The sequence below is a fragment of the Ottowia flava genome, assembly GCF_008017535.1.
Taxonomy (GTDB): domain Bacteria; phylum Pseudomonadota; class Gammaproteobacteria; order Burkholderiales; family Burkholderiaceae_C; genus Ottowia; species Ottowia flava.
On sequence record NZ_VRUA01000006.1, the window covers coordinates 1 to 56,121 of the forward strand.

The following is a 56,121-nucleotide window of genomic DNA, read 5'->3' on the forward strand; positions in this document are numbered from 1 at the left end:
TGCTTCGGCACGTCGTCGATGCTTGAACGCCAAGGCCGACAGGTGTCAATAACGGCCTTCGACGGACTATTACTCTGGTTCGGGCCATCGGCCCGGAACTGGCGGTCCAGCACGTTATCGGCCACCGCGCCGCGCGTGCCCCGGTCCTTGGGCAGTCCACGTCGTCGGGGCCTGGCTCGTAGTGCCTGCTCTCGCATGAGTCGCTCGATGCGGTGCAGACCACAGGCTTGACCTTGCTCCAACACGTCGTGCCACACACGGCGCGCGCCGTAGGTGCGGTCGCTGCGCACGAAGCTCTGGTGGACCTGCGCGCCCAGCACTTCATCGCTGAGGCTGCGCTGGCTCCTGGGCCGTGTGAGCCACGCGTAGAAGCCACCCCGCGAGACACCGAGCGCCTCGCACATCAGATTGACCGGCCAGGCCCCTCGGTGTTTCGCCACGAAGCCGAACTTCACATCGACTCCTTCGCGAAGTAGGCCGCGGCTTTTTTCAGGATGTCGCGCTCCATCTTGAGCTTGGCAACCTCCTTGCGCAGTCGCGCTATCTCCGCGTCCTGGGCCTTCTGCTTGCCGTTGCCAGGGAACGCCTCCTGGGGCTCCTCTCGCAACTCACGAACCCACTTGCGCAGCACGTTCTCGTGAACGTCCAGGTCCTTGGCTGCCTGGGCCACAGCCACGCCACGCTCGGTGACCAACCTGACCGCCTCGAGCTTGAACTCGCGGCTGAATGTCCTTCTTCTCTCCATGAACCACCTCCGGTTTCATCTTCCACCTTAACAAGGTGTCATCGAAACCGGCAGCAGCCCAGTGCTCGTTCCAGAGGCTTGGCTTGTCACGGTTACCACCCGCATGGCAATTGACCGCTTGCGTGCTGCCAAGCTTCGACGAGAAGCCTATCCTGGCCTCTGGCTTCCCGAGCCACTGATCAGCGAAGGTCCGGCCTCCCCGGAGCAAATCCACGAAGTTGCTGATGACGTTTCCATCGCATTCCTGGTGCTGCTCGATTGCCTGACGCCAGAGGCACGCGCGGCATTCTTGCTTCGGGAGGTCTTCGACGTCGACTACGAGCATATTGCCGCAGCCATAGACAAGAGTGAGGCGGCATCCCGTCAAATCGTGCACCGTGCGAAGCAACGGCTAACGGCAGCGCGCGGCTCAGAGCGACAGAGGTCGCGAACCCCGCCGAAGGAGCAGTACGCGCTTCTGCATCGTTTGATACAGGCCATCATGGACGGTGATTTCAGCGGGATTCGCGCCTTGCTGGCCGAAGAGGCAGCTCTGGTAGGCGACTTTGGCAATAAGGGGCCAAGCTTGCGCCATCCCTTGAGCGGCGCCCAGCGTATTGCCCAACTGTATTACGCGCACTACCTGCGGCATGGCAGAAACATGCGACTGGAACTGGCCTTCTTGAACGGTGAATGGGCTCTCTTGCGCTATCTACAAGACGAACTGGAGTCCATCCAGGCCTTTGAGTTCGAAGGTGGTCGCATCGCGCATGTGCGGATACAGCGCAATCCGGAGAAGTTAGCCAGCCTCAAACGCTACAGCGACTTGCTGACAGCGCCAAATCCTCACTGATCGAACCCGTCCGAGGAGCAAAACAACGCTCGCAGCGCGCGGTTGTTCGCCGCGATTTTCTTCAACAGGTGTCACAGAGCCCTCATGTCAAACGTCTTGTGAGCAGGAGGTCGCGGTCGGCCTCCGCCCCTCATTGACATTGAAGGAATCTGATCTATGAATCGCGCTGTATGGTTTCAAGCCTCCCCTGAAGGTGCCAAGGCTGTTGGAACGCTGCACCACTTCGTTACCAAGAGCACTGGCCTACCGAGTTTGCTGACTCACCTAGTCTTCCTGCGTGTGTCGCAGATCAATGGTTGCGCGCACTGCATCGACATTCATACGCGTGACCTACTTGCTGAAGGCATGTCGGTTGAAAAGATGGTACTCATCCCTGTCTGGCACGAGGCCCAATACCTATTCTCTGAACAGGAGCGCGCGGCGTTGGCGTGGAGCGAGGAAGTAACGCTGGTGAGCGAGACTCACGCTTCAGATGAGGCCTATTCGGCCGCATTGGCCGTGTTCGGAGAAAAGGATCTGGTGGATCTGACTCTCACGATTGCAGCCATGAATGCTATCAATCGCATGGGCATAAGCTTCCGTATGAAGCCTCGTGCCAAGTTGTAAGGCGGCGGACAGGCCGCGATTACGGGGCTGAGCGGCCCGCTCCAGGCGCGCGTTTTGGGTGCCAGCAAGCGACCGCTCCTGGCCCCAAAGCAACCGTCGCCGTCTCGTCCGGGATCGTCAGCAACCGCTGCTAAACCGACTTTCAGCGTGGCAGCTCCAGGTCGGCAGAGACCATTCTGATCTTGCGTCGGCAATGGGGGCTTTCGCATTTAACGCGACATCAACTGCAAGAAAAGTAACGAGTTTGCCCCTCCGAAATTACCTGATTGCTTGCCATCCACCTACTCGGCCTGCTCGCCGTCAGGCGCACGGAGGCCTGGCCCCGTGATCGGCGCGACCGCTTCGATCTTGTATGTTCTTTGGGGACTGAGCGACTTTGCTATCAGGAGCCCTCCCGCCAGCCCCAAGGTTTCAGGTTCGAAGAGTATCCAACTCAGCAGTGGAGATCCAAGCTGTCAAAAGCGTAATCCGGCAGTCACTGCCTTGATAGGGCGAGATTTTTAGACTTCTCTTCGTGATGCAAAGCGTGTCACCCCGGTAGCCAAAAAAAGAGGCGTCCGGTGCAACTGGAGAACATCATGAAAGTTCGCAACGCACTCATCATCGTTGGCCTGGCCACCGTCGCTACGACTTCGTTCGCCGCGTCGGCCTATCACGCCAGCCCAGTGCAGGAGCAGGGAGCTGTGTTTACTCCCGACCACCTGGGTAACACCGTGAGCCGGGACTCCGTTCGCAATACCGTGCTTGTAGCCCAGCAAGACGGCTCGCTCCAATGGATCAGCCGTGGCTATCCCGCCACCTACCCGCTCGTCAAAGCGCCGACCCTCACCAAGAGCCGGGACCAGGTGCTGCAGGAGCTCGAATATGCCAAGCGCAACCCGATCACAGCAGATGGCATGCGCGACATGGGCGGCGAAGCTGGGTGGGTCAACGCCCAACAGCTGCCGTAATCCGCCCTTCATTTATTCAATCACATTAACTCAAAGGACCACACCATGAAATTCAAGACCGCACTCCTTCTCGCCGCTCTGGGCGCCGCACCTCTGCTCGCCTCTGCGCAATCGGCTCCACTCACCCGTGAACAGGTTCGCGCTGAACTGTTCCAAGCCATTCGCAGCGGCGACATCATGGGCAGCGGTGAGTCGAGCATGACGCTACGCCAAATGAACCCCCGCGCCTATCCTGCGCAAGCAGCAACCGCGCCCAAGAAGACGCGTGAGCAAGTGCAGCAGGAACTGGGCCAAGCGATCAAGTCAGGAGAGATGATGGCCGCTGGCGAATCTGGTGCTAAGTTGAATGAGATCGCTCCAGGGAGCTATCCTTCGCAGGCAGTGGCGGCTGTTTCGCCGAAGTCGCGCGACGAAGTCAAACATGAACTGGCCGAGGCAATTCTTCACGGAGAGATCGTCGCCAATGGTGAAGACGGGCGCATGCTCAAGGACGTATTTCCAGGCATGTACCGTGGCAGTCACACTGCGGACGTGGCAGCGGAACGCGGCTACACGGGGAGCGTCCGAGGCATGTGAAGCTGCGGCGCTGTTCTTCGATACCTAGTGCTCAGAATTCAACTTGCCATGCTAGACTGAAAAAATGAGTCGCTGGGTCGTCGCTTTGATGCTCGTACTGCTACCGCTCCAGTTCAGCTGGGCTGCGGTAGCTTCGTACTGCCAGCATGAGCGCGCTACGTCCGCCTCTACTGTGCAGCACGTGGGTCATCACGAACACCAGCATGAATCGGATACGACCGTTGGCAACGCCAAAGTGGGCGAGAAGAATCTCGACAAGTTCGACCCCGATTGCCGCTCATGCCATGGCCTTGGACTCGGTGCAGTCTACGTGCCAGATTCCAAAATGCCTGCAGATCGCGGTAACGGAATGAACGCCCCGGTCTTGTCACCGCTAGCAGGCGTCAGCCCCATCCCCCCAGACCGCCCTCAGTGGCCCTCCCTCGCCTAATCGGCGGGGCTTCTTCCTCGATCCATTCTTTATCCGCCTTCGATAGGGCGGAGTCGCCGCGCGCGCCGCAGCCGAAATGGACTTGAGCAGCTAGGTGACGTTGTTGTTGCCATCCCGCCGATTTCCCCGTGTTTCAAGGTCACTGGAGAATCGGATGTTCAAGGGAATTCATGTTTCAAATCGCCTGGTCGCTGTACCCGGCCGAAAGAGTTTTGCGGTCACAGCAGTTGTTGCCGCCACGATTTTTGCGAGCGGATCGGTCGCGCTCGCCCAGGGCGTGCCCGCAGGCACCCAAGGAAGCCAATCGATAATTGCTCACAGCGCGTTGGCGTCGTCCGCAGCCCCGTTGTCGTTGGCCAGGGCCATCGACTTGGCACTGGAAGGGAATGCAGACGTTGCCGCGGCCATGCGCCAGGTCGAGGCATCAGAAGGGCAAGTCATTCAGGGACGCGCGCGCCCAAATCCGGAGTTTGCGTACTCGCTCGAAGACACCCGGTCCAGAACGCGCACGCAAAGCTGGCAGCTCAACCTTCCGATTGAACTCGGCGGTAAGCGCACGGCACGGACCAAGGCCGCGGAAAGGGCCCGGGAGCAGGCACAGGCTCAGCTCGCTGAGGTGAAATCCACGGTGCGTGCCAATGTGGTTGCCGCCTACTTCGAAGCACTGACGGCCCAAGAGCGGTTGGCCTTGGCAAAGGACAGTGCAGCGCTTGCCAAGTCATCCACTGACACCGTTGCGAAGCGTGTGGCTGCGGGCAAGGTCTCCCCCGTCGAGGAGACGAAGGCACGCGTTGCGGAAGCCGGCATACGCGTGGAGTTGGCGCAGGCGGCGGGCGAAGAGCGCAATGCACTGACCCGCCTCTATGCACTGTTGGGCCGAACCACCGGGATGACCCTCCTGCTGGAAGGCGAGGCCGAGAGCCTTCCTGCCGTTCCTGATATCGCGGCGCTGCAATCCCTGGTTGCGTCATCCCCTGCCGTTGTTGTCGCCAAGGTCGAAGTGGATCGGCGCATCGCCTTGACCGAGGTGGAGCAGAGCAAGCGGGTGCCGGACGTCACTGTGAGCGCAGGTATGCAGCGCAGCAATGAGACACAGCGCAACATGCTCCTGCTCGGAGTGTCTGTGCCTCTACAACTGTTCGACCGCAACCAGGGCAACCTGCTGGAGGCCCTGAAGCTTGAGGACAAAGCAAGGGACGAATTGCAAGCCACCACCGTGCGGCTGCACAGCGAGGTGACCCAAGCCCACGATCGACTGGCAACGATCACTACCGAAGTGCAGGCGTTGCGAGGTGACGTGCTCCCTGGTTCCAAGTCGGCCTACGACGCAGCAACCGTGGGGTTCGAGAACGGCAAATTTAACTTCCTCGAAGTTCTCGACGCACAGCGCACGTACTTCACAGCCAAGTCGCAGTACCTCAAGGCGTTGGCCGAAGCCCATCGAGCAGCCGCGGAGATCGACCGACTCCTGGGCAGCCAGACGCCCAATGCACCGACCAACAAGCAAAACTGAGATCGACCATGAACTCCATCAAATCAAGCATCAGCAAGAAGCACCTGATCGCCATCGCCGTCGTCATCGCGATGGGCGTTGGTGCTGGCGCCCTCATTCTGCAGGGAGGCAAGACGAAGGCTGCGGCCGGTGAGGGAGATGGCCACGGCCACGGCACCCACACTGAAGCCAAGGGGCACGGAGACGGCGAGCACCATGGCAAAGCGGATGGCAAGGGCCATGATGACGACAAAGGCCATGCCGACGGGGAGCATCACGAGAAGAGTGAGTCCAAGGGGACGAACGGTGGCAGCCTCTTCAAGGAAGGCGACTTCGGCCTGGAAGCTCTGCTTGCGGAAGACGGCGGCGAGCCGCGCCTTCGCGTCTGGATGTTCGACAAGGACACGCCACTGCCGCAGAGCGCCGCCACGGTCGCCGCAACAATTACCCGGCCGACGGGTGAAAAACAGACGCTCTCGTTCATCCAGGAAAAGGACGGGTGGGTGAGCCGCGAGAGCGTGGCAGAACCACACGCGTTTGACATCGAGATCATTGCGCAAAAGGGCAATGAGCCTTTCATGTTCGTGATGAGCAAGGAAGAAGGCAAGGTCGAGCTGACCGATGCCCAGATCAAGGCGGCAGCCATCGGCGTTGACTCGGCATCTGCTGCGAGCATCAAGTCTGCGCTGCTGCTGCCCGGCGAGATCCGCCTCAACGAAGATCGCACCTCGCACGTGGTTCCACGCCTTGCTGGCGTGGTGGAAAGCGTTAACGCCAGCTTGGGCCAGGTCGTCAAGAAGGGGCAGGTGCTGGCCGCTATCGCGAGTCCCACAGCATCGGAGCAGCGCAGCGAGCTGCAGACGGCCCAAAAGCGCATGGCCTTGGCAAAGACGACCTACGAGCGGGAGAAGAAGCTTTGGGAGCAGAAGGTCTCGGCGGAGCAGGACTACCTGCAGGCCAAGCAGGCACTCAACGAAGCCGAAGTTGCTGTCGCCAACGCCAACCAGAAGTTGGGGGCATTGGGTCTGTCGTCCTCTTCCGCCTCGGGCCTGAACCGGCTTGAGCTGCGTGCGCCCTTTGATGGGATCGTCATCGAGAAGCATCTGAGCCTCGGCGAAGCCGTCAAGGAAGACGCCGCCGTGTTCACGATTTCTGATCTGAGCCAGGTGTGGGCGGAAATCAACGTTCCAGCCAAGGATCTCCCTCTCGTGCGGGTCGGTGAGAAAGTCACCATCAAGGCCACCGCGTTCGACGCTTCAGCGACGGGCACTGTGGCCTTCGTGGGCGCGCTCATCGGTGAGCAAACCCGAACCGCCAAGGCGCGGGTGGTGTTGGATAACCCCAAGGGAGCATGGCGGCCAGGCCTGTTCGTGAACGTCGAGGTCGTGGCTGATGAGGCAACTGTGCCCGTGACGATCGCTGCAGACGCAGTCCAGACGGTTGGGGACAAGCCTGTTGTCTTCCTCAAGGTCAATGGAGGCTTCATTGCCCAGCCCGTGCAGTTGGGACGCAGCGATGGCAAGCGTATCGAGGTTCTTCAGGGCATCAAGCCCGGAACGCCCTACGCAGCGTCCGGCAGCTTCGTCGTGAAGTCCGAACTGGGCAAGGCGTCCGCCGAGCACACGCACTGATCACGGAGCCTCACACATGTTTGAAAAACTGATTCGATTTTCGATCGAGCAGCGATGGCTGGTGCTGCTCGCTGCCATTGCAATGGGTGCCCTGGGCGTCTTCAACTACCAGAAGCTTCCCATCGACGCTGTTCCGGACATCACCAACGTCCAGGTGCAGATCAACACGCAAGCCGCCGGTTACTCACCACTGGAGACAGAGCAGCGCGTGACCTACCCCATCGAGACGGTCATGGCCGGTCTCCCCAATCTGGAGCAGACCCGGTCGTTGTCACGCTACGGCCTTTCCCAGGTCACGGTGATCTTCAAGGACGGCACCGACATCTACTTCGCGCGCCAGTTGGTGAACGAACGCATCCAGGAGGCCCGGGATAAGTTGCCGGCAGGCATCACCCCTGCGCTGGGACCTATCTCGACCGGCCTGGGCGAAATCTACCTGTGGACGGTTGAAACCAAGGATGGAGCCAAGAAGCCAGACGGCAACCCCTACACCCCGACAGACCTGCGTGAAATCCAGGATTGGATCATCAAGCCGCAGCTGCGCAATGTTCCAGGCGTCACCGAAATCAACTCCATCGGCGGTTTTGCGAAGGAATACCAGATTGCGCCAATCCCCGAGCGCCTGGCATCCCTCGGCGTGACGCTGCAAGACATCGTCACTGCTCTGGACCGCAACAACGGCAACGTTGGCGCGGGCTACATCGAGAAGCGCGGCGAACAGTACCTGGTTCGCGCCCCTGGCCAGGTCAAGTCGATGGAAGATATCGGCAACGTGATCTTGAGCAGTGCCAACGGTGTCCCTGTGCGTGTGCGGGATGTCGCCGACGTATCGATCGGCCGGGAACTGCGCACTGGCGCTGCCACGGACAACGGCCGTGAGGTCGTGCTCGGTACGGTCTTCATGCTCATCGGCGAGAACAGCCGTACCGTGTCGCAAGCCGTGGACAAGAAGATGGTGGAGATCAACCGCAACTTGCCAGAAGGCGTGCACGCGGTCACCGTCTACGACCGCACTGTCCTGGTGGACAAGGCCATCAGCACGGTGAAGAAGAACCTCATGGAAGGCGCGATCCTGGTGATCGTGATCCTCTTCCTTTTCCTGGGCAATATCCGGGCTGCGGTGATCACGGCAACGGTGATTCCGCTGTCGATGCTTTTCACGTTCACCGGCATGGTGAACTACAAGGTCAGTGCCAACCTGATGAGCCTTGGAGCGCTGGACTTCGGCATCATCATTGACGGCGCGGTTGTGATCGTGGAGAACTGCGTTCGCCGCCTGGCGCACGCCCAAGCCCACCATGGTCGACCACTGACACGGGCCGAGCGCTTCCATGAAGTGTTTCTGGCATCGAAAGAGTCTCGCCGCGCCCTTCTGTTTGGTCAGCTCATCATCATGGTGGTGTACCTGCCGATCTTCGCCCTCACTGGCGTCGAAGGAAAGATGTTCCACCCGATGGCGTTTACCGTGGTCGCGGCACTTGTCGGCGCAATGATCCTGTCGGTGACTTTCATCCCCGCCGCAGTCGCACTGTTCATAGGCAACCGGGTCAGCGAGAAGGAAAACTTCCTGCTCGGCCATGCGAAGCGAATCTATGCGCCGCTCCTGGATCGCGTCATGTCCGCCAAGGCAGTAGTGCTCTCCATTGCCGCAGTGGCCGTGGTGCTCTGCGGATTGATCGCGACCCGAATGGGCAGCGAGTTCGTTCCCCAACTCAATGAGGGTGACCTTGCCATCCAGGCGCTGCGAATCCCCGGTACCAGCCTCTCGCAATCTATCGCCATGCAGCGCCAGATCGAAGGGACGCTGAAAGAGAAGTTCCCTGAAATCGACCGGGTATTTGCCAGAACCGGCACTGCAGAAATTGCCTCGGACCCCATGCCGCCGAACATCTCGGACGGGTACATCATGCTCAAGCCCATGGACCAATGGCCCGAGCCACGCAAGACTCGTGACGAACTGCTTACCGCCATCCAAGAGGTGGTCGGCAAGATTCCCGGCAACAACTACGAGTTCTCGCAGCCGATCCAGTTGCGCTTCAACGAACTTATCTCCGGCGTGCGCAGCGACGTCGCGGTCAAGATCTTCGGGGACGACATGGACGTCCTGAACAAGTCGGCAGAAGAGATCTCTTCGATGCTGCAGAAGATCCAAGGGGCATCGGAGGTGAAGGTCGAGCAGACAACCGGGCTGCCGATGCTCACGGTGAATATCGACCGCCAGAAGGCGGCTCGCTATGGCCTGAACGTGGCCGACATCCAGGACACGGTGGCCACAGCCATCGGTGGACGTGAAGCCGGAACGATGTTCGAGGGTGATCGGCGATTTGACATCCTGGTGCGCCTGCCCGAAGCGATCCGCAATGACATGGAAGGCATGAAGCGACTGCCCATCCCGCTGCCTCGCTCAGCGGGCACTGCGGAAGCGCGGACCAACTTCATCCCACTTGCCGAAGTCGCTTCCTTTGAGCTCGCCCCCGGCCCTAACCAGGTCAGCCGCGAGAACGGCAAGCGGCGCATCGTGGTGAGCGCCAACGTGCGCGGCCGCGATGTGGGCTCCTTCGTTGCAGAAGCCGAACAAGGCCTGGCGCAGATCAAGATCCCGACGGGCTACTGGACAAGCTGGGGCGGCACGTTTGAGAACCTGCAGTCTGCCTCCAAGCGCCTGCAGATTGTGGTGCCCGTCTCACTGTTGCTCGTATTCGTGCTGCTGTTCGCAATGTTCGGAAATGCCAAGGACGGCCTGCTGGTGTTCACGGGCATTCCTTTCGCGCTGACGGGGGGCATCCTTGCGCTTTGGCTTCGCGACATCCCCATGTCGATCTCCGCGGCAGTTGGCTTCATCGCACTCTCAGGGGTCGCGGTGCTCAACGGCCTGGTGATGATCTCCTACATCCGCACGTTGAGAGAGGAAGGCGTTGCACTGGACGATGCGATCCGTGAAGGCGCGCTGACACGTCTGCGTCCCGTGCTCATGACGGCACTCGTTGCTTCTCTGGGCTTCATCCCAATGGCCATCGCTACGGGAACCGGGGCCGAGGTGCAGCGCCCGTTGGCCACCGTTGTGATCGGCGGCATTCTTTCCTCGACGCTCCTGACGCTCTTGGTCCTGCCCATCCTTTATCGCCTGGCCCACAAGCCTGACGAGCAGGTTGAGGACGTGACCGCAGAACCTGTACACCCAGTTCCCTCCGCCCAGTAATGGGCCTTCGGGCCCCGCAGTTTGCGGGGCCCATTTTTTATTCTGTTCAGCAAAGGAAATCCAATGAAAGCAACCAAGCTTCTCCTCGCACTCACCGTATTCATTTCCGGCGCAGCAATCGCCGCAGACAACCACGACACAAAGCCGCTGCATGGCGGTGTAGTGGCCCAGGCAAAAGACGTGGACTATGAGCTTGTGTCCGGCACCGACAAGCTGCAGCTCTACGTCCGCGACCATGGCAAGCCTGCAGACGTTGCTGGAATGGCGGCAAAGGTCACGCTGTTGACCGGTACTGAGAAGCAGGACGTCCAGCTGTTGCCAGTCGATGGAAAGCTGGAAGCTTCGGGCAGCTTCAAGGTGGCAGCAGGAACGAAAGCCGTTGCGGCAGTCACCAAAGGCGGCAAATCCGTCGCCTCGGTTCGATTCACCCTCAAGTAATCCAAGGTGCGGCGGGGCGCTTGAATGTGATTGCACTACGGCAGGCGCCCCGTTTCATGCAGGCAACAACACAGTTCAGAAACGTCTTAGGCCATGGGTCACGGACTAGGGCGTGTTAACACAAACGCAGTCCATCAGCGACAAGAACGAAGCTGATGAAGCCAAGAAACATGAGGTCGAGCTTGTCGAAGCGCGAGAAGATTCGGCGGTAGCCCTTGAGTCGGCGGAACAGGCGCTCGACTTCGTTGCGGCGTCTGTACATCGCTCGGTCATACTCCCAGGGCTCCACGCGCGTCTTCATGGGCGGCACGACAGGAATGAATCCGAGGTCGAGTGCGAGCTGGCGAGTTTCGTTACCCTCGTAGGCACGATCCATGAGCAGGTGCAGCGGTCGGCTTGGGGCACCAAGCCGGCTCAGCAGCGCCCGGCCTTCAGGCGCATCGTGCGCTTGGCCCGGCGACAGCGAGAACGTTATGGCTGTTCGAGCATCCGCGGCAACCATATGAACCTTGGTGTTCCATCCACCTCGGGACTTGCCGATGGCCTGAGGGCCGTTTTTTTTAGAGCTCCGGTGCCATCCGGATGCACCTTGATGCTCGTGGAGTCCAGTGAGACAGCTTCGATCCGGATGCGCACAACCTGCGAGCGTTGAAGCTCCTCGAACATTCGATCGAGCACGCCAGCCTTGGCCCACCGATTCATGCGCGTGTAGATCGTGTGCCAGTTGCCGAAGCGCTTTGGCAGGCCTCGCCATTTGCAGCCGTGCTCGGCCACGTAAAGGATGGCGTTGACCACCTGGAGGTTCGTCAGGCTCACATTGCCTCGCTGGGTGGGCAGACAGTGCTCGATCTGGGCAAATTGCTCGGGTGTGATCTCCATGCGTGAAGTGTCGCAGATTGATCATGATTAGAGCAAATAGTGTTGTAAGCGTCCGGCCAACCCATCTTGACCGGATGACTACAGGCGCAGCTTGCGCATGGCGGCATTGACGCCATTGAGGTCGAAGCCCGCTGGATCGAAGGGGCCACCATTCCATTTCCACATGTCCAGGTGCTGCGGATGCACTGGGTCCGTGATGGCCTGCAGGAAGTCGCTGTAGCCAGGTGGGCCACCCACGTCCTCGGGTGGGCAGGCATTGGCGCCCGCCACACACAACGGCCTGCGATTCTTCTCGCCAGGCTCCAAGGTGGCCTCCACCCGGATGCGGTGGCGCCAGTCGTCACCGAAGTCGTAGGTGTAGATGAACTCGCCGGTGCCGTCCGCCAGCACCGCCGCCAGGTCACACAGACGCTCATCTCGGGTCTCGATGCGGGAGGACCAGTCCGGATCAGAAGCGGCGTAGCGCACCTGGCCCACGGTGAAGGCGTGCAGGTGCGCGTTCTTCCAGCCCATGGCCGTCTGGATGACACGGTCGAGCTTGTCCAGCGTCAATGTGTCGGGCACCCACAGCCGCCGCCAGATGGCCGGCTCCAGGTATTCCAGTTCAACGTGCAGTTGATAGACGCGCTGCGGGGTGGAGGAGCGCCGAGGTTTCTTGAGCGTGCTCATTCCCCAAGGCTACCAGCCCTGGCGTCAGGTCGCGGGTTGCCAGCAATGCGGCAAGAGCTCCTCGATACGGCTGGCCCTATGCGTGGGCAGCCGTGTGAGGACGTCCCTGAGATAGGCATACGGATCGTGCCCGTTCATGCGCGCCGACTGGATCAGGCTCATCACCGCCGCCGCCCGCTGGCCCGCACGCAGGCTGCCGGCAAACAGCCAGTTGTTCCTGCCAATGGCGATCGGTCGGATCTGGTTCTCCATCCAGTTGTTGTCCACGGGCAGTTGGCCATCATCGACGAACCGGGTCAACGCCTCCCAGCGCCGCAGGCTGTAGTCCAGTGCCTTGGCGGTGGCCGATCCATCCGGCACCTTCTGGCGCTGCAGCTGCATCCATTCGTGCAAGGCGTCGAGCACCGGCTGGGTCTGCCTGCGCCGAATGTCCCGGCGCAGCGTGGCATCGAGCTCCCTGACCTCGCGCTCGATGTCGTAAACCCGGGCGAACTGCTGCAGCGCGAACTCGGCGATCTGACTCTTGTTGGCCGCGTGCAGGTCGAAGAATTTGCGGCGCGCATGCGCCAGGCAACCTACCTCCGTCACCCCGCTGGCGATCAACGCCTTGTAGCCGCTGAAGTCGTCACAGGTCAGGCTGCCTCTCCATTCCCCCAGGAATGCCCGGGCGTGCTCGCCGGCACGCGACTCACAGAAGTCGTAGACCACGGCTTTCATGTTCTCGAACGCCCCTGGAGCGTAGGCCCACAGGTAGGCGCGGTGCGTTTTACCCTCCCCCGGTTTGAGCATCGCCACCGGCGTCTCATCCGCGTGAAGCACGCAGCGTTGCAGGATCTCAGCCTTGAGCGCATCCACCAGCGGCTGTAGCCGCACCCCGCATGTGCCCACCCACTGCGCCAGGGTCGAGCGCGGGATGGCCAGCCCGGCACGCCCGAAGATCGCTTCCTGGCGGTACAGCGGCAGGTGATCGGCGTACTTGCCCACCAGCACCTGGGCCAGCAGGCCGGCGGTGGGGATAGCCGCAGTTGTGGGGACCTTCGTCATCTCGCTGGGAGGCATGTCCATCGTGAGCTACGGCCTGGCCCCAGTGCGACAGCTTGCGTACCAGCTGAGGTCCTTGTCCGCTGACAACTTGCGCCCGCGCTTGGACGGTGCCGGTCAGCCCGCAGAGCTTGTACCTCTGGTGGAGCAGTTCAACGGCTTGCTCGGCCGACTGGATCTTGCATACACCCAACTCGAGGGATTCAACGCTGACGTTTCGCACGAGCTGCGAACCCCTTTGGCAACGCTCGTCGCCAGCAATGAGCTGGCGCTGCGACGACCAGGGAACTTCGATATGGAGGAAGTTTTGTCCTCCAACCTGGAAGAACTTCACCGCCTCACTGGCATCATCAACGACATGCTGTTTCTGTCGCAGGCAGACAGGGGCGCCACTGCAAGACGTTCATTTGTCCCAAGCCTTGCGGCAATCGTCGAACGAGTGGCTGATTACCATGAGGCCGCACTGGCGGATGCTGATTTGCGACTGAAGGTCTCAGGCGATAGCTCCGGCCATTTCGATGAACCGCTACTTCGGCGCGCCGTGTCCAACCTGATCGGGAACGCAACCCAATACGCGAAACGGGGCACTGCCATCGAAGTGAACATAGTCATCGTGTCAGACACAGAGGTGAGCTTGGTCGTCGCGAACCAAGGCGAAATGGTCTCGCCTGAGATCCTGGGACGTATATTTGATCGGTTCTTCCGCGCCTCTGCTTCCCGTGAGCATGGGCAGAAGAACCATGGACTAGGTTTGGCCATCACCTCGGCGATTGCGCGCATGCACGGAGGCCGCACGACCGCAGCCAGTACCAATGGCAAGACCGAGATTGGCCTTGTACTGGTGAAGACCTTTGCATAGGTCCAGAGTCAAGACTCATTGCTGCCAGCCAAACCCCGACATCGAGGGTTTGACGTGCAATCAACGCAGTTGGGATCAGGGGGCGGGAACGGCCGGGACTGGTGCACCAACGCGGCGTGCCGCCCAGCTTGGGTGCTTCTGAGAGCGCTCCAGGTCAGCCAGCACTTCTTCGCGGGTTATGGCCTTGCCTTTCACCGGAACTGGTGCACCGAAGCGGTGGTACTGCCACGTGCCGTCTTTCTTGGACTGGTCCATTTCGGCGAGAACCTGTTCGCGCGACTTGCCAACCTCGGCATGTTCTGGATGGGTGGTGTAGCCCAGTTCTGTCGGCGCAGAGTGGATGACGCTGCTTGCCATTGCCGGGGCTGCAAGGGCTACGAAAGAGAGAGCGGTGAGTACGGTACGGACTGCCATGAGATATCTCCTTGGTTGGAATCAACGTGCACTGCAGACCGCACCAACCGTTGGACGCTCTACATTGCACATGTGACAGTCTGCTGACCGCATGCCGACAAGTTGCGCACCGAGAGATTACAAGTTCGTCATGTGTTCGCAGCACCCAGGAACCAAGCAGGCACGTTGATGCGCATTGGACTCAAGCCAGGGGGCCCGACGAAGACGCCGAAGTTGCTGCACTGCTCCTGTTCGCGGCGAGCCATGCACGACCAAGACCAGTGATCCGGCGAACCGTCGCCGTGCCCGAGCCTGCTACGTCTGGTAGGTCTGCTTCAACCATCCCTGCTGCGGAGAGCAGACGAAGCAGGTCGATGTCCCCAGTCTTCGTTACCTGCTTTGGCAAGGTGCCAGTTTCGATCTCTCGAAGAAACTCCAATGGCACGCTGCTCCCCTTGCATCGTGTAGATGTGTTGCGGCCTGACCGACGTCCTGACCCGGATGCCGTCACCCGTGGCACTGTGTGAGCGCCCCACGCCCGAATCGAGTGCTCGGCATGCCGGCACGTAGATTTCGGTCACCCTCTGGCCTGACCGCAGGACCCGCAAAATCGTGCACTGGGTGCGATTACCGTAGAGCACTTGGTGCACTGCGTTGCGACCATACTGGTTCCACACTGTTGGCAAAACCTTGCCCCTGGCTGGTTCGCGCAGCCGCAGCTCGCGCACGCGACGAGGTTTGCTGGTCGCGGGGTGTTGTATCCGTTGCCATAGCTGCGATTGTGGTCACTGTCTCGGTAATGTCCGCCATGATGGCCGCGGCCACCGCCGTGGTGTCCACTGAAAAGCTTGTTGAAGAAACCCATCACATCCTCCTGTGCATGTCGTGATGGGGCTATTTGAAAGCTTGTAGTGGCTTCAAGGTCAACAAATTTCGCCTGACATGGGCCTACCTTGCAGAGATGTAATCTGCGCGAAAACTTGGCGTTATCCGGGCATCTTCGTAGGGCCGATTCTTCCCATGTTTTGCATGGGGCACAGCCATTCGCAGTGGTGGTTCCCAGGCGGGGCCACTACAATTTTCGAATGCGTTCCAAACTGCTCGCTCTGCTCATCGCACTGTTGCCTTTGCAACTGTGCTGGGCTGCAGTGGCTCCTTACGCGCACAAAGATGCACGCGGTGCCGCGCATATTGCCGGCGTGCATGGTCTTGAGATCTTGCAATCGCAGGAGAACCCTTTTGACGTGGGTCCGGTGTACGAGATCGCTCTCGATTCTTCGCAGCAAACGGATGCCTCCGGGGCCGACCTGGACTGCGGCGTCTGTCATTCGCACAACCCGGCCGCACCACAACCCAGCCTCATTGCCGCTATCGCGGCGGTCCATGAATTTTTTGGTGCAATCGCGTTTGCACTGAAACCTCCTCCCGCGCCTCTCCGCCCTGAACGCCCGCAGTGGCGCGCCCTGGCCTGACCAGGGCATCGGTTCCTCACCGAAACCGCTGCCAACTCGCGAGCCAGCCCGCCGTGCTGTAGCTGGCCTGTCCGTTCGTTTCAGGGAGTTCCCATGGTCTTTGCCGACGTTTCGTGCGGCCTACTGATCTCATGGGCGCGTAGCACCACACGGGCGCGCGCTTTCAAATCTCGCACGCAGGGCTGGTGCCCATGAGCAGGCCTTGGCTACCACTCCTGTGCGCCTGGCTGGTCTCGATCGTGGCTACCGGCAGTGCCGTGTTCATCGGCGAAGTCATGGGCATGACACCGTGCGTGCTGTGCTGGTACCAGCGCATCGCCATGTTCCCCATCGCTCTGGTCCTTGGCATGTCACTGTACGCAGAAGACCGCCGAGGAGCTGTCTACGCGTTGCCGATGGCACTCACTGGCTTGGTGATCGCTGGCTATCACAGCCTCCTGGTGGCAGGGCTGGTTCCTCAGGCGTGGATCCCATGCTCCGCAGGAGTGTCTTGCGCCAACCAGAAGCTCAGCATCTTTTGGGGTCTGGAGCTGCCTTGGCTCTCGTTTGCATCCTTCGCTGCCATAGCAGCGCTCCTCTTCGTCTACCTGCGCGGAACCCGTCATGATCTCTAGAAAAGCAATCGTCGCCCTTGTGCTGATCGTTTCAGCAGGTGCCTTCGCTGTTGGTGCATACGTATACCAGCGCAACGCACAGTTGGATCAGCAAGCAATCGCCATCAGCCAGTCCGAGCACCTTGTGCGGATGCACTCACCGGTCCTGGGTCCTCGCGAAGCGCCGGTCACCATCGTGGAGTTCTTTGATCCCGCGTGCGAGACGTGCCGCGCCTTCTATCCCATCGTCAAAGACCTGATGCGGCAATACCCCTCCGATGTTCGGTTGGTGATCAGGTACGCCCCCTTTCACAGGGGCGCAGATCAGGTGGTCAAGCTGCTGGAAGCCGCGCGCAAGCAAGATCGATTCGTTCCCGTGCTTGAGTCCTTGCTCGACACGCAGCCAAGCTGGGCAGACCACGGCTCCCCTCGCCTGGAGCTGGCCTCTAGGGCGGCAGCGCAAGCTGGTTTGGACCTGCAACGCGCGCAGGCGGATATGGCTGCCCCAACGATGGATGCTGTCATCCAGCAGGATGTGCAGGATCTCACCGCGCTCCAGGTCAACAAGACGCCGACCTTCTTTGTCAATGGTCGCGCGCTTCCCAGTTTCGGAGCAAAGCAGCTGGCAGACCTGGTTTCCCAGGAGGTCGTGAAGGCCAAAAAGTAGAAGCCGCCATGCAGATTTCCACCCGCCCGGGTTGGCGCCGCAGTCAACACATCGCAGCGCTTGACTCTGAAGTTACTTGAAGGTTTCCAATCACATTACACCAAGGAACCAACACCATGAATTCGAAAGAGAACGCCTACAACGACCATGCTGCAGACGCCTGCTGCGCTGCAGACGCGAAGGCATCGGCGCCAGCACCCGCTCCCCCTGCGGGTTTCGTATCGAAGGGGACCGTGTTCCGAATCTCAACGATGGACTGTGCCGCTGAAGAGAGCGAAATCCGGCGCGCGCTGGAGCCCATATCGGGTGTGCGAGGGCTGGGCTTCCAGTTGGGTGCGCGCACTCTGACGATCGACGCGCCTGAGGACGTGATCCCTGAGGCTGTGGCTGCAATCCGCAAGGCGGGCTTCAATCCGGAGCCTGCGGCGCCTACCCAAGGTGGGGCTGATAGCGATGACCACGGCAATACGGCAGAAGGACTTTGGCGGATGGTGCTGGCACTTGCGCTGGCAATTGCTGCGGAGACCCTGTCTTTCTTCGCACCGGACACCACGGTGTTCAAGGGCATCGGCATGGCCGTTGCGGCCGCAGCGATCTGGCTCGCAGGCTTCTCCACCTACCGCAAGGGCTTCGCAGCGCTCATGCAAGGGCGCCTGAACATCAATGCCCTGATGACCGTCGCCGTGACCGGGGCCTTCCTCATTGGTCAGTGGCCAGAGGCTGCCATGGTGATGGCCTTGTACGCTATCGCCGAGCTGATTGAAGGACGGGCAGTCGACCGGGCTAGAAATGCGATCAAGAGCCTGCTCGACCTCACGCCAGATACCGCTGAAGTCCGCCAGCCCGACGGAAGCTGGACGATGACGCCGGCGGCGGATGTGCAAATAGACACGATCGTTCGCGTGAAGCCTGGTGCGCGTATACCGCTCGACGGGACCGTGGCCAGCGGTACCAGCGCTGTCAACCAGGCACCGGTTACGGGAGAGAGTATCCCGGTGGACAAGGTGCAGGGCGACCCCGTATTCGCAGGCACGATCAACGAGACCGGCACCATTGAAATCACGGTGACGGCCGCAGCAAGCAATACAACCTTGGCCCGCATCATCCAGTCGGTCGAGCAAGCCCAGGGCTCGCGGGCTCCGACACAACAATTCGTTGATCGGTTTGCGGCCATCTATACGCCAGCGGTGTTCATCATCGCTGTCCTGGTCGCAGTCCTGACCCCTGTGTTCCTGGACTTCACATGGATGCAGGCGCTGTACAAGGCGCTGGTCTTGCTGGTCATCGCATGCCCCTGCGCCCTGGTGATTGCAACCCCTGTCACGGTGGTCAGCGGGCTCGCATCGGCGGCTCGCCGCGGGATCCTAATCAAGGGTGGGGTGTACCTCGAAGATGCACACAAGCTCAAGGCCATCGCGCTGGACAAGACCGGGACGATCACGGAAGGCAAGCCGAAGCTCGTGGAGAAGGCCGTTCTTGCATCCCAGCAGCCTGAAGCTGTTGTGCTTCGATGGGCGGCGGATCTCGCAGGACATTCGGATCACCCTGTATCGAAGGCCATCGCACAGGGCCTGGATGCCGGAGAGGGCGGTGTGAGCGGTTTCAAGGCGCTTGCCGGCAGGGGCATAGAAGCCCAACTTCAAGGACAGACGCTGGTGCTGGGGAATCACCGCCTTATCGAAGAGCGGGGACTGTGCTCACCAGCGATAGAGGAACTGCTCGCCAGCCACGAAGCCAAGGGGCGCACGGTCACCCTTCTGGCGGATGAACGGGAGGTTCTTGCCATCTTTGCTGTGGCTGACACAATCAAGGACAGCTCGCGCGAGGCCATAGAGCAGTTGCACGAGCTCGGCGTCGCGTCGGTCATGCTCACAGGTGACAACGTGTCGACGGCGCAGGCCATTGCTAAGCAGGCGGGCATCGACGAGGCGCAAGGAAATCTGCTACCCGAGGACAAGCTGTCTGCCATCGAGAAAATGCAGGCTGAACACGGTCGCACCGCGATGACTGGGGACGGGATCAACGATGCCCCGGCGCTTGCACGTTCCGACATCGGCATTGCCATGGGCGCCGCGGGCACGGACACGGCCATGGAAGCCGCAGACATCGTCATCATGAATGACGATCTGCGACGCATCCCCGAGGTCATAAGGCTCTCTCGGCGCACACGCAACATCCTTTTGCAGAACATCGTGTTCGCCCTGGGCATCAAGGCCTTGTTCCTGGTCCTCGCCGTGTTCGGAAGCGCGTCCATGTGGATGGCTGTCTTCGCCGACATGGGGGCCAGCCTTCTGGTGGTGATCAACGGCCTGCGCCTGCTGCGCGGCGTGTCAAACAAGGCCTGAGCATGACAACGTTTGGAACAAGAATCCGCCCCGCCGTGGATGCTGAACTGCAGGCAGCCAAGACTGCTGACAACGCAGGCCAGGCACAGCTGAGCTTTCGCCATCTGGAGCGCGCCCATGTGCTTGGCCAACCCTGGGCCTGCGAAATGTGCGACATCTCGATAGCACCGACCTCCGGTGTGGCAGCTTCAGGCTGGTTGCGGCCGTTGGTCACCTGCGGGTTAGATGTCCGCAGTAACGCTGACAGCGGCCATCTAGAGCCGACCGATCCGGTCAAGCGAGCCTGCGCCTAGGCGTTATCTGCCAGAACCTCTACACGTAGGAGGCGCGGTGCTCTGCCGCGTGCTCAGCTGGAAATCACGCCAAAACTCACTCCGAATATGGCGCTACCGCTACTTCCCGCTGCGTTGTTTGTTCAGATCCAGCAGGCGGCGCAGGATTTCTTCGTCCGGCCATTGCGTCGCGTAGTCGTTCCAGCCATATGCCGCCGCGACGGCCTTGTCCAGTGCTTCGTGCGCCAGCGCCAACCACGCAGGACTAGCGTTGTACAAATTCGTGAGAGTGCGCTGCTTTAAATCGGCTTCATGATTGGGCTTCGCGACAGGCCGCTTCGGGAAACCTGACAGTCGCCACGGGCGCTTGGGTGTTGCCGATGCGTAAGGCATCCACGCCTTCAATCTGAAGCGCTTGATTGACGAATTTGTCTGCCGCTTCCGCCGCCTTCACGTTCATGACCAGCGAGAATGACTCTGGAAATACTGACTTTGATCGAGAACATCTCCCGATCCTGTGCATACAGCGATTGATTTATCTCCCCTGCAGAAGTCGCTGCGGCTGCAGCGCGAGCAAGTCGGTTCGCAGGCAGCTGGCGGGCAAGTTGCAGTCGTTCGCGTCGGCACAACGCGAAGACAGCTTACGCTGCATATCAGTCTTCGGTTGTATTCCGAGATCCAGGCGCTCACAACCGTCGAGTCCTAAAGGTAATAGACCACCGCAGCTCGCCCGTCGGAGCCACACTGTGCTGCCACCCCCACCGCGCTTCCCCTACGAGCGTGTAGATGGATCTCGGTGCCACATCCAACTGCACCACTTTGCGTGTAGCGGGAGCATCCGGGTACGGCCTGAACCGCAGCGTCGCGTGCCCACCCAGCGACACCCCCACAATCGTCTCAAAATCCGGCACGTCCCGATGCCACCCCAGCGGCGTCCCCGGCGCGTACTCTGCGACCAAAGCATGGACAAGGTCGCCAGGCGGCACGCCCAGCCATCCCGCCACGCGATCCCGCAGCTCATGCAGGCGCTCATCAAGCGCGATACCCGGCTGCAGTTGATTCGTATCAAAGTCATACGACCCACCAAAACTCACCACTCGCCGCCTGGCCACGTACTGCTTGTACCGCGCCGCATGCAGCGGCAGGGTCTTGATGATTTCGATCAGCTCCTTCTCTTCGTCAAGGCTCAGGAACTCAGGCTCGTAGACCAGTCCCTTGATGGAGGAATTGATCGGCCCTTCGTCAAACAGCGTCGCCTGCGTCATCCCGCTTCTCCTATCGGAAATCCCGGCTCTCGGTCGCCAACCGCCCCAGCATCGGCGACAGATCCGCCAGCCGCTCCGCAATCAGGTTGCACACTTCCCCCTCGCGCTGCCACCGTCCTTTCACCGCCATCAGCCGCGACCCCAACAGCACTTCCCGCTGCGCCTCTTTGATATGCCGCCAGCAGATCACTTGGGTGGCCCCGTGCTCGTCTTCCAGTGACACAAAGATGGTCCCCTTGGCCGTCTCCGGCTGCTGCCGAAGCGTCACGATGCCCGCCGTGCGCACGATTCGTCCGTCAGGGATGCGCCGCAGTTCCTCGGACGTCTTGAGCTTGTACTTGTCGAGCTTCTTGCGCAGCAGTGCCATGGGATGGGTGCGCAGCGTGAGGCCGAGGGAAGCGTAGTCCCACAGCACGTCTTCTCCCTCCGGCGCTGCAGGCAGCTCCAGAAACTCCTCATGCACCGGCGCTTCCTGCAGAAGTTCGGGTGGCGCGTGCAGCGCGGCGGCATCCCAAACTTGCTGGCGCCGATGGCCGGACAGCGTGGCCAGTGCTCCAGCGGCCGCCAGCAGCTTCATCTCATGCTGTTCCAGCCGTGCTCTGCGGGCCAGCTCCTCGGCGTTGTCGAACGGCTCCTTCGCCCGTGCAAGCACGATGCGCTCTGCGCTATCGGTCCGCAGCCCGCGGACCAAGTGCAGGCCCAGACGCACAGCGGGTGTATTCGGCAGGTCCTCCAGCGAGGACTCCACATCGCTGTACATCACATCCACCGGCCGCACCTCCACGCCATGGCGTCTTGCGTCCTGCACCAGCTGGCTTGGGGAGTAGAACCCCATGGGTTGGGAGTTCAGCAGTGCCGCAAGAAACGCTGCCGGCTCGTGCCGCTTGATCCAGCAGGATGCATAGACCAGCAACGCAAAGCTGGCCGCATGGCTCTCCGGGAACCCATATTCCGAGAACCCCTTGATCTGTTCAAAGATCTGTTCCGCGAAAGCCCGCTCGTACCCGCGCGCAGTCATCCCGTCCACGATCTTGCTGTAGTACTTGCCCAGGCCGCCCTTGCGCTTCCAGGCGGCCATCGCCCGCCGCAAGCCATCGGCCTCGCCGGGGGTGAAACCGGCCGCCAGAATCGAGATTTGCATCACCTGTTCCTGGAACACCGGCACGCCCAGCGTGCGGCCCAGCGCCGTCTTGAGGGCTTCGCTCGGATAGGTCACCGGCTCCTTGCCTTGGCGCCGATTCAGGTACGGATGCACCATACCACCCTGAATGGGTCCTGGGCGCACGATGGCCACCTCGATCACGAGGTCGTAAAAGCAGCGTGGCTTGAGCCGTGGCAGCATGCTCATCTGCGCCCGGCTCTCAATCTGGAACACGCCGATGGTGTCCGCCTTGCAGACCATGTCGTAGGTGTCAGGGTCTTCGGCCGGGATGTCTTGCATGCCGAACTGGTAGCCACGCCGGTCGCTGATCATGTCGAGCGCACGCCGAATGGCTGACAGCATGCCCAGGGCCAGCACGTCCACCTTGAGCAGGCCCGCGGCGTCGAGATCATCCTTGTCCCACTCGATCACTGTGCGGTCAGGCATGGAGGCGCTCTCCACCGGCACCATGCGGCAGAGCAATCCTTTGGTGAGAACGAAACCTCCCGTGTGCTGCGACAGGTGCCGCGGAAACCCTATCAGTTGGCAGGTGAGCACGATGAGCTGGCGCACCTGCAGGTTCTCCGTGGACATGCCCAGTTCATCAAACCGTTCCAGGCGCACGTCGGCGCCATCAAACCACTGCTGGCCCTTGGCGATCGCGTCCACCGTCTCCAGGTCGAAGCCGAGCGCCTTGCCGACATCCCGGATCGCCGACTTCGGCCGGTAGCTGATCACCGTGGCCGTGAGGGCCGCGCGGTCCCGGCCGTACTTCTGGTAAAGATACTGGATCACCTCTTCACGGCGTTGGTGCTCGAAATCAATGTCGATGTCCGGTGGCTCATTGCGCTCCTTGGAGATAAAACGCTCGAACAGCACGGACATGCGTGCCGGGTCCACCTCTGTGACGCCCAAGCAGTAGCAGACCACGCTGTTGGCCGCCGACCCACGCCCCTGGCAGAGGATGTGCCGGGAACGTGCAAACGCCACGATGTCGTAGACGGTGAGGAAGTAATGCTCGTAGTGCAGCTCGCAAATCAGGGAAAGCTCATGTTCGATCTGCCCCTGCACCTTGGCCGGTATGCCGGCGGGCCAGCGCCGGCCAGCCCCTTCGTAGGTCACCTGGCGCAGGTAGCTCGCCGCCGAATGTCCAGCCGGCACCACCTCGTCCGGGTACTGGTACTTCAGTTCGTCCAGGCTGAAACTGCACCTGGCCGCAACATTCAACGTCTCTGCCAGCAGCTCAGCCGGGAAGGTCTGCGCCAAGCGCAGCCGCGTGCGCAAGTGCTGCTCCGCGCTCCGCTGCAGAGCATGCCCGCACTCCGTGAGCGGCTTGCCGATCCGCGTGGCCGTGAGCACATCTTGCAGCGGCTTGCGAGAGCGGACATGCATATGAACGTCGCCAACCGCCACCAGCGGCAGAGCCGTGAGCTCCGACAGCTGGCGCATGCGGTGCAACCAGAGTTCATCGTCGAGCCGCCGCACCTGGTCCACGCCAATCCAGCACCTGCCTGTGAAGTGGTTCAGCGTCCAGAGCCCCGCCGCTTCCAGCTGCGCATCCGTGCTCTTGCGGTCCGGACACAACAGGACCACGCAGTCTTCCGCCTCCGACCCACTGATGTGGTCGAGGGTGAGGTGATAGGAGCCCTTCTCGGAGGATCGGCGCAACTTGGTGATAAAGGCGCACAAGTTGCCGTACCCATTCAAGTTCTGGGCCAGCACGACCAGCGTGAACGCCGCCTCGGAGTCGTCCCGAGGCTGGATGCAGAACTGGGAGCCCAGCAACAGCGGCAGGCCCGCCGCCTTGGCAGCTACATGCGCCCGAACCACTCCCGCCATGGAACACTCGTCCGTGATCGCCAGTCCCTGGTAGCCCAGCTCCCTGGCCCGTTCCACCAGCTCATCTGGCGCACTCGCTCCTCGCAGAAAGGTGAAATTCGAGACACACCGCAGTTCCACGTATTCCGGCAGCGTTCGGGGTGGACGGCTCAACATACCGGCCTCACGCAAAGTGCCCGTGGAGGAACCACGCGGTCTGGTCCCGGGCCAAGCGCTGCTGGAACACCCACAGCACACCGGCATGCGGGCTCAGTGCCAGCCAGTAGTCGCGCTGCACGTTGAGCGGCCGTGCATCGGCTTCATCGCTGCTGCGGTGCCACCATCCCCCCTCGATGCGGTCAGGACCTAGCAGGAGCTGCAGAGGGCCTTGGTAGTAGGGACGGTTGTCGCGTTCGATGAGGCGCAGGGGCTCATCCAAGACCCAGCTGGGCAAGGGCAGTTCATATGGGGATGCTGCCCTATTGCGTGGTGCCTCACATTGCCAACTCTGCATCCACTCCAGACGGTGGTCTGCGGCCAAGACCGGGCGGCGCACACTGGTGTCGCCCAGCCGCGCCTGGATGCGCTCCAGGGCTAGATCCGTGCTTCCGCTTTTGCGCAAGGTCTCGGGAATGAGCGAGCGGCTCTCTTCAACGATGGGCAGGACTTCCGTGGCGAGCAATTCAATATCGCCAGCGGGCGCTGCGAGCTGCACCTTGGACAAGTGCTCAGCCAGCAGCCGCGCGAAGTGCTCCACGTTCTGAGTGGGCTGCGCCGTGCGGACGGTGAGTTCGCCGCCGGTGCCGGCATCCTTGGCGCGCATGACATCGTGGCACCACCTGAGGGTGAAGGCCGTAGCCCCCAAGCGCCGCGCCGCCAGCCACCCGGCCATCTGGATCATCAGTCGCCGCGCTCCGAACAGCAAGGCGGGTGCTGCCTCGACCCGCGACATCAATTCCAGCCGCGCGTGGAACGTCTCGGGCAGAGTCAGCCATTCGTAAACCTCCGGACGCAGGCCGTAGGCTTGGTCCAAAGCCAAGAGTAGCCTCTTATCAAAGCGGCGGCTGAGGCCACCCCGCGGTAGGTTGCGTACGTCGCCCAACGTGCGGCAACCCACACGCGCCAGCGTAGGCTGGTGCAGACCTACGGCAGAGAGCGCTTCGAGCGGCAATGGGTCCAACATCTTGGCCAAGGGATACTCGAAACCATCACAGGGCCCACTCGCCGACATATGGCGTACCAAAGCCAGTGCTGAGGTGCCCGTGGGCGCCCACGCTACGCGGGCGCCTAGCTCCTCAGCACCGGCTTCCATGAGCCGATGCAGCGCCTTCATGCCGCCGAACAGGCGCGCGCTTCCCGATACTTCTGCGACGACGGAATCTTCCAGCAACGCCACCCGAGGGGTGAACTGCAGTGCCCAGATTCCGAGGGATGTCGCATCAATGGGAGACGGGCTGGCCGGCAGAGGAATGGGGAGCAATGCGGCCCAATGCCCGCGCATCGGTAGCCTCCTCGGAAAACAAAGCGGTAGAACGTGCTGGCACGGTCTTGAGCCGGGGCGGGATGACGGCCTCCAGGTTTCCTGGCATCGCGGCCAAGTACAACGCGTCATCCAGCGATGCTCCTCTGCGCTTGGGAATGCGCACCTCCAACTGCCAGCCGCCAGCCAGAGCTACCGCTACCCTGAGCGGCGCGGGGGATGTGTCATGCAATGCAGTCACTGGGCGGAACAGGAAAATGGGTGCATCGCACGACTGGGCATGTATCTGCAAGCGACGGATCTGCTCCGGCCGTGCCTGGGGCAGCCAGGAGAGGATGGCTCCCGCAGGGTCGGACTTAACGATCTGCTCCGTGACCCAGAGACGGTCCACGGGAGTAGTGGCATGAATCCAAACAACGTGGTCCGCAGACAGGCCCAGTTGTTCCAGCCCCCCCACGTGCGGCTGCTTAGGGGGTGCGATCAAGTAAACCCGGCCGCCATCCGCCATGACAGCAGGGAGAGAGCGGCCGAGAAGTCGCCATTCACAAAGCGCCGCCTGCGGCATAAGCAGTTCGGTCAAGCTGTGCGTGGGCCAGCCCCCGCCTGGAAGTTCCTTATCCAGCTCCGTAAATCCGGAGGATACCGTTCGCGAAACCGGGTCGCCAACCTCGCCGCCGCGCCACACTGCCTCGGCAATGTGCCGTGGAAGGTCGCCTGGATGAAAGGCGTGGTGGGAGGAAGAGGCAGCGGCTGACATGGTTTGGGGGTAGATCAAAATACTGTATTTATTAACAGTATATGAGTCGGGCGAGATGCTTGAAACGGCTTAGGTCGCCGCGCACACAGCACCATCGGAATTCGTAGCGCGCGATCACGGCCCGTAGCGGCGCCGAGAGAAACGCGCTCCGCAATACACCTTCAAATCACTCAGCTATCCCTGACGGGGCGCGGTCCAGCACCCGCAGCGATTTCGGAAACCGTCCTACTTCTTCAGCGAATCGGATTGAAAACGATGGATTTGCCGGTGAATCAGGCGCCGGCTGTGAGTGTTTTGGGCCCGCTTGTGCGGGCCCCTTTTTGCAGTGATTTCCTAGCTACCGGATGGGGCCGAAACCAAAGTAGGCAGCCTTCTTTGGCTTCGCCTTGGCCGAGGCAGCATCCTTGCCATTGGATGGCGCTGGCTGGACCGTGTCTTCAGGTGGGGTATGCGGGTGGTCGGTCTGATCAACGCCCCTGCGAGGCCCTACATCCAGGTCTGAGATCATCTCTTCCAATGCCACCAGCCCACTGGCCATGGCGGTTTTGTAGGTTTTGTATCCATCCTCAGCGCGGTCGATTTCCCTCCATCGATCCTCGTTCACGCGTTCCGTGATGACCCATTCAAAATGCCCGGGATCAGGCTCCGCAACATGAACGGCGAGGAGGCGTAGTACATCGGCCATGCTGAAGCATAGGCACCGACGACAGGTGCGGGAATGTGCCGAAACCTACGGCAACGGTAAGTCGCTGCCTACATCCGTCAACGAGGCAGCCGCCCAAACTTTCCGCTATCAAACTGCGGAGAGCTCCATGGCCACTGGCAGCCGCACCCTCTGGAAGGGTGCCATCACTTTCGGATTGGTTCACATCCCTGTTGGCCTGCACACCGCAGCAACGGAGGAGGGGGTGGACTTTGACTGGCTCGACAAGCGCAGCATGGACCCGGTGGGCTACAAGCGCGTGAACAAGCGCACCGGCCGCGAAATCACCAAAGAGAACATCGTCAAAGGCGTCGAGTACGAGGACGACAAGTACGTCATCATCAGCCCCGAAGAAATCGAAGCCGTCTTTCCCAAGACCACGCAGACCATCACCATTGAGCGGTTCATCGAAGCCAACGAACTGCCGTTTGTCTTCTTGGAACGCCCTTACTACGTCGCGCCCATCAACAAGAGCGACAAGGTCTACGCCCTCCTGCGAGAAGCATTGATCTCCACTGGAAAAATCGGCTTGGCCAAGGTGGTCATCGCGACCAAGCAGCATCTGGCCGCACTCGTGCCTTCGGGACCAGCGCTAGTGCTGTCCTTGCTGCGCTGGGGCGATGAGGTCAAGACGCTGGACAGCCTCGATCTCCCGGGGGAGGGTCGCAAGTCCGTGAGCGCAGCCGAACTCAAGATGGCCACGCAACTCATCGAAGAAATGTCCGGAAAGTGGAACCCCGCCGACTTCAAGGATGAGTTCCGCATTCAGGTCATGAAACTCGTCGAGAAGAAAGCCAAGGCCGGGGAAGGAAAGACGGTGCTCGAACCTGAGGAGGAAGCACCTCAGTCCGCCGATGTCATCGATCTCACCGCGTTGCTTCAGCGCAGCCTCAAAGGCGGCGGAAAGCCCAGCGCCAAGTCGGCTGCCAAAGCCCCTGCCAAGAAGGCAAGCAGGGCTTCCACCATGACTGCCCCTAAGAGGGCACCCGCCAAATCTGCCGCGCGAAAGTCCAGAACTGAACGCAAAGCCGCTTGATCTTCAGTTTCGACCTTAGGAGCCGACATGCCCGACGACAAATCCCAATCCGGCGGCCAGGACCGCAAACGCATCAGCCTCTCCCAAGAGTACGAGGTTCGCGACTGGGCAAAGAAGTTCAACGTGACCCCGGAGCAACTCGAAGCCGCGGTCCGTGCCGTGGGCAACGATGCTGCCGCTGTCGAGGAACACCTGAAGGGCACCCGGTGAGCCTGTGCGCGTCGCGACGTGGAACATCAACAACGTCAACAAGCGTGTAGCGCTATTGGTTGACTGGCTGCATCGCACGCAGCCCGATGTGGTCGCCCTGCAGGAAATCAAATGCCCCACGGCTGATTTTCCGACCGCCGCGCTGCAGGAGGCCGGGTACAGCAGCCTGGTGGTGGGGCAGCGCACCTGGAACGGCGTTGCCATACTGAGCCGCAATGCAGACCCTCTGCCCATCGTCACGGCGTTGCCTGGTGACCCGGCAGACAAGGAAGCGCGCTACCTGGAGGCGGCCATCCATGGCATCTTGTTTGCCTGTCTGTACCTGCCCAACGGCAATCCCCAGCCTGGTCCCAAGTTCGACTACAAGCTTCGTTGGTTCGAGCGCCTACGGCGGCGGACCGAGGAGCTCTGGCATTCCGGTCACCCTGTGGTGCTGTTGGGCGACTGGAATGTTGTGCCCACGGATGCGGATATCTACAAACCCGACACTTGGCGCGATGACGCGCTGTTGCAGCCCGAGGCGCGTGCCGCCTTTGCCAGCATCCTGGCACAAGGGTGGACGGATGCCATTGGCAAGGTGTATCACAAGAAGGTGCCCTTCACGTTCTGGGACTACCGGCGCAAGCGATGGGAGCGCGACGCCGGGCTGCGCATCGACCACATTCTGGTTGGACACTCGCTGAAGCTGCAGGACGCGGGAGTGGACCGCGAGGAACGGGGCAAGGAGAGTCCGAGCGACCATGCCCCAGTGTGGGCGGAGATTGCTCTCGAGAAGTCACGAGCGGCGCGCAAGCCCACCATCGATACCAAGAAATCGCTTGGCTCGAAGAAAGCGGAGCGGACGACGAAAGCCGAACCCCCATCCACCCCTGAACCGCTCGCACAGTACAAGGCCAAGCGCGATTTCACGAAGACTGCCGAACCTGCGGGCGCTGCGGCGAAGCTCCCTCGTCGCTCAAAGGGCGCGGCGCAGCCATTGCAGTTTGTGATCCAGAAACACTGGGCGTCCCGTCTTCACTACGACTTCCGGCTGGAGATGGACGGCGTGATGGTGAGCTGGGCGGTGCCCAAGGGACCATCGTTCGACCCCAAGGTCAAGTCCATGGCCATCCACGTCGAGGACCACCCCATCGACTACAACAGCTTCGAGGGGAGCATTCCCAAAGGCGAGTACGGCGCCGGCAAGGTCATCATCTGGGACCGCGGAACGTGGGAGCCCGTGGGCGATCCTCGCGACGGGCTGGGCAAGGGCAAGATCATGTTCCACCTCCACGGCCAAAAGCATGCGGGTCTTTGGGAACTCGTGCGCATCTCGAAGCCTGGCGAGAAGAAGCAGGACCAGTGGATGCTGTTCAAGAAACGCGGCGACGCCTGGGCACGGCCTAGCACGGAGTACGACGTCATCACCGCGCTGCCCGACAGCGTAGTCGAGACGCCGCTGGGCCTGGCGGAGGAACGTGAGCAGGTCGTTGGCACGACGGCCTCCGCACTCCGAACCACACCTCCAACGCTGGCGAACGCCAGAAAATCCCGCCTTCCTGCCAAGCTGGAGCCGCAACTCGCCACACTGGTGTCGTCGGTCCCGGAGGGCGACTGGATCATCGAGACCAAGTTCGACGGCTATCGCATTCTGGCGCGCGTGGAGGGAGACGAGGTTCGTCTCTATACGCGCAACGGCAATGACTGGACCGAGAAGCTGCAACAGGTGGCCGATGGCATCGCCGAGCTTGGCCTGACGCGCGCGTGGCTGGATGGGGAAATCGTGGTGCTGAACGACGCCGGTATCCCGGATTTCAACCGCCTTCAGAACGCGATCGACAACGCGCGCACGCGGGACATCGTGATGTTCGTGTTCGACGTAGCCGCCTCAGTGCTTGCGCCCGTTGCGACAAAGTCCAAGGCAGCGCCCTCGATCTCCAGGGTCAAGATCACCCATCCCGACCGGGTGATTGACCCCAGCACGGGATTGCGCAAGATTGATCTTGTGCGCTACTACGAGAGCGTTGCCGAGTGGATGCTGCCCCATCTCAGGGATCGCCCGACGTCGCTGGTCAGGGCGCCGACCGGGATCATGGGGCAGTTGTTTTTTCAGAAGCACCCGGAAAGCAAGATGCCGGGGCTCAAGGAACTGGACCCCGCCCTGTGGCCCGGGCACGAGGCGCTTTTGGCTGTGAACTCCGCCGACGCGCTGATTTCGGCAGCGCAGATGAACGTGGTTGAGTTCCACACCTGGAACTCCAGCCGCAGCTCCTCGCCGTCGCCTGCATAGCAGAGATACGGCAGCGGGTCATCACGGTCGACGAACTGACCGAGCTGCTGCATCTTCTGGATGCGGATGGAGGCGCTGAAGTCTTCGATGGCATCACGAATGCCCTCGACTTGGTCGGGGGTAAGCTGTGGGGCGCACGCGAGGCTCTCCTCAGCCTGCTGGTCGACCTGCAAGACGGGCGACCGGTCGAGGAAGTTCGCCAGCAACGCGACCGCCTGAACGCGGAGTTGGAAGACATCTACAAGGCCGCGCCGAGAACCAACAGCAAGGCCTACAGCGATGCGCAAGAGGCGCTCAAGAATGCGGAAGAGCTTTTCTTCACCGACGAGGAGCTGAACAAGATGTTGCCGAAGCAATTGCGTAGCAACGCTGGGACTACGACGTAGCGATAGGCCGACCCTAAATGACGGGTGTGCCGCCGAGACGGGTCGTTCGCCATGGAGGTTCGAAAGTCAGCTCCCGCTGCAAATTAGCCATCCGATGCGCCATTCCAGAGGACTGCCCTAGGCGGCACTGCCAGTACAGTTGAGCGCATCTAGCCGCACCTACCGCGAATACGGCAGTAGAGTGCAACCTCCACATGACCGACACCTACCTCGTTTCCTCCTTCGCGGACAAGGACAAAGTCAAAGCGCTCGGCGCCCGGTGGGATCCCACCCGCCGGCAGTGGTATGTCCCGGCAGGCTATGAGCTGGCGCCTTTTGCCCAATGGCTGCCCGCCACAGATGCGCCTGCGCCCAGCACGTCCAGAGACCTCCTGGCTCCGGAGAGTGCTGCGTCCCATGACCTGGTCACGCATGCCAGGAAGGGTTTGCCGCTGTCCCAACTGCTGCAGGGCGTCAGCGCAGCCGTGGCCCAGGCATTCAAGGCTGGCGTCTGGACCCTGGTAGAGGTGGTGGACACCCGCTCCATGTCCCGCAAGGCCTGCTCGCCTGACAACGCAGCGTGCGAGGGCTTCTTCGGTCGGTTGAAGAATGAACTGTTCTATCCTCGGGACTGGAAGAGCGTCACCGTTGAGCAGTTCATTGAGGTGCTCGACGACTACATCCGCTGGTACAACGAGAAGCGGATCAAGATCTCCCTTGGCTCTCTCAGCCCGATTGAATACCGGGTGAGCCTTGGACTTGCGGCATAAAACCAGTCCAAGTTTTTATCCGCACCCCCGGTGGGTCAAATTTAGATCGGCGCCAACACCGGATGGAGGCCAACAAGATGCGGCCAACTGCTGCGACCGAAGGGCAGCAGCCGCTGCGTGTCACCTTGGCTGCTTGCATCTTGCAATCGCATCGTAGGTGCTTGGTGCAGTGAATTAACCAAGCGGGCTTGAGGTGGCTACTTTTTCAGATGAAGCTGGCGCTCAGAAACAAAAAAGCTGCAACCGATGAGGGTGCAGCTTTTTGCTTTATGTGGGCTTTTATGTGGGACAAATTCGGCATGTTTGCCTAAGTCTTTGATTTTAAAAGCCAACTGGCGGAGAGGGCGGGATTCGAACCCGCGGTGGGCTATTAACCCACACACGCTTTCCAGGCGTGCGACTTAAACCACTCATCCACCTCTCCGAAGCGCGGTATTGTAGCCGCTTGCCGCGGGCGTTTTCGGCCGTCACGCGAAACTGGTTGCGGGCAGGGCGCTGGCAGCGGTTTCACAGGCTTCAGAACACGGCGTGTCAATGCCCCGTTTCTGAACGAAATACGCCGCTGGCCCTACAGCCAATTGCGTGGCCAGCTAGCAAAAGCGTAGCGGGCCGCGCTGCCGCAGCTTACAGGCGGCGCGTGACGTCGGCGGCGCCCGGGGCGCGCGTGGCTTGCACCATCTTCATGGCCGAGCTGATCAGGGCCGACACCTCGGTCATGGTGCTGGGCACGACCAGCGTGGTCTGCGCTTCTTCCGCCAGCTTGCCGTAGGCTTCGACGGCTTTTTCGGCCACCTTCAGTTGCACGGCCTGTTCGCCGCCGGGTTGCTGGATCGATTCGCCAATGCGGGCGATGGCCATGGCGGTGGCGTTGGCCACTTCGGTGATGGCGGCGGCTTCGCCTTGCGCAGTGTTGATGGCGGCCTGCTTTTCACCTTCGGACTTGGCGATGGCGGCCTGCTTCATGCCCTCGGCCAGGTTGATCTGTTCCTGGCGCTTGCCTTCGGACGTGGCGATCACGGCGCGCTTTTCACGCTCGGCGGTGATCTGGGCCTGCATGGAGCGCAGGATCTCGTTGGGCGGCGTCAGGTCCTTGATCTCGTAGCGCAGCACTTTCACGCCCCAGTTCAGCGCGGCTTCGTCGATGGCTTCGACCACCTTGGCGTTGATCATGTCGCGTTCTTCAAAGGTCTTGTCCAGCTCCAGCTTGCCGATCACGCTGCGCAGCGTGGTCTGGGCGAGCTGCGTGATGGCGGTGATGTAGCTGCTGGAGCCGTAGCTGGCGCGCATGGGGTCGGTGACTTGGAAATAGATGATGCCGTCCACCTGCAGCTGCGTGTTGTCGCGTGTGATACAGACCTGGCTGGGCACGTCCAGCGGGATTTCCTTCAGACTGTGCTTGTAGGCCACACGGTCGATGAAGGGCACCAGGAAGTTCAGGCCAGGCGAGAGCGTGGCGTGGTACTTGCCCAGGCGTTCGACCACCCAGGCGTTCTGCTGCGGCACGACCTTGACCGATCGGACGATGAAGATGGCCGCGATGACGGCGATGATGAGGGCGATTTCCAAGGGGTCCTTCCTTTCTTGCTGAAACGGGATAGCGAAGCCGGGCGCCCGAGGCCTTCAGGCGCTGGCTGCGCGTCATGGGCAGTGGATCAAATGGGGTCGACCAGCAGGCGGCTGCCCACCAGTTCGGCGACACGGTGGGCGCCCGGGCGGGGCATGACGCCCGGGCGGTGCATCACCGTCCAGGGGGCGCCGCGGTAGCGAATGGTGGCGGTGCCGTCGGCATTCCAGTGGTCAACCTGCACGGTTTCGCCCACGTCCAGATTGACGCTGCGCTGGGCGCGCGGCGATGGGTCACCGAGGCGTGGCCGGCGGACGATGTAACAGGTCACGACGGCCGCGCCGCCCACCAATGCGGCGGTGACCAGTTGCGTGGTGAAGGAAGCGCCCAGATGCGCCGCCAGCGCGCCTGCAACGGTGCCGATGGCGAGCATGAGCAGGTAGAAGGTGCCCACCATCAGTTCCAGCGCGATCAGCGCGCCGGTGAAAATCCACCACCAAGTCGATTGGGCAAGGTCCATAGCGTCGGTTGGTCGGGTGTTGTGTTGGTCCAAGGCACATTGTGGTGCATTGTTGCGACTGCCCGGTGTCTGGACATGCGGATTCCGTACACTTGCGCGCTACATCGCCGCCCGGCGGCTGGAGTTTGGACGCATGAAATTCCGTTTCCCCATTGTCATCATCGACGAAGACTACCGCGCCGAGAACACGTCTGGCCTGGGCATCCGTGCGCTGGCCAAGGCCATCGAGGAAGAGGGCTTCGAGGTGGTGGGCGCCACCAGCTACGGCGATCTGTCCCAGTTTGCACAGCAGCAAAGCCGTGCCAGCGCCTTCATTTTGTCGATCGACGACGAGGAGCTGGGCAGCGACCCCGAATCGCCCGAGTCCGACACCGCGGTGCAGGCGCTGCGCGCCTTCATCCAGGAAGTGCGGCGCAAGAACGAAGATGTGCCGATCTACCTGCACGGCGAAACCAAGACCAGCCAGCACCTGCCCAACGACGTGCTGCGCGAGCTGCACGGCTTTATCCACATGTTCGAGGACACGCCCGAGTTCGTGGCCAAGCACATCGTGCGCGAGGCCAAGAGCTACCTGGAAGGCATTCAACCGCCGTTCTTCAAGGCGCTGCTCGATTACGCCGAAGACGGCTCCTACAGTTGGCACTGTCCGGGGCATTCGGGCGGCGTGGCCTTCCTCAAATCGCCCATCGGCCAGATGTACCACCAGTTCTATGGCGAGAACATGCTGCGCGCCGACGTGTGCAATGCCGTTGAAGAGCTGGGCCAGCTGCTCGACCACAACGGCGCCATTGGCGAGTCTGAGCGCAACGCTGCGCGCATCTTCAACGCCGACCACTGCTTTTTTGTCACCAACGGCACCAGCACCAGCAACAAGATCGTCTGGCACCACACGGTGGCCCCGGGCGACGTGGTGGTGGTCGACCGCAATTGCCACAAAAGCAACCTGCACGCCATCATCATGACGGGTGCGATTCCCGTCTTCCTGAAGCCTACGCGCAACCATTTCGGCATCATCGGGCCGATCCCGAAGAGTGAGTTCGAGCCCGCGACCATCCAGGCCAAGATTCGCGCCAACCCGCTGCTCAAACACGTCGACGCCGACAAGGTCAAGCCGCGCATCCTGACGCTCACGCAGTCCACTTACGACGGCGTGCTGTACGACACCGAGGCCATCAAGGGCATGCTGGACGGCTATGTCGACAACCTGCACTTTGACGAAGCCTGGCTGCCGCACGCCGCCTTCCACCCGTTCTACGGCAGCTACCACGCCATGGGCAAGAAGCGCGCGCGGCCGATGCAGTCGGTGGTGTATTCCACGCAGTCCATCCACAAGCTGCTGGCCGGTATCAGCCAGGCCAGCCACGTGCTGGTGCAGGACTCGCAGAACGTCAAGCTGGACCGCTACCTGTTCAACGAGGCGTATCTGATGCACACCTCGACCAGCCCGCAGTACAGCATCATCGCCAGCTGCGACGTGGCCGCCGCCATGATGGAGCCGCCCGGCGGCACCGCCATGGTTGAAGAAAGCATCAGCGAAGCGCTGGATTTCCGCCGCGCCATGCGCAAGGTGGAAGACGACTTCGGCAAGGGCGACTGGTGGTTCCAGGTCTGGGGCCCGGACAAGCTGGCCAAGCAGGGCATTGGCCGCTCGGACGACTGGATCATCAAGAACGGTAGCGCCAAGTCCAAAAGCTGGCACGGCTTTGGCAAGCTGGCCACGGGCTTCAACATGCTCGACCCGATCAAGGCCACCATCGTCACGCCCGGCCTCAACCTCGACGGCAAGTTCGACAAGACCGGCATTCCCGCCAGCATCGTCACCAAGTTCCTGGCGGAGCACGGCGTGGTGGTCGAAAAGACGGGCCTCTACAGCTTCTTCATCATGTTCACCATCGGCATCACGAAGGGCCGCTGGAACACGCTGCTGACGGCGCTGCAGCAGTTCAAGGACGACTACGACCGCAATCAGCCGATGTGGCGGATCATGCCGGAGTTCTGCGCTCAGCACCGCCGCTACGAGCGCATGGGCCTGCGCGATCTGTGCCAGCATGTGCACCAGCTGTACGCGCGCTACGACATTGCGCGCCTGACCACCGACATGTACCTGTCCGAACTGACGCCGGCCATGATTCCTGCGGACGCCTACGCCTGCATCGCGCGCCGTCAGGTCGAGCGGGTCGAGATCGACAAGCTCGAAGGGCGCATCACCACCGCGCTGATCACGCCGTACCCACCGGGTATCCCGCTGCTGATCCCGGGCGAGGTGTTCAACAAGAAGATCGTCGACTACCTGAAGTTCGCGCGCGACTTTGCCGTGGAGTGCCCTGGTTTCGAGACCGATATCCATGGCCTGGTTGAGGTCAAGGACGACGACGGCAAGGTTCGGTATTTTGCGGACTGTGTGGCGCAGGGCAGTGTGCCCAAGCAGATTGCCCCGGTGACCGACATCCAGGACATGATCGCCACCGCTTCCGACTCACCCTACAAGAGCAACTTCTGACCACCGGCGTTCGCGCCAGGTCGTTTCTGCGGTTAACCTAGCAGTCCTAACCGACCACTTGAAAGGAGAAACGATGTTTCCTGAATACCGCGAGCTCATCACGCGCTTGAAGGCGGAAGGTACGAACCAGCGCTTTTTGCACCTGTTCGAGAAGCACAACGACTTGGACCACAAGATTTCGGGCATGGAGCTGCACGACGCGGGCGGCGTGCACACCGAGATCGAAGCGCTGAAGAAGGAAAAACTGCGCATCAAGGACGAGCTGTACAGCTTGCTCAGACAGGAAGCGGCGGCCTGACAGTCAGGCCACGCCCACGCACGCTGCCTCGCGCAGCGTGACGCCCACCCGCTTCGGCGGGTTTTGTTTTTTCAAGCCAGATGGGCTTCCAGCGCTACAGCCACCTGCGCAGGCAGCTTCTGAAAAGATAGCAAAAAAGTGCGGCAAGCTGCCGTGGTGCAGCACCGTGCCGGTGCCTGTTTCTGGGTAGGTCAGCGCAGCGGGCGAAAGCGCGGCTCGTCCGTGCGCACGCGCACGAGGCTGGCAAAGCGCGGCAGCCCGCTTTTCTCGTGCAGTCCGCGGTAGCGGTAAGTGACCCAGCTGCCAACCGGCGGCGGGTCGGCGCGCTGCGCGTCGGTCAAGCCCGAGCCCAGCCGAAAGCGCCGGCCTTCGGGCGTTTCCACCAGCAGCGCGCCCAGGCGCCCAGCGTACTTGCCCTGGCCCGGCAGGTGGCCGACGACGCGCGCCTCGGCGTCGTCGTGCAGTTTGAGCTTGAGCAACTCGTCGCCCCGTCCCACGCGGTAGGGCGCGTCGCCGCGGTGCAGCATCAGGCCTTCGCCGCCGCCCGCCACCACCTCGCGCAGCAGCGCCTGCAAGGCGGTTTCGGTCGCCACACGGCGCTGCGGCACGGCCTGCAGCGTGGGCGACTTGGCCTGCGCGATGCGGGTGTTCAACACGGCCAGCCGCGCGCTGAAGTCGCCTGCATGCGCCGGCCAGTCGAACACCATGAAGCGCAGACGGCGCCAGGCGGCGTCGTCGGGCTGCAGGCGGGCGATGGTGGACTGGGCGTGTTCGAACGCGCCGCGGCCGGCCCACAGCTCGCCATCCATGGGCTCGGCCGGCCAGCCGGCGGTGAACCACGCGGGGACGTTGACGCGCTCGCCGCCACGCGTGATCAGCTGGCGGCCGTCCCAGTAGCCGCGCACGCCGTCGTACTTCTCACTGACCCAGTAGGCGGTGACGTCCAGCCCAGGGCGCCAGCGGCCGGCCAGTTGCAGCGCAGGCGCGGCCGAAGGTGCGTTGGCCGAAGGGTTGGAAGAAGGCGACTCGGCGGCCCAGACGGGCGTGCAGATCGCCGCTGCCAGTCCTGACCACAACAGCTGGCGCCGCTTCATGCTATCTAAAAAGTAGCTGCTCGCGCAGATGGTTGTAGGACGGACGGTCGATTTGGCTTGAAATCGCCCCTTGGCGATCAGCCCACCATGTCGGCCGACAAACCGGCCGTCTGGCTGAAGCCACCGTCGACGTAGGTGATCTCGGCCGTCACGCCGCTGGCCAGGTCGCTCAGCAGGAAGGCGGCGACGTTGCCCACGTCCTCAATCGTCACGTTGCGGCGCAGCGGTGAGGCGCTGGCGACGTAGCCCAGCAGCTTGCCGAAGTCCTTGATGCCGCTGGCGGCCAGGGTTTTGATCGGCCCGGCGCTGATGCCGTTGACGCGGATGCCCTTGCCGCCCAGCGCTTCAGCCATGTAGCGCACGCTGGCTTCCAGGCTGGCCTTGGCCAGGCCCATGGTGTTGTAGTTGGGGATGCTGCGCAGCGCACCCAGGTAAGACAGCGTCAGCAGCGAGGCCTTGTCGCTCAGGTAGGGCAGGGCCGCCTTGGCCATGCCGGGGAAGCTGTAGGCGCTGATGTCGTGGGCGATGCGGTAGTTCTCGCGCGAGAGGCCATCGAAGAAGTTGCCGGTAATCGCCTCGCGCGGCGCAAAGCCGATGGCGTGCACGAAGCCGTCGAACTTGCCCCAGGCGTCGCCGATACCCTTGAAGGTGGCTTCAATCTGCTCGTCGTTGCCCACGTCGCAGTCGAAGATCAGCTTGGAGTCGAACTCGGCGGCGAATTCCGTGATGCGGTCCTTGAAGCGCTCGCCCACGTAGCTGAAGGCCAGCTCGGCACCCTGCTGGCGGCAGGCGCGTGCAATGCCGTAGGCGATGGAGCGGTTGGACAACACGCCGGTGATCAGCAGCTTCTTGCCGCTCAGAAAGCCGGTGGGGTGGGACATGCGAGGTTCTCCTGTGGATGTGCTGCGAGCGGCCGCGCCGCGGGGGTGTCCCGCCTGAAAAAGCGACCGCCGAATTTGGCGGCAGAATTGTCGCATGCGTGTTTGGCTTGCCACTGCCGGTCTGATGCTGTGCGCCCCGGTGTGGGCGGCGCACGGCTACGCCCTGTGGGGCGACATGAAGTACCCCGCGGGCTTTGATCATTTTTCCTACGTCAACCCGGCTGCGCCCAAGGGCGGCGAGATCCGCCTGGTCAGCAACCTGCGCGTGTCGACGTTCGACAAGTACAACCCGTTCACCATCAAGGGCAACGCGCCGGCGTATTTGTCGCAGCTGATGTTCGATTCGCTGCTGACCGGCTCGCTGGATGAGGAAGGCGCGGCCTACGGCTTGCTGGCCGAGGATGTCACCGTCGCGCCCGACGGCCTGTCGGCCACCTTCCGCCTGCGGCCCGAGGCGCGCTTTCACAATGGCGACGCGGTGCTGGCGGCCGACGTCAAGCACAGCTACGACACGCTGATGGGCCCGCACACCTCGCCCGCCTACAAGACCGTGCTGGCCGACGTGGCGGGGCTGGACGTGGTCAACACGCGCACCGTGCGCTACCGCTTCAGGCAGCCCAACCGCGAGTTGCCGCTTACCGTGGGCGGTCTGCCGGTGTTCAGCCGGAAATGGGGCGCGGGCAAGCCCTTCAACGAGGTGGTGATGGACGAGCCGATCGGCTCGGGCCCGTACAAGATCGGCCCGGTGAAGTTCGGCAAGGACATCACCTATGTGCGCGACCCGAAGTACTGGGCGCGTGACTTGAATGTGCGCAAGGGCACGGCCAACTTCGACCGCGTGCTGGTCAAGATCTACAAGGACAACACGGCGCGGCTGGAGGCGCTGAAGGCCGGTGAATTCGATCTGATGGCGTTTTACTCGGCGGGCGACTGGGCGCGCCGCGTCAATGGCAAGCGCTTCGATTCGGGCGAACTGGTCAAGGGCGAATTCAAGCACCAGCGGCCCACGGGCTTTCAAAGCTATGTGCTCAACACGCGCCGCCCGCTGCTGCAAGACGTCCGCGTGCGCCAGGCGCTGGGCATGGCGATCGACTTCGAGTGGATGAACCGCACCATGTTCTACAGCGCGTACCAGCGCGTGCACGGGTTGTTCGGCAACACCAGCTGCGCCGCCACCGGCATGCCCAGCGAAGCGGAATTGGCGCTGATGGCGCCGTTCCGCCAGCAGATACCGGCCGCCGCTTTCGGCCCCACCTACGCACCGCCGCGCACCGACCAGCCCAAAGACCCGAAAGTCGGTGGCCTGCGCGAAAACCTCCGACAGGCCCAGGCACTGCTGCGCGAAGCCGGCTGGACGGTGCAGGACGGCGTGCTGCGCAACGCCCAGGGGCAGCCCATGGTGCTGGAGTACCTGGACAGCGCCGAAACCGGCGCGCGTGTGGTGTCCCCCTGGATCCGCAACCTGGAAAAGCTGGGCGTGCAGCTGAACTTCCGGCCCGTCGACTTCGCGCTCTACCAGCAGAGGCTGCAGAAGTTTGAATTCGACATCACCAGCATCGCCTACGGCGGCACGCCCAACCCCGGCCAGGAATACGCCGACCTGTTCGGCAGCCAAGCCGCCGACACGGAAGATTCAGGCAACTTCGCTGGCGTCAAAAGCCCCGCCGTCGACAGCCTGATCAGCCACATGGTCGGCGCCAAAACGCACGACGACTACCTGGCCGCCTGCCGCGCACTCGAGCGCGTCGTCAGCCACAGCCATTACCTGTTGCCCCAGTGGTATTCCGCTACCCACCGTCTGGCCTACAACGCCTGGCGCCTGGCGCTGCCGCAGGTCGTGCCGCCGTACTTTCAAGGCGAAACCTGGGCGGTGGATACGTGGTGGGCGAAGCATGTCCAGAAGTGATTTGATCGACGCGAAATCTGGCCCCGCGCCAAGCGTGCCTGTTTCCCCACAGTCAGGTGCCTTCTCTGCCGTTGTCTGCGGGGCCCATGGTGCCCCATGATTCCGTGGTCCGGCTGACCGGGCTGGACACCTTGCGCGCCATCGCGATCGTGCATGTGGTGCTTGCCCACGGTGCGATGGCTTTTATGCCAGATCTGCCGGGCATCAGTGGCCACGTTGTCTGGCTTCTGATCGCGACCAATTTCGGGGTGCCGTTGTTCTTTGTGCTGAGCGGTTTTTTGATCACGCGGCAACTGGCGAGCGGCATACCCGTCACCACGTTCTATCGGCACCGCTTGGCCAAGATCTATCCCATGTTCGTGCTGGCCGTCATCGTGTTCGGGTGGTTGAATGGTGTGACGGACGCCAGGGTCTGGTTGCTGCATCTGACGGCGTTGCACAACGGCAGTGCCTCTATCTCCTCCGGCATGTCGGGACATTTGTGGAGTCTGGCGGTGGAGATCCAGTTCTACGCGCTCGCACCGATGCTGTTTTGGGCGGCGTATCGATGGCTGAGGCCGCGCAGCATTGCGGCGCTCGCGGTCGTGGTGTGGATTGGGCACGCGGCGTACCTCTTGGGGGCGCCACCCACGCAGGAAGCGCGCCTGGCGGCGTTGCTCAATGTCTACCAGTTCACCAGCTTCAATATCGTCGCCTTGTTGATGGGCGCCATGTTGTACCGCGCTCAGGCCGAAGGACAAGCTTGGCGCGGTGCATTGCCATTGGGCTTAGTCGCCGCGCTGGCCATGCCGCTGATCTGCATGTTGGTGATACCGAGCTTGCGCGCGGACCAGGCCGATCTGACCCAGACGGCGTCTGTGCTGGCGTTGCTGACATTGATCACATTGCCGCCCGTCGCATCGGTGTGCCTCGCCTACCTGACTTTGCGGCGCAACTGGTTCTCGGGCCCTCGCTGGCGTCCGGTGGCTGCCTTCATCGCGGCCATCAGTTACCAGTGGTACCTGTGGCATCCGCTGGTGCTGTTGGGCACGCATCGCCTTGCCACGCGTAGTCCCGAGGTGGGTGCCTGGATGCAGAGCCGGCCGTGGCTGACGTTGCTGGGGTACGTGGTGAGTTCGGCGCTGCTGGGGTGGCTGAGTTTCCGTTGGTTGGAACGCCCTCTACACCGCTGGTTGCTCTCGCGTCCCAAGAGGGATAAGGGCTTGACGAAACAGCCGACGTCGGGATGACACAATGGGCGCCGCCTCATGTTCGTCTACATCCTCAAGCGCCTCCTGCTCATGCTGCCCACCTTGCTGGGCGTGCTGCTGCTGACTTTCGCGGTGATCCAGTTCGTGCCCGGCGGCCCGGTGGAGCAGTACCTAGCCGAGGCGCGCGCTGGTGCGGGCGGCGGTGCGGAGGGCGGGGGCATGGCTTACCGCGGCGCGCAGGGCGTGGACCCGAAGCGGCTGGAGGAAATCAAGAAGCTGTACGGCTTTGACAAGCCCGCGCCCGAGCGCTTCATGCAGATGCTCGGGCAGTTCGCGCGGTTCGACTTGGGGCGCAGCTTTTTCCAGAACAAGGACGTGTGGCAGCTGATCCGCGAAAAGCTGCCGGTGTCGATCAGCCTGGGGCTGTGGACCTTTTTCATCAGCTACCTGATCAGCGTGCCGCTGGGTGTGGCCAAGGCGGTGCGGGCCGGCTCGCGCTTTGATTTCGTCACCACGCTGATCGTGTTGATTGGTTACGCGATCCCGGGCTTCGTGCTGGGCGTGGCGCTGCTGGTGATTTTTGGCGGGCAGCTGCAGTGGTTTCCGCTGCGCGGGCTGACCTCGGCCAACTTTGACGAACTGAGCTGGGGCGGCAAGATCGTGGACTACCTTTGGCACATCACGCTGCCGGTGACGGCTATGGTGCTGGGCAGCTTTGCCGTCACGGCCATGCTGACCAAGAACTCGTTCCTGGAAGAGATCCGCAAGCAGTACGTGCTGACCGCGCGCGCCAAGGGGCTGACGGATCGGCAGGTGCTGTGGAAGCACGTGTTCCGCAACGCGCTGATTCCCATCGTGACCGGCTTTCCGGCCGCCTTCATCGGTGCGTTTTTCACCGGCTCGCTGTTGATCGAGACGCTGTTCTCACTCGACGGGCTGGGCCTGCTCAGTTACGAAAGCGTGATCCGGCGCGACTACCCGGTGGTGCTGGGCACGCTGTTCCTGTTCACGCTGATCGGTCTGGTGACCAAGCTGATCAGCGACCTGTGCTACGTCTGGGTCGACCCCCGGGTGAAGTTCGACTGAGATGAGCGCGTCCGCCATGTCCGCCTCCGCGCCTTCGGCCGCCCCCCCGCGTTCGCCCGCCGCGCGCGCCTGGCAGCGCTTCCGGCGCAACCGGCTGGGTTACTGGAGCCTGCTGGTCTTTGGCGCCCTGGTCGTGCTCAGCCTCTTCGCCGAGGTGTTGTCCAACGACAAGCCGCTGCTGCTGCGCTACGACGGGCCCTGGTACTTCCCGCTGGTGCAGACCTACCCGGAAAAGACCTTTGGCGGCGATTTCGAGACCGAGACCGACTACCTCGACCCCTACATCCGCCACCAGTTCGACCGGCCCGGCAACTTCGCGCTCTACCCGCCCAACCCGTACGGCCCGAAGACGCTGAATTACTTCGTGAAAGAGCCCAACCCTGCGCCGCCCAGCCGCGACAACTGGCTGGGCACCGACGACCGTGGGCGCGATTTGCTGGCCCAACTGATCTACGGCTTTCGCGTCAGCGTGCTGTTCGCCCTGGCGCTGACCAGCGTGGGCGTCATCCTGGGCATTGCGGCCGGGGCGGTGCAGGGCTATTTCGGCGGCAAGACCGACCTGGCCTTCCAGCGCTTCATAGAAATCTGGGGCTCCATGCCCGAGCTGTATCTGCTCATCATCTTCAGCGCCATCCTCTCGCCCAGCCTGGGGCTGCTGCTGGTGCTGCTCAGCCTGTTCGGGTGGATGGGGCTGTCGGACTACGTGCGCGCCGAATTCCTGCGCAACCGGCAGCTGGACTACGTCAAGGGCGCGCGCGCCCTGGGCGTGCCCAGCCGGCAGATCATCTGGCGCCACATCCTGCCCAACAGCCTGACGCCGGTGGTCACCTTTTTGCCGTTCCGCATGAGCGCGGCCATCCTGGCGCTGACTTCGCTCGACTTCCTGGGCCTGGGCGTGCCGCCCGGCACGCCCAGCCTGGGCGAATTGCTGAGCCAGGGCAAGAACAACATCGACGCGTGGTGGATCTCGCTGTCCACCTTCGCCGTGTTGGTCGTCACGCTGTTGCTGCTGACCTTCATGGGCGACGCGCTGCGCGACGCGCTCGACCCGCGCAAGGCCGAGGTGTCACCGCCAGCCGAGGGCGACCTGCCGTTGGCCTCGCCGGATGTCACGCACCTGGGCGGTGCGCCCGTGCCCGCGTCGGACAAACCGGCGCCACAAGGGGCGGGCGGATGAATTTCAAGCCAAATCGGCCTCTGGCCCTACAGCCATCTGCGCAACCAGCTATTGAAGTTGTAGCTTTTGGTGAGCCCGCGGCGGCTGAAAGGCCGCAGCCATGAGCGCCCCTTTGCTCGACGTGCAAGGCCTGAGCGTCGCCTTTGGCCGCAAGACCGTGGTCGACCGCGTCAGCTTCCAGATCGCGCCGGGCGAAAAGCTGGCGCTGGTGGGCGAATCGGGCTCCGGCAAGACGGTGACGGCGCTGGCGCTGCTGCGCCTGCTGGAAGGCGCGCGGCTGTCGGGTCAGGCGCTGTTCACGGCGGACGGCAAGACGCAGGACCTGCTGGCGCTGCCCGAGCGCGCCATGCGCGGCCTGCGCGGCGACGAGATCGCCATGATCTTCCAGGAGCCGATGACGGCGCTGAACCCGCTGATGAGCGTGGGTGAGCAGATTGCCGAAGTTTTAAGGTTAAAACGCGCGCTGACGCCTGCTCAATCTGCGCAGGCAGCTATTGAGTTGCTAGCGTCCACCGGCATCCCCGAGCCCGCGCGCCGCGCCGGAAGCTACCCGCACCAGCTGTCGGGCGGCCAGCGCCAACGCGCCATGATCGCCATGGCCCTCGCGTGCGAACCCAAGCTGCTGCTGGCCGATGAGCCGACCACGGCGCTCGACGTCAGCCTGCGCGGACAAATCCTCGACTTGCTGGAAGATCTGCGCCGCCAGCACGGCATGGCGGTGCTGATGATCACGCACGACTTGAACCTGGTGCGCCGCTTTGCCGACCGCGTGGCCGTCATGCAGCACGGCCAGCTGGTGGAGCAGGGCGCGACCGAGCAGGTCTTTGCCGACCCGCGCCAACCCTACACGCAAAAACTGATGGCCAGCCGGCCCGAGCGCGACGTGGTCGACACACCCGTGCCGCCCGGCACCCCGCCCGTCATCGCCGCGCAAGCGCTGCGCGTGACCTACCCGACACCGCTGCCGGGCGTGCGCGGCTGGTTCAAGAAGGGCGAATTCGTGGCCCTGGAAGACGCCAGCTTTGCCCTGCCGCCCGGGCGCACGCTGGGGGTGATTGGCGAATCGGGCTCGGGCAAATCCACCTTGGCGCAGGCCGCGCTGGGCCTGCTGGCGGCGCGCCAGGTCAGCGGTGATCTCGCCGTACACGGGCGCGGCTGGACACACCGGCCCGCTGCCGACCAGCCGCTGCGGCGCGTGGTGCAGGTGGTGTTTCAGGACCCGTTTTCATCGCTGTCGCCGCGCATGACGGTGGAAGAGATCGTTGGCGAAGGCCTGCGCGTGCACGCGCCCGAACTGGACGCCGATGCCCGCGCCGTCCGCGTGACCGAGCAGCTGGCCGAGGTCGGGCTAGACGAGGCGCGCTTTCCGCAACTGCTGTCGCGCTACCCACACGAGTTTTCGGGCGGGCAGCGCCAGCGCATCGCTCTGGCGCGCGCGCTGATCGTGCAGCCCGAGGTGCTGGTGCTGGACGAGCCGACCAGCGCGCTTGACGTCACCATCCAGAAACAGGTGCTGGCCTTGCTGCAGCGCCTGCAGCGCGACCGCGGTCTGAGCTACCTGCTGATCACCCACGACGTGGCCGTGGTCAACGCCATGGCGCACGAGGTGATCGTGCTGAAGGACGGGCGCGTGGTGGAATCCGGCGCCGTCGCCAGCGTGCTGAGAGCGCCGCAGCACCCGTACACGCAGCGCCTGCTGGCGGCTGCCTGATTCGCCGTCAGCGCGCAACGGCCAGCGCCGAGCCTGCCAGCGCACAGGACAATGCCACTGCCCATGCCGGCACACGCCCGTGCCACAGCACCAGGGTGGCCAGCAGGGCGATGACGGCTTCGGGCACGCTGCTGATGCTGGGACCCAGCAGGCCCAGCCAAGTCGCCAGCAGCAAGCCGACCACCGCGGCGTTCACGGTCGCCAGCACGCGCCGCGCCCAGGGCAGATGGCGCAGCCGCGCCCATACCGGCAGCGCCGCAAACAGCAGCAGAAAGCCGGGCAGGAAGATCGCCACCAGCGCCAGCAGGCCGCCCAGCCAGCCATGGGGCGCGATGTCGCGCGCAGCGCCGACGAAGGCGGCAAAGGTGAACAGCGGCCCAGGCACCGCCTGCGCCGCGCCGTAGCCGGCCAGAAAGCCATCCAGCTCCAACCAGCCGCGCGGCACGACCTCGGCCTGCAGCAACGGCAGCACGACGTGGCCGCCGCCAAACACCAGGGCCCCAGCGCGGTAGAACACGGCCAGCAGTTCGGCTGTCGCGTTGCCGCTGACGCGCGCCCACAGCGGCAGACCGACCAGCAGGGCGGTAAACAGCAGCAGCCACAGCATGCCGCGGCGCAGGCCGGCGTGTTCACTGGCGGTGGCTCTCGGCGCATCGGCCATGGGCGCTGGCTCGACCTGTGCCGTGGAGCTGCCACCGGCCAGAGCCCCCAGCAGCGCCGCCAGCGCGATCAAACCAACCTGGGACATGGGACCGGACCACCACAGCGCCAGCCCTGTTGCGCCCAGTGCCAGGACGCGGCGCGGCGCGTCGGGGCACAGGCTGCGTGCCATGCCCCAGACGGCATGGGCCACCACGGCCACGGCGGCGAGCTTCAGCCCGTGCAGCGCGCCCAGCGCGGGGAGGTTGTACCAATTCATGCGCGCCAGCCCCAGCGCCAGCAGCACCAGCAGAATTGCCGATGGCAGGGTGAAGCCCGCCCAAGCTACCAGCGCGCCCAGCCAGCCACCGCGCTGCAGGCCCACCGCCAGACCGACCTGGCTGCTGGTCGGGCCGGGCAGGAACTGGCACAGCGCCACCAGCTCGGCGTAGGCCGCGTCGGTAAGCCAGCGGCGGCGCTCGACGAATTCGGTGCGGAAGTAGCCCAGGTGCGCGACCGGCCCGCCGAACGAGGTCAGGCCCAGCCGCAAGAACACGCGGCCGATCTCGGCCACGCGGGCTCCCCCGGCCGCTGAACGGGTGGGATCAGGAGGCGGCGTCGGCAGGCGGCTCATGGGGTGCAGCATAGCTGTCGGATGTGACGATGGCGGCGTGCAGAGAGTTGCTTTCAAAATGATAGCTATTAGCGCAGATGCTTGTAGCGCCAAAGCCTCATTTGGCTTTGTATCCGGATGCACGCCATTTCCCGGACTGGCGCGCATGTCGGCTGGCACATAATTGCCACATGGCCTCACCGCTTCGACCCGCCACGCCGTGGCGGCCCAGCCTGTTCCTTCGTCTCAGCGCTGCCCTGCATGGGGTGGCGCTGATGGGTGCGCTGGTCTGGCCCGCGCAGTGGCCCTGGTGGCTGGGGCTGGTTGCGGGCAACCACCTGGTGCTGAGCACCGCGGGTCTCTGGCCGCGCAGCCGCCTGCTGGGTGCGAATCTGACGCGGCTGCCGCCTGAAGCCGCGGCGCGCGGCGAGGTCGCCCTGACCTTTGACGACGGACCCGACCCGGCGGTCACCCCGCAGGTGCTGGCCTTGTTGGACGCGGCTGGCGCGCGCGCCACCTTCTTCTGCGTGGGCGAGCAGTTGCGCCGCCATCCACACCTGGGCCGCGAGATCGTGCGGCGCGGCCACCGCATCGAAAACCACACCGACACCCACCCCAACAGCTTTGCCGCCATGGGCTGGCGGCGCATGGCCGCGCAGGTCGCGAACGGGCAGGCGGCGATCACCACGATCACTGGTCGTCCACCGCGCTTTTTCCGCGCCGTGGCGGGGCTGCGCAACCCGTGGCTCGACCCCATCCTGGCCCGCCAGGGCCTTCAGCTGGCCGCATGGACACGGCGGGGCTACGACACCCGCACGGGCGATGCCGATGCCGTGCTGGCGCGGCTCACGCGCGGCCTGGCTGCGGGCGATGTGCTGCTTTTGCATGACGGTCACGCCGCGCGAACGCCCGGTGGCCTGCCAGTGGTGCTGGCGGTGCTGCCGCGCCTGTTGGGCGAGCTGCGGGCGCTGGGACTGCGCAGCGTGCCGCTGGCAGAGGCGGTGCCGGAGACAACAAGCATTCAGTGGCAGGGAGTGACTGCATGAAGAACGAACTGAGCAGTGCGGTGGCGGGCGCGGGCTCGGCCGCCGTGCTGAAGGCGCCGCACGCGCGATCAAGCGGCGGGCAACGCACGCCGGCCCCAGGCTCTGCCCCCGTGCGCGCGCTGCAGCGCCAACTGGTCGACCTGGCCAGCGCGCGCTACCGCGACAAGGGGCGCTTTGCATACCACTTTTCGCGCGGCAAGCTGGGCGGCGACCCGATGTTCATCGAACTGCTGCGCCTGGGCGCCTTCACCGGCCAGCGCGGGCGAGGAGCGCGTTTTCTGGATCTCGGTTGCGGCCAGGCGGTATTTGCCTCTTGGCTGGTCGCCGCCCGCACGCTGGCCGAGCAGGGGCGCTGGCCCAGCGACTGGCCAGAGCCCCCGCGCATCGAATCCGTGCGTGCGCTGGAGCTGATGCCCGCCGACGTGGCGCGCGGGCAAGCCGGTTTTGCCGACGAACCGCGCGTGCACGTGGAACAGGGCGACATCTGCGAGGCCGATTTCGGCAACGTGGACGTGATCACCATCCTGGACGTCATCCATTACCTGCCGCTTGCCGCGCAGGACGATGTGCTGTGTCGCATCCGCGCTGCGCTCCGGCCGGGCGGTGTGCTGGTCATGCGCGTTGGCGACGCTGCCGGCGGCTGGCCGTACCGCCTGAGCCGCTGGGCCGATCAGGCCATCACACTTGGCCGCGGACACGGTTGGGCGTACCTGCACTGCCGCCCGCTGGCGACCTGGACGGCCAGCCTGCACGCCTTGGGTTTTCAGGTACATGCGGTACCGACGCCGGGTGGACTGCCTTTCGCCAACGTGCTGCTGATCGCGCATGTGCCCGCCGAGGGCGCTGCATGACGGCGCCACTGGTCCTGACCGCGTTCACCGCCACCACCGCCCTGGGCGTGGGCACCGCACCGTTGCTTGACGCACTGCGAAACGGCGCATCCGGCCTGAAGCCCTGCGACTTCGAAACCGCCGACATCGCCACCTGGACCGGCGAGGTGCCCGGCATCGACTCCGTCCAGCTCCCGCCTGATCTGGCCGTCTACGACTGCCGCAACCACCGCCTGGCGCTGCTCGGTCTGCAGGCCGATGGCTTCGAGCAGGCGGCGCGGGACGCCATCGCGCGCCATGGCACCGACCGCGTCGCGTTGGTGCTCGGCACGAGCACCTCGGGCATCCTGTCGGCCGAAGCGGCGTACCGCGAGCGCGACGCCGACGGCGCGCTGCCCGACTGGTTCGACTACCGCACCACGCACAACACGGGTGCGTTGAGCAGCTTCGTGCGCGATCTGCTGGGTCTGCGCGGGCCGGCGTTCACCATCTCCACGGCGTGCTCGTCATCGGCCAAGGCGTTTGCGGCGGCCGATCGGCTGATCGCTGCGGGGTTGGCCGATGCTGCCATCGTCGGTGGCGTCGATTCGCTTTGCTTGACCACGCTGTACGGCTTTTCGTCGCTCGAGTTGACATCGCCCGAGCCTTGCCGCCCCGGCGACGCCAACCGCCAGGGCCTGTCGATCGGTGAAGCCGCGGCCTACGCGCTGCTCGAACGGGCGGACGCTGCACCGACCACGGGCACGGCGCGCATCGTGCTGGCAGGGTGGGGCGAGTCGAGCGATGCGCACCACATGTCGGCGCCGCACCCTGAAGGCCGGGGCGCGCGCGCCGCGATGGCGCAGGCGCTGGAGCGCGCCGGGCTCTCAGCCCAAGACATCGGCTACGTCAACCTGCACGGCACGGCGACGCCAGCCAACGACCTGTCCGAAGGCGCGGGCGTGGCAGCGGTGTTCGCCGAGAACGCCCGCGTGCCAGCCAGCTCCACCAAGGGCATGACCGGCCACACGCTGGGTGCTGCCGGCGCCGTCGAGGCGGTGATCAGCGCGCTGGCGCTCCAGCACGGCCTGCTGCCGGCCAGCGTGGGGATGCAGACCCCCGATCCGGCGATCCCGCTCAACATCGTTTCGGGGCCCCAGGCGGCGCCAGGCTTGCGCAACGTGCTATCCAATTCTTTCGGCTTTGGCGGCAGCAACGCCAGCCTGGTGCTCTCGCGCGAGGAGGCAGCATGAGCGCGATCCCTTCGTCGGTCGAACGCGACGCCGACTTCCTTCGCGTGTGGGTGGAAGGCGTCGGCATCGTAGGTCCCGGCCTTGCCGACTGGCCCCAGGCCAGCGCCGTGCTGCGCGGTGAGCAGGCCTACGCCGCTGCGCCCACCCATCTGCCTGCGCCCGAAGTGCTGCCCCCGGCCGAACGACGCCGCGCCAGCCGCATCGTCAAGGCGACGCTGGCCGCGGGGCTTCAGGCCTGCCGCATGGCTGGGCGCGACCCGGCCACGCTGCCCAATGTGTTCGCCAGCTCCGGTGGCGACGGGCACAACTGCCACGCACTGTGCGAGCTCTTGGCGACCGACGACCGCCAAATCTCTCCCACGCGTTTTCACAACTCGGTGCACAACGCGGCCTCGGGCTACTGGTCGATCGCCACCAGCGCCACGCCCGCTGCGCAGGTGCTGGGCGCCTACGACGCCAGCTTTGGCGCGGGCCTGCTCGAAGCCATGACGCAGGTCGAAGCGGCGGGCCAGCCCGTGCTGCTCGTCGCGGGCGACAGCGAATACCCGCCGCCCTTGCACGCCAAGCGGCCGATCCTCGATACGTCAGCGCTGGCCCTGGTGCTGGCGCCGACCCGAGGCCCGAACGCCATCGCCGAATTGCGCCTGCCGCGCCGCGGTGCCCTGGGCGACGGGCAGCCCAGCCTGCCTGCATCGTCCGACGCCGGGGCTGCAGCGCAGGGCATGCCGCCGATGCGTGGTCTGGCGCTGCTCACGGCGCTGACCGCGACCGACGGCGCGCAGGGCGTGGAAGTCGAATACCTGCCGCCGCAGGTGCTGCACGTGACGGTGGTGCCACTCGCCACAGGCGGCCACGCCACTGACGCCACCGCATGAGCGCCGACGCCGTGTTTTTGGCCGCTGCGGGGCAGGGGCACGACTGGATCGCCGCGCGCGTGCCGCACCAGGGGCGCATGTGCCTGCTTGATACGGTCGAGCAGGTGACGGCGTCCGACGTGGTCTGCACCGCCACCAGCCACACCGCACCCGACAATCCAATGCGTGAAGCTGGCCGGCTCGGCGCGGCCTGCGGCATCGAATACGCGGCCCAGGCCATGGCGCTGCATGGCGCGCTGGTTGCCGAGGCGCGCGGCGTGCCGCCGCCCACGATGGGGTTTCTGGTCAGCGTGCGCGCCGTGGCGCTGCACGTTACCCGGCTCGACGACGTCGGCGAGCGCCTCACCGTCCAGGTTCACAGCGACGCCGACAATGGCGACCACAGCATCTACACCTTCGCGCTCAGCGCCGAGGGCCGCCCGTTGATCGACGGGCGCGCCATCGTCATGCTTGACGCGGCTCCTCTCGTTTCTCCATGAGCTCCTCTTCTTCCGTCGGCGCGCGCCCGCAGCGCCGTGCCCTGGTGACCGGTGCCAGCGGCGCCATCGGCAGCGCCATCGCGCGCGCACTCGCGGCCGAGGGTCTGCACGTGCTGGCCCATGCCAACGGCAACCGCGCCGCTGCCGAAGCGCTGGTCGCCGAGCTGATCGCCCAGGGGCAGTCGGCCGAGGCGCTGGTTTTTGACGTGACCGACGCCTCCGCCTGCGCCAGCGCCCTGGCTGCCGTGCTGGAGCAAGGACCGATTCACGTGCTGGTGAGCAACGCCGGCGTGCACGACGACGCCGTCTTCGCGGGCATGACGCCCACGCAATGGCAGCGCGTCATCGACGTCAACCTGAACGGTTTCTACAACGTGGCACAGCCGCTGATGCTGCCCATGCTGCGCGCGCGCTGGGGCCGCATCGTCGCCATCACCTCAGTGGCCGGACAGGCGGGCAACCGCGGCCAGGTCAATTACGCAGCGGCCAAGGGCGCGCTGCACGCGGCTGTGAAATCGCTCGCGCTCGAATGCGCCAGCCGCGGCGTCACCGTGAACGCGGTGGCGCCCGGCATCATCGCCAGCGAGATGAGCGCGGACACCTTTGACACCGACGCGATCAAGCGCATGGTGCCCATGCAGCGCGCGGGCCAGCCCGCCGAGGTCGCCGACCTGGTTGCGTTTCTGGCATCGGACAAGGCGGGCTACATCAGCGGCCAGACCATTGGCATCAATGGGGCGCTGTACCAATGAGCGCCGTGGCCCAAGCGGCTGCGCAGGGCGGGGTTCATCACGCCGAAGCGATTCTGTATTTCACGCTGCTCCAGCTCAGCCTGGTGGTGCTGGCGGGCCGTGTGGGCTCCAGCCTGGCCGTGCGCATCGGGCAGTCGGCGGCGGTGGGCGAGATCGTCATCGGCATCCTGCTCGGGCCGTCGCTGTTCGGCTGGCTGGCGCCGGACGCCTTCAACTATGTCTTCAAATCGGCCCCGGGCGAGCCGATGCAGGTGCTGTCTCAGCTTGGGCTGATCCTGCTGATGTTCCAGATCGGCCTAGCGTTTGATTTCGGTCATCTTACCGAGCAGCGCAACCGGCGCGCTGTGCTCTGGGTGGCCACGGCCGGCTTGGTCACGCCGTTTGCACTGGGTTTCGCACTGGGCTGGGTCAGCGCCCCCACGCTGGCGCCGGGTGACGGGCACCATCTCGCCACGGCCCTGTTCGTGGCTACCGCGTTCTCGATCACCGCGCTGCCAATCCTTGGTCGGATCATGATCGAGTTCGACCTGACGCGTCGGCCGCTCGGCGTGATCGGCATCAGCGCGGCAGCGATCAACGATGTGGTGGGCTGGCTACTGCTGGCGCTCGTGAGCACACTTGCCGTGTCGCAGTTTCAGGCCGGCGCGTTCGCGTTGAATGTGGGTCTGGTGGCGCTCTTCGGGATGAGTTGTTGGTGGGTGATTCGGCCGATGCTCAAGCGGGTGGTGCACGCCTCTCAGACCAGGTCAAAGAGGGTCGACGGGCAGCGCGAGCCGCTGTCCAATAACCTGCTGGGCGGCTTGCTGGCGGCAATCTTCGTTGCTTCCATGACGACCTACCACCTTGGGATCTTCGCGATCTTCGGCGGTTTCATGCTGGGCGTGCTGCTGCACGACGAGCGGGAACTGGTCGATGCCTGGCAGGAACGGCTGGGACAGTTCACCACGGTGTTCTTCCTGCCGATCTTCTTCACCTACACCGGCCTGCGCACGGACATCGGCAGCTTGAATACGCCTGCGCTGTGGGGCTGGTGTCTGGCCACCGTTTTTCTGGCGAGCGCGGGGAAGTTCTGCGCCAGCTACCTGGCAGCGCGCTGGGTGGGCATGCCGCCGGCCGAAGCCAAGGTGCTGGGCATCATGATGAATACGCGGGCCCTGATGGAGCTGATCGTCATCAATGTCGGCTTTGACATGGGCGTCATCTCGCGGCCGCAGTTCACCATGCTCGTCATCATGGCGATCTTCAGCACCGTGATCACCGCGCCGCTGCTGCGGCGCTGGCTGCCCCAATGCCGACCAGATGCCTGATGCTATTGATTGAGTAGCTGCCTGCGCTTGCCTGATAAGCGCGAGAGCCGAATTCAGCTGGAGTTTCGCGTGGAAGACAGCAGGCGTCGACCCACCAGGATAGGCAGGCGCAAAAGGAACCCGAGAAACAGACGTGTGTGCATCCAGGTGAGCAAGGTGTTGTCGCGCAGGTATTTGAAATGCGACACACCGCCTTCATCCGCGCTGAAATAGCGCACCGGTGCAGGCAGGTTGACAAGAGGCACACCCGCCCACGCCAGGCGCACCGCAGCCTCGGGATCGAAGTCGAAGCGGCGCATGAAGCGTTGGTGCCGCATGACGCGGATCAGCGGCTGGATTGGGTAGACCCGAAAGCCGAACAGCGAATCGACGATACCGGCGCCGAGCGTCTCCAGGTTTGCCCAACCGTTCGAGATCTTGCGGCCCAGCACGCGGATGCGCGGCGCCTCGGCGCCGAACTGTGGTACGCCCAGCACCATGGCTTCCGGCGCTGCGTGCGAGGCATGCATGAACTTTGGAATGAGTTCCGCCGGGTGCTGACCATCGGAGTCCATGGTCAGCGCATGGGTGAAGCCTTCGGCTGCAGCCAACTCCACGCCGTGCAACACGGCAGCACCTTTGCCGCGGTTCTCGGGCAGAATCACCACGCGCAAGCCAGCATCTTCGGCCGCCCGGGCGCGCAACCAGTCGGCACTGCCATCGGTGCTGCCGTCCACGATGACCCACACCGGCGCCCAGTGCGCGCGGGCAGTACGCAGTGTGTCCTGCAGCTTGACGCCCGGGTTGTAGCTGGGGATCAGCACGAGATGGGTGGACGAAATTGCCCCGCAGGGGGCGGACGCACCGTCTGTCGGCGTTGCGGAGACAGCGTTAGCCATGGCCGTTGACCTTGTCGTCCAGGATCACCGAATGAGAAGCCACCTCCGACGCCGACACGAGATGCTGGGTCAGCAGGGCGCGGATATCGTGTCCAAAGCGTTGTGCGTCCGCGTTGGCCACCTGTATCTGCGCCACGTGGCGCACACGCACTCGCAGGGGCAGACGCGGCGGCCTGGTCAGAGGCCACTGCTTGCCCAGGTAGGGCGAACTCATCTCGATCACGACCACCTCGATTGGCACGCCAGCGCGTGCGGCAATCACCCCTGCTGTGGCGGCGCAAGGGCCCACCGGCATTTCAGCCGTGCGTGTGCCTTCCGGGAAGATGATCAGTCGGGCGCCGTCCTTGAGTTCAGCGATCGCACTGCGGATCATGGTCAGTGGCGCATCGTTGACGATGTAGCGCGCCATGCGCGCGCCAGCGCCGAGCAGCAGGTTGTGCATCAGCAGCGCCTTCATGATGCACACCGCGTTCGGCAGATGCGAGACCAAAAGAACGGCGTCAAGCAGGGAGGGGTGATTGGCCACAACGACCATCGGACCGGGGCGTCGTGCGAGTTCGTCCAGCGCTTTCAGATCAAATCGACAGCCGCAGAGCGCCTGCAGCAGGATGACATACAGCCGAAAACCGGTCTGGATGGCGCGTCGTCCGACGCGCTTGCCCAGGGGTTGCGGAAGGATGGGGCCCAGCACCAATGCGAACGGTGTCCAGGTCAGACAGACGGCCGCCAACAACCCCAGCCCGATGGCCATGGCCAGGCTTTCGGCGACGCGGCGCAGGCCTGCGGCGACAAGGTTCATGCGACGGCGGCGGGTGCTAAGACGGAAGGATGGTTGCGTTGGCGCAAGCCATCAGCCTTTGGACAGGGGCATCGCATCGTCCACCGCACGGATGTTGATCTTGCGGCGCTGCCAGGCTCGCACCGAGCGGGGAAGATGGCGCAGCGAACTCATGTAATACAAGACCTTGAACGCGCGCAGCGAGTGCCAGATGGGTGTCTTGCCCCAGATGTCGCCCGCAAGCAGCGACAACAGCGCTTCCTTCATGCGCAGGATGTTGCGCGGGCCCATGAACAAATCACGCATGGCCGGGTTGGTCATCCGGTAGATGAACCAGGAAAACTCCCTCGGACCATGACGCAGGCGGCTGTCGAGGCGCGCCAGTGCCTGGGCCTGGCGCTGGGGCTGGGTCAGCCAGGTATGAATGGCTTCACTCGCATCGAACCCGCCCTGCATGGCCAGCATGACGCCCGAAGAGAAGACGGGGTCGATAAATGCGTAGGCATCTCCCAGCATTACGTAGTTGCGTCCGTGCGTGCGTTCGCTCAGATAGGAAAAATTGCCGGTCGCTTCGGGCGGGTGGACGATGCTTGCGTCCTGCAGTCGCGCGGCCAAGGGCGCGCAGGTGGCGATGCCATCACGAAGGAATTCGCCCAGATCTCGATCGCCGCGGGTGCGCATGTAATAGGGCCAGGTCACCATGCCGACGCTGGTCGCGCCGTCCCGCAGTGGAATGAACCAGAACCAGCCATGGTCGAACCAGTAGATGGAGATATTGCCTTCTTCCATGCCCTCGTTGCGCTGAGCGCCCGCGAAATGGGTGAAGACCGCCACACTGTTGTGCTTCGGATTCTTGTGCTTG

General features: G+C 63.5%; 51 protein-coding genes, 1 tRNA gene and 4 pseudogenes (1 of these 56 only partly in view). 35 read left to right on the top strand and 21 right to left on the bottom strand.

Translation table 11 applies throughout. From position 1 onward, the window contains the following. Nucleotides 1-745 (bottom strand): annotated as a pseudogene (locus tag FVQ98_RS08095) (IS3 family transposase); the annotation flags it as partial. 103 nt (nt 746-848) lie between these two features. Here FVQ98_RS08095 and FVQ98_RS08100 point away from each other — a divergent pair. The 9 genes from FVQ98_RS08100 (at nt 849) to FVQ98_RS08135 (ending at nt 10,899) form a co-directional block, all read left to right on the top strand. Beyond that, a complete protein-coding gene (locus FVQ98_RS08100) occupies nt 849-1,577 on the top strand; it encodes a sigma factor-like helix-turn-helix DNA-binding protein (RefSeq protein ID WP_147912942.1) in 729 nt (242 codons plus the stop codon). Nucleotides 1,578-1,733: 156 nt separating this feature from the next. Continuing rightward, nucleotides 1,734-2,183, top strand: coding sequence for a carboxymuconolactone decarboxylase family protein (locus FVQ98_RS08105; protein WP_088886655.1), 450 nt, complete (start codon nt 1,734-1,736; stop codon nt 2,181-2,183). A 578-nt stretch (nt 2,184-2,761) separates the two neighbouring features. Further along, nucleotides 2,762-3,133: a hypothetical protein gene (locus FVQ98_RS08110; RefSeq protein ID WP_056637592.1), complete on the top strand. Its 372-nt coding sequence runs from the start codon at nt 2,762-2,764 to the stop codon at nt 3,131-3,133. A 45-nt stretch (nt 3,134-3,178) separates the two neighbouring features. Then, a complete protein-coding gene (locus FVQ98_RS08115; protein ID WP_056637596.1) occupies nt 3,179-3,709 on the top strand; it encodes a DUF4148 domain-containing protein in 531 nt (176 codons plus the stop codon). A 64-nt stretch (nt 3,710-3,773) separates the two neighbouring features. Next, nucleotides 3,774-4,139, top strand: coding sequence for a cation efflux protein, CzcI family (czcI, locus tag FVQ98_RS20280; RefSeq protein WP_343736098.1), 366 nt, complete (start codon nt 3,774-3,776; stop codon nt 4,137-4,139). 154 nt (nt 4,140-4,293) lie between these two features. After that, nucleotides 4,294-5,652, top strand: coding sequence for a TolC family protein (locus FVQ98_RS08120; protein ID WP_147912943.1), 1,359 nt, complete (start codon nt 4,294-4,296; stop codon nt 5,650-5,652). 8 nt (nt 5,653-5,660) lie between these two features. Beyond that, nucleotides 5,661-7,262, top strand: a complete 1,602-nt coding sequence (locus FVQ98_RS08125) for an efflux RND transporter periplasmic adaptor subunit (protein WP_056637601.1) — start codon at nt 5,661-5,663, stop codon at nt 7,260-7,262. A gap of 16 nt (nt 7,263-7,278) precedes the next feature. After that, nucleotides 7,279-10,461, top strand: a complete 3,183-nt coding sequence (locus FVQ98_RS08130) for a CusA/CzcA family heavy metal efflux RND transporter (RefSeq protein WP_056637604.1) — start codon at nt 7,279-7,281, stop codon at nt 10,459-10,461. Nucleotides 10,462-10,524: 63 nt separating this feature from the next. Continuing rightward, the gene (locus FVQ98_RS08135; RefSeq protein ID WP_056637607.1) at nt 10,525-10,899 is read left to right on the top strand and encodes a hypothetical protein; all 375 of its coding nucleotides are present in this window, start codon (nt 10,525-10,527) and stop codon (nt 10,897-10,899) included. A 115-nt stretch (nt 10,900-11,014) separates the two neighbouring features. Here the strand turns inward: FVQ98_RS08135 and FVQ98_RS08140 are convergent. The 3 genes and pseudogenes from FVQ98_RS08140 to tnpC all read right to left on the bottom strand — a co-directional run. Further along, nucleotides 11,015-11,778 (bottom strand): IS5 family transposase gene (locus FVQ98_RS08140; RefSeq protein ID WP_147912944.1). Its coding sequence is split into 2 segments (ribosomal slippage): nt 11,015-11,463 and nt 11,463-11,778, totalling 765 coding nucleotides; the frame shifts between segments, so codons are not numbered across the junction. Between the two features lie 78 nt (nt 11,779-11,856). After that, nucleotides 11,857-12,447 carry a plasmid pRiA4b ORF-3 family protein gene (locus FVQ98_RS08145; RefSeq protein ID WP_020228945.1) on the bottom strand — a complete coding sequence of 197 codons (591 nt, stop codon included), beginning with the start codon at nt 12,445-12,447 and terminating at the stop codon, nt 11,857-11,859. Nucleotides 12,448-12,471: 24 nt separating this feature from the next. Further along, a pseudogene (tnpC, locus tag FVQ98_RS08150) lies at nt 12,472-13,464 on the bottom strand (IS66 family transposase); the annotation flags it as partial. A 40-nt stretch (nt 13,465-13,504) separates the two neighbouring features. On the opposite strand from tnpC, the gene FVQ98_RS08155 reads away from it, so the two are divergent. After that, nucleotides 13,505-14,347, top strand: a complete 843-nt coding sequence (locus FVQ98_RS08155; RefSeq protein ID WP_147912945.1) for an ATP-binding protein — start codon at nt 13,505-13,507, stop codon at nt 14,345-14,347. Between the two features lie 75 nt (nt 14,348-14,422). On the opposite strand, the gene FVQ98_RS08160 is transcribed toward FVQ98_RS08155, so the two are convergent. Together FVQ98_RS08160 and FVQ98_RS20285 are read right to left on the bottom strand one after the other, a co-directional pair. Then, the gene (locus FVQ98_RS08160; RefSeq protein WP_082576853.1) at nt 14,423-14,761 is read right to left on the bottom strand and encodes a DUF4148 domain-containing protein; all 339 of its coding nucleotides are present in this window, start codon (nt 14,759-14,761) and stop codon (nt 14,423-14,425) included. A gap of 556 nt (nt 14,762-15,317) precedes the next feature. Then, on the bottom strand, nt 15,318-15,605 hold the full coding sequence (locus FVQ98_RS20285; protein ID WP_082576855.1) for a zinc ribbon domain-containing protein: 288 nt from the start codon (nt 15,603-15,605) through the stop codon (nt 15,318-15,320). A 220-nt stretch (nt 15,606-15,825) separates the two neighbouring features. Between FVQ98_RS20285 and FVQ98_RS08175 the strand changes: the two genes are divergently transcribed. The 5 genes from FVQ98_RS08175 to FVQ98_RS08195 all read left to right on the top strand — a co-directional run bounded on the left by FVQ98_RS08175 (nt 15,826) and on the right by FVQ98_RS08195 (nt 20,110). Then, nucleotides 15,826-16,212 (top strand): hypothetical protein, encoded by a 387-nt coding sequence (locus FVQ98_RS08175; protein ID WP_056642945.1) that lies wholly within the window; start codon nt 15,826-15,828, stop codon nt 16,210-16,212. A 191-nt stretch (nt 16,213-16,403) separates the two neighbouring features. After that, on the top strand, nt 16,404-16,826 hold the full coding sequence (locus tag FVQ98_RS08180) for a disulfide bond formation protein B (RefSeq protein ID WP_056642948.1): 423 nt from the start codon (nt 16,404-16,406) through the stop codon (nt 16,824-16,826). Then, a complete protein-coding gene (locus FVQ98_RS08185; protein WP_056642951.1) occupies nt 16,816-17,472 on the top strand; it encodes a DsbA family protein in 657 nt (218 codons plus the stop codon). Before FVQ98_RS08180 ends, FVQ98_RS08185 begins: the two co-directional genes overlap by 11 nt. 116 nt (nt 17,473-17,588) lie before the next feature. Beyond that, nucleotides 17,589-19,817 carry a heavy metal translocating P-type ATPase gene (locus FVQ98_RS08190; protein ID WP_147912946.1) on the top strand — a complete coding sequence of 743 codons (2,229 nt, stop codon included), beginning with the start codon at nt 17,589-17,591 and terminating at the stop codon, nt 19,815-19,817. Nucleotides 19,818-19,819: 2 nt separating this feature from the next. Continuing rightward, the gene (locus FVQ98_RS08195) at nt 19,820-20,110 is read left to right on the top strand and encodes a DUF3703 domain-containing protein (RefSeq protein WP_147912947.1); all 291 of its coding nucleotides are present in this window, start codon (nt 19,820-19,822) and stop codon (nt 20,108-20,110) included. A gap of 99 nt (nt 20,111-20,209) precedes the next feature. Here FVQ98_RS08195 and FVQ98_RS08200 read toward each other — a convergent pair whose 3' ends face one another. From FVQ98_RS08200 to FVQ98_RS08225, 6 genes are all read right to left on the bottom strand, one after another. Further along, entirely contained in the window at nt 20,210-20,482 is a 273-nt protein-coding gene (locus tag FVQ98_RS08200) for an adenine methyltransferase (protein ID WP_147912948.1), read from the bottom strand. A 293-nt stretch (nt 20,483-20,775) separates the two neighbouring features. Beyond that, nucleotides 20,776-21,354 (bottom strand): alpha-ketoglutarate-dependent dioxygenase AlkB, encoded by a 579-nt coding sequence (locus FVQ98_RS08205; RefSeq protein ID WP_147912949.1) that lies wholly within the window; start codon nt 21,352-21,354, stop codon nt 20,776-20,778. A 10-nt stretch (nt 21,355-21,364) separates the two neighbouring features. Next, on the bottom strand, nt 21,365-24,490 hold the full coding sequence (locus FVQ98_RS08210; protein ID WP_147912950.1) for an error-prone DNA polymerase: 3,126 nt from the start codon (nt 24,488-24,490) through the stop codon (nt 21,365-21,367). 7 nt (nt 24,491-24,497) lie between these two features. After that, complete coding sequence (locus tag FVQ98_RS08215) at nt 24,498-25,814, bottom strand: Y-family DNA polymerase (RefSeq protein WP_147912951.1); 1,317 nt, start codon at nt 25,812-25,814, stop codon at nt 24,498-24,500. Continuing rightward, nucleotides 25,753-26,478, bottom strand: coding sequence for a translesion DNA synthesis-associated protein ImuA (gene imuA, locus FVQ98_RS08220; protein ID WP_370512935.1), 726 nt, complete (start codon nt 26,476-26,478; stop codon nt 25,753-25,755). The genes FVQ98_RS08215 and imuA overlap by 62 nt, the downstream gene beginning before the upstream one ends. A 409-nt stretch (nt 26,479-26,887) precedes the next feature. Then, entirely contained in the window at nt 26,888-27,235 is a 348-nt protein-coding gene (locus tag FVQ98_RS08225) for a hypothetical protein (RefSeq protein WP_147912953.1), read from the bottom strand. Between the two features lie 127 nt (nt 27,236-27,362). Here FVQ98_RS08225 and ku point away from each other — a divergent pair, with 127 nt between their 5' ends. The 6 genes and pseudogenes from ku to FVQ98_RS19635 all read left to right on the top strand — a co-directional run. Further along, on the top strand, nt 27,363-28,289 hold the full coding sequence (gene ku, locus FVQ98_RS08230) for a non-homologous end joining protein Ku (protein ID WP_147912954.1): 927 nt from the start codon (nt 27,363-27,365) through the stop codon (nt 28,287-28,289). Nucleotides 28,290-28,316: 27 nt separating this feature from the next. Further along, nucleotides 28,317-28,499: a DUF3606 domain-containing protein gene (locus tag FVQ98_RS08235; protein ID WP_147912955.1), complete on the top strand. Its 183-nt coding sequence runs from the start codon at nt 28,317-28,319 to the stop codon at nt 28,497-28,499. 4 nt (nt 28,500-28,503) lie between these two features. Then, entirely contained in the window at nt 28,504-30,768 is a 2,265-nt protein-coding gene (locus tag FVQ98_RS20290; RefSeq protein WP_370512933.1) for an exodeoxyribonuclease III, read from the top strand. A gap of 110 nt (nt 30,769-30,878) precedes the next feature. Next, a complete protein-coding gene (locus tag FVQ98_RS08245) occupies nt 30,879-31,154 on the top strand; it encodes a hypothetical protein (protein WP_255507701.1) in 276 nt (91 codons plus the stop codon). A gap of 194 nt (nt 31,155-31,348) precedes the next feature. Beyond that, nucleotides 31,349-31,426: pseudogene (locus FVQ98_RS20295) on the top strand (DUF5710 domain-containing protein); the annotation flags it as partial. Nucleotides 31,427-31,672: 246 nt separating this feature from the next. Further along, nucleotides 31,673-31,903 (top strand): annotated as a pseudogene (locus FVQ98_RS19635) (IS3 family transposase); the annotation flags it as partial. Between the two features lie 333 nt (nt 31,904-32,236). On the opposite strand, the gene FVQ98_RS08255 reads toward FVQ98_RS19635, so the two are convergent. The 3 genes from FVQ98_RS08255 to FVQ98_RS08265 all read right to left on the bottom strand — a co-directional run bounded on the left by FVQ98_RS08255 (nt 32,237) and on the right by FVQ98_RS08265 (nt 33,987). Continuing rightward, nucleotides 32,237-32,327 (bottom strand) — tRNA-Ser (locus FVQ98_RS08255). A gap of 200 nt (nt 32,328-32,527) precedes the next feature. Then, nucleotides 32,528-33,469: an SPFH domain-containing protein gene (locus tag FVQ98_RS08260; RefSeq protein WP_147912956.1), complete on the bottom strand. Its 942-nt coding sequence runs from the start codon at nt 33,467-33,469 to the stop codon at nt 32,528-32,530. 86 nt (nt 33,470-33,555) lie between these two features. After that, entirely contained in the window at nt 33,556-33,987 is a 432-nt protein-coding gene (locus FVQ98_RS08265; protein ID WP_147912957.1) for an NfeD family protein, read from the bottom strand. A gap of 133 nt (nt 33,988-34,120) precedes the next feature. On the opposite strand from FVQ98_RS08265, the gene FVQ98_RS08270 reads away from it, so the two are divergent. Then, a complete protein-coding gene (locus FVQ98_RS08270; protein WP_147912958.1) occupies nt 34,121-36,487 on the top strand; it encodes an arginine/lysine/ornithine decarboxylase in 2,367 nt (788 codons plus the stop codon). Nucleotides 36,488-36,560: 73 nt separating this feature from the next. Further along, a complete protein-coding gene (locus FVQ98_RS08275) occupies nt 36,561-36,785 on the top strand; it encodes a YdcH family protein (RefSeq protein WP_147912959.1) in 225 nt (74 codons plus the stop codon). A 191-nt stretch (nt 36,786-36,976) separates the two neighbouring features. Here the strand turns inward: FVQ98_RS08275 and FVQ98_RS08280 are convergent, their stop codons facing one another. Continuing rightward, nucleotides 36,977-37,879 (bottom strand): DNA ligase, encoded by a 903-nt coding sequence (locus tag FVQ98_RS08280; protein ID WP_147912960.1) that lies wholly within the window; start codon nt 37,877-37,879, stop codon nt 36,977-36,979. Between the two features lie 77 nt (nt 37,880-37,956). Next, nucleotides 37,957-38,760 (bottom strand): enoyl-ACP reductase FabI, encoded by an 804-nt coding sequence (gene fabI, locus FVQ98_RS08285; protein ID WP_147912961.1) that lies wholly within the window; start codon nt 38,758-38,760, stop codon nt 37,957-37,959. A gap of 94 nt (nt 38,761-38,854) precedes the next feature. Here fabI and FVQ98_RS08290 point away from each other — a divergent pair, with 94 nt between their 5' ends. The 5 genes from FVQ98_RS08290 (at nt 38,855) to FVQ98_RS08310 (ending at nt 45,830) form a co-directional block, all read left to right on the top strand. Then, nucleotides 38,855-40,666, top strand: coding sequence for an extracellular solute-binding protein (locus FVQ98_RS08290; protein WP_147912962.1), 1,812 nt, complete (start codon nt 38,855-38,857; stop codon nt 40,664-40,666). 104 nt (nt 40,667-40,770) lie between these two features. After that, nucleotides 40,771-41,895 (top strand): acyltransferase family protein, encoded by a 1,125-nt coding sequence (locus tag FVQ98_RS08295; RefSeq protein ID WP_222707586.1) that lies wholly within the window; start codon nt 40,771-40,773, stop codon nt 41,893-41,895. 18 nt (nt 41,896-41,913) lie between these two features. Next, nucleotides 41,914-42,942, top strand: a complete 1,029-nt coding sequence (locus FVQ98_RS08300) for a microcin C ABC transporter permease YejB (protein ID WP_147912964.1) — start codon at nt 41,914-41,916, stop codon at nt 42,940-42,942. Nucleotides 42,943-42,958: 16 nt separating this feature from the next. Continuing rightward, the gene (locus FVQ98_RS08305) at nt 42,959-44,119 is read left to right on the top strand and encodes an ABC transporter permease (protein ID WP_147912965.1); all 1,161 of its coding nucleotides are present in this window, start codon (nt 42,959-42,961) and stop codon (nt 44,117-44,119) included. Nucleotides 44,120-44,219: 100 nt separating this feature from the next. Continuing rightward, nucleotides 44,220-45,830 (top strand): ABC transporter ATP-binding protein, encoded by a 1,611-nt coding sequence (locus tag FVQ98_RS08310; protein ID WP_147912966.1) that lies wholly within the window; start codon nt 44,220-44,222, stop codon nt 45,828-45,830. 7 nt (nt 45,831-45,837) lie between these two features. Here FVQ98_RS08310 and chrA read toward each other — a convergent pair whose 3' ends face one another. Continuing rightward, nucleotides 45,838-47,103, bottom strand: a complete 1,266-nt coding sequence (gene chrA, locus FVQ98_RS08315) for a chromate efflux transporter (RefSeq protein WP_147912967.1) — start codon at nt 47,101-47,103, stop codon at nt 45,838-45,840. A gap of 170 nt (nt 47,104-47,273) precedes the next feature. Between chrA and FVQ98_RS08320 the strand changes: the two genes are divergently transcribed. The 7 genes from FVQ98_RS08320 (at nt 47,274) to FVQ98_RS08350 (ending at nt 53,603) form a co-directional block, all read left to right on the top strand. Beyond that, a complete protein-coding gene (locus FVQ98_RS08320; protein ID WP_147912968.1) occupies nt 47,274-48,128 on the top strand; it encodes a polysaccharide deacetylase family protein in 855 nt (284 codons plus the stop codon). Then, on the top strand, nt 48,125-48,979 hold the full coding sequence (locus FVQ98_RS08325; protein WP_147912969.1) for a class I SAM-dependent methyltransferase: 855 nt from the start codon (nt 48,125-48,127) through the stop codon (nt 48,977-48,979). The genes FVQ98_RS08320 and FVQ98_RS08325 overlap by 4 nt, the downstream gene beginning before the upstream one ends. After that, on the top strand, nt 48,976-50,190 hold the full coding sequence (locus tag FVQ98_RS08330) for a beta-ketoacyl-[acyl-carrier-protein] synthase family protein (protein ID WP_147912970.1): 1,215 nt from the start codon (nt 48,976-48,978) through the stop codon (nt 50,188-50,190). The genes FVQ98_RS08325 and FVQ98_RS08330 overlap by 4 nt, the downstream gene beginning before the upstream one ends. Further along, nucleotides 50,187-51,065 carry a beta-ketoacyl synthase chain length factor gene (locus FVQ98_RS08335; protein WP_147912971.1) on the top strand — a complete coding sequence of 293 codons (879 nt, stop codon included), beginning with the start codon at nt 50,187-50,189 and terminating at the stop codon, nt 51,063-51,065. Before FVQ98_RS08330 ends, FVQ98_RS08335 begins: the two co-directional genes overlap by 4 nt. Continuing rightward, entirely contained in the window at nt 51,062-51,544 is a 483-nt protein-coding gene (locus tag FVQ98_RS08340) for a 3-hydroxylacyl-ACP dehydratase (RefSeq protein ID WP_147912972.1), read from the top strand. Before FVQ98_RS08335 ends, FVQ98_RS08340 begins: the two co-directional genes overlap by 4 nt. After that, a complete protein-coding gene (fabG, locus tag FVQ98_RS08345; RefSeq protein ID WP_147912973.1) occupies nt 51,541-52,296 on the top strand; it encodes a 3-oxoacyl-ACP reductase FabG in 756 nt (251 codons plus the stop codon). Before FVQ98_RS08340 ends, fabG begins: the two co-directional genes overlap by 4 nt. A gap of 83 nt (nt 52,297-52,379) precedes the next feature. Then, nucleotides 52,380-53,603, top strand: coding sequence for a cation:proton antiporter (locus FVQ98_RS08350; protein WP_255507702.1), 1,224 nt, complete (start codon nt 52,380-52,382; stop codon nt 53,601-53,603). A gap of 53 nt (nt 53,604-53,656) precedes the next feature. Here FVQ98_RS08350 and FVQ98_RS08355 read toward each other — a convergent pair whose 3' ends face one another. The 3 genes in view from FVQ98_RS08355 to FVQ98_RS08365 are tightly spaced (at most 51 nt apart) and all read right to left on the bottom strand, a layout consistent with a single transcriptional unit that may run on beyond the window. Beyond that, complete coding sequence (locus tag FVQ98_RS08355; protein WP_147912975.1) at nt 53,657-54,481, bottom strand: glycosyltransferase family 2 protein; 825 nt, start codon at nt 54,479-54,481, stop codon at nt 53,657-53,659. Continuing rightward, entirely contained in the window at nt 54,474-55,280 is an 807-nt protein-coding gene (locus FVQ98_RS08360; protein ID WP_147912976.1) for a lysophospholipid acyltransferase family protein, read from the bottom strand. Before FVQ98_RS08360 ends, FVQ98_RS08355 begins: the two co-directional genes overlap by 8 nt. Nucleotides 55,281-55,331: 51 nt before the next feature. Beyond that, nucleotides 55,332-56,121, bottom strand: the 3' portion of a protein-coding gene (locus FVQ98_RS08365) for an NAD(P)/FAD-dependent oxidoreductase (protein ID WP_370512934.1). Its footprint extends 572 nt past the window's final position; only the last 790 of its 1,362 coding nucleotides appear in the window; the start codon falls outside the window, past its right edge; the stop codon is at nt 55,332-55,334.

Excerpts from the sequence above, each read along its gene's own strand:
- FVQ98_RS08100 (WP_147912942.1), top strand. The coding sequence starts at position 849 with ATGGCAATTGACCGCTTGCGTGCTGCCAAGCTTCGACGAGAAGCCTAT.
- FVQ98_RS08105 (WP_088886655.1), top strand. The coding sequence starts at position 1,734 with ATGAATCGCGCTGTATGGTTTCAAGCCTCCCCTGAAGGTGCCAAGGCT.
- FVQ98_RS08110 (WP_056637592.1), top strand. The coding sequence starts at position 2,762 with ATGAAAGTTCGCAACGCACTCATCATCGTTGGCCTGGCCACCGTCGCT.
- FVQ98_RS08115 (WP_056637596.1), top strand. The coding sequence starts at position 3,179 with ATGAAATTCAAGACCGCACTCCTTCTCGCCGCTCTGGGCGCCGCACCT.
- czcI (WP_343736098.1), top strand. The coding sequence starts at position 3,774 with ATGAGTCGCTGGGTCGTCGCTTTGATGCTCGTACTGCTACCGCTCCAG.
- FVQ98_RS08120 (WP_147912943.1), top strand. The coding sequence starts at position 4,294 with ATGTTCAAGGGAATTCATGTTTCAAATCGCCTGGTCGCTGTACCCGGC.
- FVQ98_RS08125 (WP_056637601.1), top strand. The coding sequence starts at position 5,661 with ATGAACTCCATCAAATCAAGCATCAGCAAGAAGCACCTGATCGCCATC.
- FVQ98_RS08130 (WP_056637604.1), top strand. The coding sequence starts at position 7,279 with ATGTTTGAAAAACTGATTCGATTTTCGATCGAGCAGCGATGGCTGGTG.
- FVQ98_RS08135 (WP_056637607.1), top strand. The coding sequence starts at position 10,525 with ATGAAAGCAACCAAGCTTCTCCTCGCACTCACCGTATTCATTTCCGGC.
- FVQ98_RS08145 (WP_020228945.1), bottom strand. The coding sequence starts at position 12,447 with ATGAGCACGCTCAAGAAACCTCGGCGCTCCTCCACCCCGCAGCGCGTC.
- FVQ98_RS08155 (WP_147912945.1), top strand. The coding sequence starts at position 13,505 with ATGTCCATCGTGAGCTACGGCCTGGCCCCAGTGCGACAGCTTGCGTAC.
- FVQ98_RS08160 (WP_082576853.1), bottom strand. The coding sequence starts at position 14,761 with ATGGCAGTCCGTACCGTACTCACCGCTCTCTCTTTCGTAGCCCTTGCA.
- FVQ98_RS20285 (WP_082576855.1), bottom strand. The coding sequence starts at position 15,605 with ATGGGTTTCTTCAACAAGCTTTTCAGTGGACACCACGGCGGTGGCCGC.
- FVQ98_RS08175 (WP_056642945.1), top strand. The coding sequence starts at position 15,826 with ATGCGTTCCAAACTGCTCGCTCTGCTCATCGCACTGTTGCCTTTGCAA.
- FVQ98_RS08180 (WP_056642948.1), top strand. The coding sequence starts at position 16,404 with ATGAGCAGGCCTTGGCTACCACTCCTGTGCGCCTGGCTGGTCTCGATC.
- FVQ98_RS08185 (WP_056642951.1), top strand. The coding sequence starts at position 16,816 with ATGATCTCTAGAAAAGCAATCGTCGCCCTTGTGCTGATCGTTTCAGCA.
- FVQ98_RS08190 (WP_147912946.1), top strand. The coding sequence starts at position 17,589 with ATGAATTCGAAAGAGAACGCCTACAACGACCATGCTGCAGACGCCTGC.
- FVQ98_RS08195 (WP_147912947.1), top strand. The coding sequence starts at position 19,820 with ATGACAACGTTTGGAACAAGAATCCGCCCCGCCGTGGATGCTGAACTG.
- FVQ98_RS08200 (WP_147912948.1), bottom strand. The coding sequence starts at position 20,482 with ATGCCTTACGCATCGGCAACACCCAAGCGCCCGTGGCGACTGTCAGGT.
- FVQ98_RS08205 (WP_147912949.1), bottom strand. The coding sequence starts at position 21,354 with ATGACGCAGGCGACGCTGTTTGACGAAGGGCCGATCAATTCCTCCATC.
- FVQ98_RS08210 (WP_147912950.1), bottom strand. The coding sequence starts at position 24,490 with ATGTTGAGCCGTCCACCCCGAACGCTGCCGGAATACGTGGAACTGCGG.
- FVQ98_RS08215 (WP_147912951.1), bottom strand. The coding sequence starts at position 25,814 with ATGCGCGGGCATTGGGCCGCATTGCTCCCCATTCCTCTGCCGGCCAGC.
- FVQ98_RS08225 (WP_147912953.1), bottom strand. The coding sequence starts at position 27,235 with ATGGCCGATGTACTACGCCTCCTCGCCGTTCATGTTGCGGAGCCTGAT.
- ku (WP_147912954.1), top strand. The coding sequence starts at position 27,363 with ATGGCCACTGGCAGCCGCACCCTCTGGAAGGGTGCCATCACTTTCGGA.
- FVQ98_RS08235 (WP_147912955.1), top strand. The coding sequence starts at position 28,317 with ATGCCCGACGACAAATCCCAATCCGGCGGCCAGGACCGCAAACGCATC.
- FVQ98_RS08265 (WP_147912957.1), bottom strand. The coding sequence starts at position 33,987 with ATGGACCTTGCCCAATCGACTTGGTGGTGGATTTTCACCGGCGCGCTG.
- FVQ98_RS08270 (WP_147912958.1), top strand. The coding sequence starts at position 34,121 with ATGAAATTCCGTTTCCCCATTGTCATCATCGACGAAGACTACCGCGCC.
- FVQ98_RS08275 (WP_147912959.1), top strand. The coding sequence starts at position 36,561 with ATGTTTCCTGAATACCGCGAGCTCATCACGCGCTTGAAGGCGGAAGGT.
- FVQ98_RS08280 (WP_147912960.1), bottom strand. The coding sequence starts at position 37,879 with ATGAAGCGGCGCCAGCTGTTGTGGTCAGGACTGGCAGCGGCGATCTGC.
- fabI (WP_147912961.1), bottom strand. The coding sequence starts at position 38,760 with ATGTCCCACCCCACCGGCTTTCTGAGCGGCAAGAAGCTGCTGATCACC.
- FVQ98_RS08290 (WP_147912962.1), top strand. The coding sequence starts at position 38,855 with ATGCGTGTTTGGCTTGCCACTGCCGGTCTGATGCTGTGCGCCCCGGTG.
- FVQ98_RS08300 (WP_147912964.1), top strand. The coding sequence starts at position 41,914 with ATGTTCGTCTACATCCTCAAGCGCCTCCTGCTCATGCTGCCCACCTTG.
- FVQ98_RS08305 (WP_147912965.1), top strand. The coding sequence starts at position 42,959 with ATGTCCGCCTCCGCGCCTTCGGCCGCCCCCCCGCGTTCGCCCGCCGCG.
- FVQ98_RS08310 (WP_147912966.1), top strand. The coding sequence starts at position 44,220 with ATGAGCGCCCCTTTGCTCGACGTGCAAGGCCTGAGCGTCGCCTTTGGC.
- chrA (WP_147912967.1), bottom strand. The coding sequence starts at position 47,103 with ATGAGCCGCCTGCCGACGCCGCCTCCTGATCCCACCCGTTCAGCGGCC.
- FVQ98_RS08320 (WP_147912968.1), top strand. The coding sequence starts at position 47,274 with ATGGCCTCACCGCTTCGACCCGCCACGCCGTGGCGGCCCAGCCTGTTC.
- FVQ98_RS08325 (WP_147912969.1), top strand. The coding sequence starts at position 48,125 with ATGAAGAACGAACTGAGCAGTGCGGTGGCGGGCGCGGGCTCGGCCGCC.
- FVQ98_RS08330 (WP_147912970.1), top strand. The coding sequence starts at position 48,976 with ATGACGGCGCCACTGGTCCTGACCGCGTTCACCGCCACCACCGCCCTG.
- FVQ98_RS08335 (WP_147912971.1), top strand. The coding sequence starts at position 50,187 with ATGAGCGCGATCCCTTCGTCGGTCGAACGCGACGCCGACTTCCTTCGC.
- FVQ98_RS08340 (WP_147912972.1), top strand. The coding sequence starts at position 51,062 with ATGAGCGCCGACGCCGTGTTTTTGGCCGCTGCGGGGCAGGGGCACGAC.
- fabG (WP_147912973.1), top strand. The coding sequence starts at position 51,541 with ATGAGCTCCTCTTCTTCCGTCGGCGCGCGCCCGCAGCGCCGTGCCCTG.
- FVQ98_RS08355 (WP_147912975.1), bottom strand. The coding sequence starts at position 54,481 with ATGGCTAACGCTGTCTCCGCAACGCCGACAGACGGTGCGTCCGCCCCC.
- FVQ98_RS08360 (WP_147912976.1), bottom strand. The coding sequence starts at position 55,280 with ATGAACCTTGTCGCCGCAGGCCTGCGCCGCGTCGCCGAAAGCCTGGCC.